The following is a 57,671-nucleotide window of genomic DNA, read 5'->3' as shown; positions in this document are numbered from 1 at the left end:
CCTGGACTGATCCGGGTGGGAACCTTGCGATCTCGCTCCTGTTCCGGCCCGTTGATCCTGCGACGTTCATAGCAGCTCTTCCATTTCTTGCCGCGGTTACCTTGTACGAGACCGCCATGCATTTCTGTCCCGCAACTGTGGGGCCTACCCCTTTCATGGTGAAATGGCCAAACGACCTTTTGCTGGATGGTCGGAAGATGGCTGGTGTCCTGATTGAGACGGGAGGCCCGCAGAGCAGGCCGTGGGTTGTAGTGGGAATCGGAGCCAATCTGACGCAGGCCCCCGAGATCCCTGGTCGCAGTCTTGCGGCGCTTTCTGAAAAAACTGCCGTACCGTCTGCGAAAGCATTTGGTGAAATTCTGGTCGCGCAGATCGAGCGCTGGACCGCCATTCTGGCAAAGCAGGGGTTTGCACCGATCCGGGCGGCGTGGCTGGCCCGCGCGCACCCTGTCGGGTCGCGGCTTGCGGTTCAGGGTTGTGAAACCTATATTACAGGTTCGTTTTCAGGGCTCGACGCGCAGGGACGCCTGCTGCTGACCCTTCCCAACGGTGAAACCATTCCGGTTGTAACCGGCGATATCCTGCTGGACTGAAGGACCGGACCGCAACGTGCTTCTCGTCATTGATGCTGGAAACACCAACATCGTGTTCGCTGTACACGACGGGAAGTCGTGGCTCGGGCAATGGCGAATCTCGACGAATGAAGCACGGACAGCGGATGAATATGCGGCGTGGCTTCTGACGCTTTTTGACCGGGTAGGTCTGGATGCCTCAAAGGTCAGCCGCGCCATCATCGGGACCGTTGTTCCCGTTGCCCTGTATGAACTCCGTCGGTTCTGTCGTGAATGGCTGGATGTCGTGCCTCTTGTCGCCAATGCAAGGCTGGACTGGGGGATCGACGTTCTTGTGGAAAATCCGAACGAATTGGGTGCCGACCGGCGCCTGAACGGTCTGGCAGGACGTGAAATTTATGGCACGCCTCTGATCGTTGTTGATTTTGGCACTGCGACGACGTTCGATGTGGTCAATACGGCAGGCCAGTTCTGTGGGGGCGCTATTGCTCCGGGTGTGAACCTGTCGATTGATGCGCTGCATCGTGCTGCGGCGCGACTGCCACGTATGAGCATCGGACGTCCTTCAACGGCGATTGGCCGCAACACGAGCGTTGCGATGCGCTCTGGTCTGTTCTGGGGCTATGTCGGCCTGGTTGAAGGATTGATCCATCGTATTTCCGATGAAATGGACGCAAAACCGACTGTGATCGCAACGGGCGGTCTGGCTCCACTGTTCTCTGAGGGAACGCCGCTTTTTGATGTGCTGGCGCCTGATCTGACACTGGATGGCCTGCGCCTTCTGGCGGACCGCAATACGGGTCCGCCCCTTTCCTATTCCCCTGAGCGCCCACAGGGCGCCGGGCAATGACTCTCGCTTTGATTTTATATCGTATCTGTAAGGAACAATCATGACGGAAAAACCGGACGGTCTGTCTTTCCTGCCCTTGGGCGGGACGGGCGAGATCGGCATGAATTTCAATCTCTACTGCCTCACGAAGAACGGTCGCGACACCTGGCTTGCCATTGACTGCGGTATCGGGTTTTCGGGCAACGACACACCTGAAGCCGAAGTGCTGATGCCGGACCCGACTTTTATTGCGGATCGCGCGCGGGACCTGTGTGGTCTGGTGATTACGCATGCGCATGAAGACCATCTGGGTGCGGTGGCGCATCTGTGGCCGTATCTGCGTTGCCCGGTTTACGCAACGCCGTTCGCGGCTGCCGTTCTGCGGCGTAAGTTGCAGGAAGCGCATCTGAACAACCAGGTGAAGATCCACGTCATCCGTCCGGCTTCGCGCTTTGAGGTGGGGCCGTTCGATCTTCAGTTCGTTTCCGTGACTCATTCCGTCGCCGAGGCGCAGGCGGTGGCACTGCGAACGCCGCATGGCCTGATCGTGCATACGGGTGACTGGAAGCTGGACGAGAACCCGCTGGTTGGCCCGGTGACGGATCTCGAAACGTTCGGCAAGCTGGGTGACGAAGGCGTTCTGGCTATGGTCGGCGACAGCACCAATGTGCTCAAGCCGGGTAAGTCTGAATCCGAAGCAGACGTCCGCAAGGGCCTGACGGATCTGATCATGGGGCTGGAAGGCCGCATTGCCGTGACGTGCTTTGCCAGTAACGTGGCGCGCGTCGAGAGCATCGCCAAGGCGGCCCAGGCTTCGGGACGTGTAGTCATGATCGTCGGCCGTTCGCTGCGCAACCTTGAGACGGCGGCGCGTGAGTGCGGTTATTTTCAGGACCTGCCACCATTCCTGACCGAGCAGGATGCGCGGGACGTGGATGATGATAGCCTGCTGATGATCATCACGGGCAGTCAGGGTGAGCCGCGCTCGGCCCTGTCTCGGATTGCGTCCGACACGCATCCGAACATCGCTCTCGGCGAAGGCGACACGGTGATTTACAGCTCGCGGATGATCCCGGGCAACGAACAGGCCGTCATGGCCGTGCAGGACAATCTGTCGCGTCGTGGCGTGACAGTCCTGACGGACAAGGATGCGAAGGTCCACACGTCCGGTCATGCGACCAGCGAAGATATCCGCACGCTCTATCGGATCGTTCGTCCGAAATACAGCATCCCGACCCATGGCGAATGGCGTCACCTGACGGCCCATGCCGCACTGGCGCATGAAATGGGTTCCGAGCCGATCCTGCTGGAAGATGGCGATATCCTGAACCTTTCACCGGGCGAGGTGAAGGTTGTTGATACGGCGCCGACGGGCCGTCTGGCCCTGGACGGTGGTCGCCTGCTGCCCATGACGGGCGGTGTTCTGGCAGCGCGTCGCAAGATGCTGTTCAACGGCATCGTGCTGGCCAGCTTTGCCGTCGACGATGAAGGTTATGTCATTGGCGAGCCGAAGATCAGTGCACCGGGTCTTCTGGAATCCGACGATCCCGAAAGCATCCGGATCCAGGAGGAATTTGCCGACTCCATCGACCAGATCCCCGACGAACTGCGTCAGGACGACGCAGCCTTCCGGGATGCGGCCAAAACGGCCCTGCGTCGTGCTCTGGGGCGCAAGCTTCAGAAGCGTCCGCTTGTCGATGTTCATCTGCTGCGCGTCTGAGAGAAGTAACACATGCGTTTGACGAAAGCCTTTCAGCCGACGCTGAAGGAAGTTCCGGCCGAGGCGCAGATCGCGTCTCATCGCCTGATGCTGCGGGCTGGCCTTGTGCGCCAGACCTCTTCAGGCATCTATGCCTGGCTGCCGGCAGGCTTGCGGGTTCTGCGCAATATCGAGCAGATCGTCCGCGAAGAGCAGGATGCTATCGGTGCACAGGAAGTCCTGATGCCGACGCTGCAGTCCGCTGATCTGTGGCGCCGCTCGGGGCGTTATGACGCTTATGGTCCGGAAATGCTCCGGGTTCAGGACCGTCATGGCCGTGATCTTCTGTACGGGCCGACGAACGAGGAAATGATCACGGACATCTTCGGAGCGTCCGTGAAGTCCTACAAGGATCTGCCCAAGGCGCTTTATCACATCCAGTGGAAGTTCCGTGACGAGGTGCGGCCCCGTTTCGGTGTGATGCGTGGGCGCGAATTCCTGATGAAGGACGCCTATTCCTTCGATGCGTCTTATGAAGGTGCCGTCGCCAGCTATCGCCGGATGATGCTGTCCTATCTGCGCATCTTCCAGCGTCTGGGGGTTCGGGCCGTGCCGATGGTGGCCGATACGGGGCCGATCGGCGGCGACCTGAGCCATGAGTTCCTCGTTCTGGCACCCACGGGCGAGAGCGGCGTGTTTTTTGATGCAGCGCTTGAAGAACAGGACTGGCTGGGCCGTCCGGTTGATTGTGACGACGCTGAAAGCCTCGCCACGTTCTTCTCGACCGTCACCGATCATTATGCGGCAACGGATGAAAAGCACGACGAGGCCGAATGGGCCAAGGTCCCGGACGAGCGCAAGCGCGAAGGCCGCGGGATCGAAGTCGGCCATATCTTCTATTTCGGGACGAAATATACCGCGTCCATGGGGATCGAAGTGAGTGGTCAGGACGGCGCCCCGTTCCACCCGCACATGGGTTCCTACGGTGTGGGCGTGTCGCGTCTGGTCGGCGCGATCATTGAGGCGTCGCATGATGACGCAGGCATTATCTGGCCTGCATCGGTCGCGCCCTATCGGGCCGCGATCCTGAATCTGCGTCAGGGCGATGAGGCCTGCGATGCGATCTGTGACGGCATCTACGGCACCGATCCCGAGAACCTGCTGTATGATGACCGCTCCGAACGTGCGGGCGTGAAGTTCAACGATGCGGATCTGATGGGACATCCCTGGCAGATCATCGTTGGCCCGCGTGGGGCCAAAGAAGGCAAGGTCGAACTCAAGCAGCGCGCCACGGGCGAGCGGTTTGAACTGTCGGTCGAGGATGCTCTGGCCAAAATCGGAGCCGCCTGATGTTCGGCCGCTTCGAGCGCATGGTGGCGGGACGGTATCTCCGTGCCCGCCGTGGCGAGCGTTTCGCCTCGATCATCGCCATTTTCTCCCTGATCGGGATAGCGCTCGGAGTGGCGACGCTCATCATCGTCATGTCGGTGATGAACGGGTTCAAGGCCGATCTGATGGGGCGCATCCTCGGGCTACACGGGGATCTGACAGTGTATGGTTACGGGCGTCCTATCGAGGTTTACGAAAACGACGTGGCCGCCATCCGGCAGGTTCCGGGTGTAAAATCCGTCATCCCCATGGCGCAGGGTACTGTTCTGGTAGAAGCGGGACGCTTCTCGTCCGGAGCGGAAATGCAGGGAGTCTCCCAGCAGTCGCTCCGGGACTGGACGGCGCTGAGCAGCGGGATCATTGCGGGAAGCCTGAACAATTTCACGGGTGACGATGCGGTTGCGATCGGCACGACGATGGCTGATCGGGCCGGGCTGTCGATCGGTTCTCCGATCACGCTTCTGTCGCCAGACGGGCAGGCCACGCCGTTCGGAACAATGCCACGGGTCAAAACCTATCATGTGGCCGTCATTTTCGACGCGAACTGGAACGATTACAATTCCAGCATCGTCCTGATGCCGCTGCCTGCCGCACAGAAATTCCTGATGCTGGGATCTTCGGCTGTTTCTCTCATTCAGGTTTCGACGGATGATCCGTCCAATGTCCAGCCGACGCGCAAGGCGATTGCCGAGCGTCTGGAAGATCCGCGCCTGCGGGTACTGGACTGGACCCAGAGCGCCAACGGTTTTCTGGATGCGGTGACGGTCGAGCAGAACGTCATGTTCCTGATCCTGACGCTCATCATTCTGGTGGCAGCATTCAACGTGATTTCGTCTCTCATCATGATGGTCAAGGACAAGACGCGGGATATCGCGGTGCTGCGGACGCTTGGAGCGAGCCGGGGTGCCATCATGCGGATTTTCCTCATGTGCGGTGCGTCTGTCGGGATTGTGGGAACCGTGGCGGGTTCTGCGCTGGGGATTGCTTTTGCGCTGAACATCGAACGGATCCGGCAGTGGCTTCAGTCGCTGACCGGAACTAACCTGTTCAACCCGGAAGTTTATTTTCTGGAGCGTCTGCCTGCGAAACTGGTGTGGTCTCAGGTGTGGGAAGTGATCGGAATGTCTCTGGCTCTCTCGCTTCTGGCGACGCTCTATCCGTCCTGGCGCGCGGCCAGAACCGATCCGATCGAGGCCCTGCGTCATGAATGAGCATTCCGTCGGGGCAAGTGCCCTGCGTCTTGAAGGTCTGAAGCGCCGTTTCCGGTCGGGTGAAGAGACGCTTGAAATCCTGAGCGGTGCCGAGTTCGACTTGCGGGCTGGTGAGATTGTGGCTCTGGTGGCACCGAGTGGTACCGGAAAGTCCACGCTTCTGCACCTTGCAGGTCTGCTGGAAGCGCCGTCAGAAGGTATGGTTTTCGTGGCGGATCGTCCGGCAAGCGGATTGAGCGATACATTGCGAACGGCGATCCGTCGGGACCAGATCGGGTTCGTGTATCAGTTCCATCACCTTCTGGGTGAGTTCACGGCCTGCGAAAACGTCATGCTCCCGCAGCTTATTGCGGGCGTTTCCCCCCGAAAAGCACGTGAACGTGCCAAAGACCTTCTCGGACGGTTTGGCCTCTCCCATCGCCTTGAGTCGCTGCCCGGTCGTCTGTCCGGCGGAGAGCAGCAGCGGACCGCGATTGCGCGTGCTCTGGCCAATCGGCCCAAGCTTCTTCTGGCGGACGAACCGACAGGTAATCTGGATATCGGAACCGCCGATCATGTGTTTGGGGAGCTCCTGCGCGTTGTGCGGGAAGAGGGCGCAGCGGCGCTGATTGCCACGCATAACGACGAACTGGCCTCACGTATGGACCGGACAGTGACATTGCGGGACGGAAAACTGGTTTCGCTGTAGGGCGCTGAATCGGAGCGGCAGGTCTCAAAAACCCCTGCATCTGATGCCCGTCCCTGATAGACTTGTGGCATGTCTCATACCGATTTTGTTCATCTCAGAAACCACTCTGCCTATTCCCTGAGTCAGGGCGCAATCCGGATTCCGGAACTTGTGAGTCTGGCCGCCAAAAACGCAATGCCAGCCGTGGCCCTTACGGATAGCGGCAATCTTTTCGGAGCGCTGGAATTCTCGCTCTACTGTCGGAGCAATGGGGTGCAGCCGATCGTGGGCTGTCAGATTTCGCTTCCAGCGCGCTCGACCAAACCCGGAGCCGTTTCAGAACCCTTGGTCATTCTGGCACGGAATGAGGAAGGGCTCGCAAATCTTCAGATCCTGTCTTCCGAAGGGTTTCTGAACGGCGATCCTGCAGATCCTTCCATTGCGGTCGAATTTCTCTGCCAGCATGCGGCGGGGCTGTTTCTGCTGACGGGCGGCAATCGCGGTCCGATCAACAGACTGATTCTTGAAGAACAGAAGTCTGAGGCAAAGGCGCTTCTGGCACGGCTGGAAGAGGCTTTCCGGGGAAATATCGCGGTCGAACTGAACCGGCTTGGAGAGGCTGGAGAACAGGAAGTCGAGAGCGTTCTGATCCCGATGGCGGATGAGATGAACATTCCTCTGGTGGCGACCAATGAATGCTTTTTTCCCAAGCCTGAAATGCATGAGGCCCATGACGCTCTTCTCTGCATCGCACAGGGGCGGACCATTGCTGAAGATGATCGCTGGCATGTGTCTCCGCAGGCCTGGTTCAAGACCCCGGCGGAGATGCGGGCTGTCTTTCATGATCTGCCGGAAGCCTGCGACAATACGCTGATCATTGCCCGGAAATGCGCTGTGGCTGCCTGTACGCGCAAGCCGCTTCTGCCAATCTGCCCGAAGGTTCGGGAAGGCTCGACGGAAGAAGAGACTCTGCGGGCCATGGCCTGGGAAGGGCTCGAAAAGCGTCTTGAAGCAGTGAGTGCGGATGAAGAAAAGCGCAGGCTTTATTCCGAACGTCTTCAGATTGAACTCGATATTATCGCAGGGATGGGGTTCCCCGGTTACTTCCTGATCGTTGCCGACTTCATTCAGTGGGCGAAAGCGCACGATATTCCGGTTGGTCCGGGGCGTGGATCAGGCGCAGGGTCGCTTGTGGCCTATGCTCTGACGATTACGGATATCGATCCCATTCCGTTCGGGCTGCTGTTCGAAAGGTTTCTGAACCCCGAACGTGTCTCGATGCCGGATTTCGATATCGATTTCTGTCAGGACCGTCGCGACGAGGTGATCCGTTATGTGCGCGAGGAATACGGAGGAAGTCGTGTGGCGCAGATCATCACGTTCGGTAAGCTTCAGGCCAAGGCGGCGGTTCGGGACGTGGGCCGTGTTCTGGGATTGCCTTATGGCATGGTCAACCGTGTTGCCGAACTGATCCCGAACAATCCCGCCAAGCCCGTGTCGCTCTCGGACGCGATTGATGGAGAGCCACGGCTTCAGGAAATGCGCGACAGTGATGAGTCGCTCAAGCGTCTCATGGAAATCGCGTTGCAACTCGAAGGGCTGTACCGTCATGCCTCCACCCATGCTGCGGGTGTGGTGATCGGTGATCGGGAACTGGTGGAACTTGTCCCACTGTACCGCGACCCGAAGAGCGACATGCTCGTTACGCAGTACAACATGAAATATGTCGAGCAGGCCGGTCTGGTAAAGTTCGACTTTCTTGGTTTGACGACACTTACGATCCTCAAACGTGGCCTGGATTTCCTTAAAGAACAGGGCATTACAGTCGATCTCTCACGCATTCCACTGGATGATGCCAAAACCTTCGAAATGCTGGCCAAAGGCGATACGGCCGGCGTGTTCCAGTTCGAAGGCGCAGGCATGCGGGACATGCTCAAGCAGATGGCGGCCAGCAGGCTCGAAGATCTGATTGCGGGTGTGTCGCTGTATCGTCCGGGGCCAATGGCCAATATTCCGGATTACTGCCGTCGCAAACATGGAGAGCACTGGGAGCCCCCGCACGAGGAAATCCGCGATATTCTTGAAGAGACCTATGGCATCATGGTCTATCAGGAACAGGTCATGCAGATCGCGCAGAAGATGGCTGGCTACAGTTTAGGTGGCGCTGATCTGCTGCGGCGTGCGATGGGCAAGAAGATTGCCTCTGAAATGGAAAAGCAGCGCGCGATCTTTACCGAAGGTGCAACGGCGCGAGGAATTCCGCAGGATAAAGCCGTCGAAGTCTTTGATCTTATGGCTCGTTTTGCCGATTATGGCTTTAACAAGTCGCATGCGGCTGCTTATGCACTGGTATCCTATCAGACGGCCTGGATGAAAGCGAACCATCCTGTAGCGTTTCTTGCGGGTTGTATGTCTCTGGCTCGGGAAAAGACGGATAAACTGGCGGCGCTGTGTCAGGAAGCGCGCCGGATGAAAATTCCCGTGTTACCCGTTGATATTAATAAATCTATGTCGGATTTCTCCATCGAGATGCTGGAGGACGGACAGCAGGGTATTCGCTATGCGCTTTCCGCGATCAAGCGTGTGGGAGCCGCGGCGATGGAAAGCGTTGTTGCTTCGCGCGGGGATCGTCCGTTTCAGGATCTGACGGATTTTTCGGAGCGCTGTGATCCCCGGAGCCTGAACAAGATCCAGATCGAAAGTCTTGCAAAAGCAGGGGCTTTCGACAGTCTTCTTAAAGACAGACATACTGTTTTTGCCAGTGCGGACATTCTTCTGAGGCGCGCGCAGGCGCGTGCGCAGGAAGAAAAAATGGGCCAGACCGGACTTTTTGGTGGAGCGGGACAGGAGCGCGAGATCCTGCGACTGAACGAAGGTCGCCCGTGGCCGGATTTCGAGCGTCTTTCGCTTGAGGCTTCGGCTATCGGTTTTCACATGAGTGCCCATCCGCTGGATGCCTATCGCAGCGTGTTGCGCAGGCTTGGGGTTACCCCATCTAACGCTCTGGAAAATGCTGCAAAAACAGGCACTACCCGTGTCAAAATCGCAGGGTGTGTTGTAGATCGTAAGGAGCGTCCAACCCGGACGGGCAAGAAGATGGCCTGGGTCAATCTGTCTGATAGCGGCGGAGGATGTGAGGTCACGCTCTTCTCGGAAACGCTGATTTCCTGCCGCGATCTGCTGGTGGCCGGACAGGCCATTCTGGTGAATGCCGAACTCAAGATTGACGGGGATGCGCTGCGGATTACGGCTCAGAGCGTCATTGATCTCGAGGCTGCGGCCGCTGCAGAGCGTTCTGAAATCCGGGTCTGGCTGAAGCAGGAAAGCGCTCTGTCCGAGCTCACGGTTCTTCTCGAAGATGTTCAGGGCGGCTTTGGCCGGGTGAAACTCCTGCCGTCCGTTGAGGAGACGCAGGACGTGGAAATCTCCATTCCTGGGCTGTATCGCGTGACCCCCCGGCTGGCGGAACGACTACGGACAATCCGGGGCGTCGAAAAGGCGCAACAGGTCTGATCCCGTGTGCGGATACTGTGTGAAATCCTGCGGACAGACCTTGCGTCCGCAAGGATTTTCCGTCATATCGCGACCGTTCTTCATCGGGATCTCTCGATGGGAACAATCCGCACGCATGGCTCTCGGGTTTTCTGGTGTCCTGATTTTAAGGACGTTGCCATGCGGAGGTTCAACCAGACGCAAGGAATTCTGAATCATGGCAATGCCTGATTTCACCATGCGCCAGCTGCTCGAAGCCGGCGTTCATTTCGGTCACCACACCCGTCGCTGGAACCCGGCCATGGCGCCGTACCTGTTCGGTGTGCGCAACCAGGTTCATATCATTGACCTGCAGCAGACGGTCCCGATGCTGGACCGCGCCCTGAAGGTTGTTCGTGACACCGTTGCAAACGGCGGTCGCGTCCTGTTCGTTGGCACCAAGCGCGCTGCGGCTGACCATGTTGCTGAAGCTGCACAGCGTTGCGGCCAGTACTATGTCAATCATCGCTGGCTCGGCGGTATGTTGACCAACTGGAAGACCATCACGGGTTCCATCAAGCGTCTGCGCCAGATCGACGAAATGCTCTCTGGTGGCACGGCTGGTCTGACGAAGAAGGAAGTTCTCGACATCACGCGTGACCGCGAGAAGCTCGAGCGTTCCCTCGGCGGCATCAAGGAAATGGGCGGCCTGCCTGACCTGCTGTTCGTGATCGACACGAACAAGGAAAAGCTGGCGATTGAAGAAGCCACGAAGCTTGGCATTCCGGTCATCGGCGTTCTGGACAGCAACTCCAACCCTGCCGGCGTGACCTATCCAATCCCGGGTAACGATGACGCCATCCGCGCCATCACCCTGTATTGCGATCTGGTTTCCGGCGCGGTTCTCGACGGCATTTCCGCCGAGATGGCTGCTTCGGGTCAGGATATCGGTGCTGCCGAGGAACTGCCGGCTGAGACGGCTGTTCTGGAAACCGCCGCTGCTGAAGGCGCAGAAGCTCCCGCTTCCGCAGGCTGAACAGACTGCCGGGGTCCGGTCATGGAAAACGGCAACTGAAACATGGCATGCGGCCGGGCGAGTTCGTCCGGCCGCATGATCTTTTTTGAGGGATGAGATAAATGGCAGAAATCACAGCAGCCCTGGTTCGCGAACTGCGCGAAGCCACTGGCGCAGGCATGATGGATTGCAAGAAGGCCCTGACGGAAGCTGCCGGCGACATGGACGCCGCCATCGACTGGCTGCGCACGAAGGGTCTGTCCCAGGCTGCAAAGAAGTCCGGTCGCACGACGGCTGAAGGTCTGGTTGGCGTTGTGTCCGCCAAGAACCGCGCCGCCATGGTTGAAGTCAACGCCGAGACGGACTTTGTTGGCCGTAACGAAGCCTTCCAGGCATTCGTCGAGCAGGTTGCTCATGTTGCGCTCGAAGTCGGTGACGATCTGGACACCATCAAGGCTGCAAAGGTTCCGTCCGGCCGTACGGTTGCTGACGAACTGACACACCTGATCGCCACGATCGGCGAGAACATGGCCATCCGTCGGGCCAAGGTCCTGTCGGTCGAGTCCGGCGTTGTTGCCAGCTATGTCCACAGCGCACTGCGCCCGGGCATTGGCAAGATCGGCGTTCTCGCCGCTCTGGAAGCTCCGTCCGAGTCCGATGCGCTGCTGACGCTGGGTCGCCAGATTGGCATGCATGTTGCGGCAACCCGTCCGGCTGCCCTGAACGTTGCCAGCGTCGATCCGGAGTCCCTGGAGCGCGAGCGCGCTGTTCTGATCGAGCAGGCCCGTGAGTCCGGCAAGCCGGAAGCCATCATCGAGAAGATGGTCGAAGGCCGTATCCGCAAGTTCTATGAAGAAGTCGTTCTTCTGGAGCAGGTGTGGGTGCTGGACGGCGAGAGCCGCGTGTCCAAGGTCGTCGAAAAGGCTGGCGCAAAGCTGGCCGGTTTCGAGCGCTTCCAGCTCGGTGAAGGCATCGAGAAGGAAGAGAACGACTTCGCTGCCGAAGTCGCTGCTGCCGCTGGCACCAAGTAAGGTTTTCCGTTTCTGCCCTGAGCCGGGTCTGTCTGGTTCAGGTTGGAGGTGAAAGTCTGTAGAAAGGCCCCTGTGCGCTTTGGCGTACGGGGGCTTTTTTCGTTTTTGGCCGTTTTGGAAGGATCAGGGATGGAATGGGAAGCGGCGGCGCTGGTTCTGTCGGTCCGGCCTTATGGCGAGGGCAGTGCACTGGTCCATCTGTTCAGCGAGGAGCAGGGCGTCTCGCATGGAATGGTGAGGGGCGGTGCTTCGCGTCGGCAGGCATCCCTGTGGCAGACGGGCAATCTGGTTATGGCGCGTTGGCGGGCGCGGCTGGCGGATCAACTCGGCACATTAACAGCCGAGCCTGTGCAATGTGTGGCAGGGCGTATTCTGGATGCACCGCTACAGCTTGAGATGGTGAGCAGTGCGTGCGCACTGGTGGACGGAGCCTTGCCACAGGGCGAGGCGCATCCGGAACTGTTCATGCGGCTGGTGCGGCTTCTGACGCTGATCAGTGTAGCCCCGGAACCGGCCCCAATGGGCGCCTATCTGCGCTGGGAAAGCCAGCTTCTGACCGGGCTCGGTTATGGACTGGATCTTTCGGACTGTGCGGTGACAGGTTCGGCGGACGATCTGGTGTATGTGTCGCCACGCTCTGGTCACGCCGTAAGTCGGAATGCCGCAGGAGAGTGGCGGGACCGTTTGTTGCTGTTGCCGGCGTTGATGATGGATGAGGCCGATGACGGGACGCCTGAAGACTGGAAAAACGGTCTTGCGCTGACAGGGCATTTCCTGTCGCGCTGGGTCTTCGGTGTGCGGCATCAGCCCCTGCCGGCAGCGCGGGAGAGGCTGGTCGATTATGTGCAGCGGCTTCAGATTGGTCCGGATAATGCCGCGGACCCGGCTCAGTAGGAAACGTGGCTGGGGCCGGGACGCAGGCCGCTGACGACATCCACGTCGGCCGTACTCGCCCAGACGGACCAGTCCCAGCCAGGATGTTGATTAATCTCGGCTGTCATGCGCTGTTCCTGCGCAAGGTCGACCGGATGGCTGGCTCTGTAGGCAGCATAGGCGCTTTTGTCGCCCATATAGACGCAGCCACACGCGATGGGGTCGGCGTAGAGCAGGACCGGCTGTCCGTTCTGCATGCGATAGGCCAGCGTGTCGGGGGGCAGGAGGTTCATCATCGCCCAGCGTGCCGTCGTGTCGGCCGGGTGCGCCGTAAACCCTGCCAGTGCGAGAGACATCTCGGCTTTCTGGATCGGACGGTATGGTGAGCAGGCGGCCATACCGATGAGGAGAGCGCTGGACAGAAGAGCATGCCAGTGTCTAAGTCCTGCACGAAAGAGGGGAGAAGCATGGGAACGGATCTGGCGGGTCATATCGAGGATACCAAGCTCGCTGAGGCTCTGAGCGAGCGATATATTGCGTATGCGATGTCGACAATCATGTCGCGTTCCCTTCCGGACGTGCGTGATGGCCTGAAGCCGGTCCACCGCCGCCTCCTTTATGCGATGCAGCAGTTACGCCTTGATCCCACATCAGGGTTTAAAAAGTGTGCACGTGTCGTCGGTGACGTGATTGGTAAATTCCATCCGCATGGCGATGCGTCCGTATACGAGGCGCTGGTGCGTCTGGCGCAGGATTTTGCGGTCCGATACCCGCTGGTCGAGGGTCAGGGCAATTTCGGCTCCATCGACGGTGATGGCGCGGCAGCCATGCGATACACGGAAAGCCGCCTGACGGAAGTCGCACAGGCGCTGCTGGACGGCATTCAGGACGATGCGGTCGATTTCCGCGCGACATACGACAACGAAGATCATGAACCGATCGTGCTGCCGGGGACGTTCCCGAATCTGCTGGCCAATGGTGCCGCAGGCATTGCCGTTGGTATGGCCACGAGCATTCCGCCTCATAATGCCGCTGAAATCTGCCGGGCCGCGAAGCTTCTGATTGAAAAGCCAGATGTGACGATCGCCGAGCTGGTGGATCTGATGCCGGGGCCGGATTTCCCCACGGGTGGCATTCTGGTGGAAGAGCGCGACTCCATTATCCGCTCTTATGAAACAGGACGCGGGAGTTTCCGGACCCGCGCGCGCTGGGAAGTCGAACAGGGACGTTTCGGCACCTGGATGATTATTGTCACCGAGATCCCGTATCAGGTGCAGAAATCGCGCCTGATCGAACAGATCGCGGACCTGATGGAGCAGCGTAAACTGCCGCTTCTGGGCGATGTGCGGGACGAGAGCACGACCGATATCCGCCTCGTATTGGAGCCCAAGACCAAAGGTGTCGAGCCCGAAGTCCTGATGGAGACGTTGTTCCGCAACACGGCGCTTGAGAACCGTTTCAGTCTGAACATGAATGTTCTGGGCGGTGATCGCGTTCCGGGTGTGTTGTCTCTGAAAGAGGTTCTGCGGGCGTGGCTGGACCATGTGCACGAAGTGCTGGTGCGGCGGTCGAACCATCGTCTGGCGGCGGTGCTGCGACGGCTGGAAATCCTTGAAGGTTTCCTTGCGGTTTATCTGAACCTTGACGAGGTCATCCGCATTATCCGCGAGGAAGACGAGCCCAAGGTCAGCTTGATGGCAACGTTCAGCCTGACGGATGTTCAGGCCGAGGCCGTGCTGAACATGCGCCTGCGTTCACTGCGGCGGCTTGAGGAAATGGAAATCCGGCGGGAGCGGGACAAGCTCGCCGACGAGCAGAAGGCGCTTGAAACGCTGCTGGGTTCGGAGCGTCGGCGCTGGACCCGGATCTGCAAGGATCTGGATGGCACCATCAAGAAGTTCGGCTCCGGCCCGCTTGGGGACCGGCGTACGCTGATTGCGGCAGCCCCGGAACCGGTGGATATTTCGGCGGCTCTGGAGATCGACCGTGAGCCCCTGACGGTTCTGCTGTCCCGCGAGGGGTGGATCCGGGCCATGAAGGGCCACGGTCTCGACCCGCAGGGACATCGCTTCAAGGAAGGCGACGAGGCCTGGCTTTCTGTGGAATGTCAGAGCACGGACAGGCTGTGCCTGATTTCCAGCAGCGGTAAGGCTTTTACGATCAAGGCGGCCGATCTGCCGCGCGGGCGTGGCTTCGGGCAGCCGTTCCGGACCGTGGTTGACGTGCCGCAGGAAGACCGGATTGTGACCCTGTTCCCCGTTTCGGACGAGGGGCGCCGCCTGATCGCATCCGTATCAGGGCGTGGGATGATCGTGTCCGAAGCAGGCCTCGTGGCGGAAAAGCGGACGGGCAAGCAGGTCTTCAACGTCAAGGACGGTGATGAGGTTTTTGCCTGTATCCCGGTCAGTGGCACGCATGTCCTGACGCTGGGGCAGAACAAGCGGGCGCTGATCTTCCCGCTGGAACAGGTTCCGGAAATGACCCGTGGAGGCGGTGTCGCGTTCCAGAAACTGGGTGACAGCACGCTGCGTGACATGCGGACCCTGACACTGTCCGAGGGTCTGTTGTGGCAGGAAGGCCAGCGGGTCCGGCCGACCGCAGATCTGACACCGCTTGAAGGCCGCCGTGGCGCCGTGGGCCGCGCTGCGCCCCAATGGATGCTGCGGAACAAAGGCTGAAAATGAACCGGGGCCTGCTCAGGCCGGGAGTGTCCCGGCCAGCAGGCCCCCCAACAGGCTCCAGTGACCGTCACGAAAAACTTCGGCTGGCCCGAAGGCGGCTTTGTAGGCCATCTTTGGGCTGCCGGGGACGTAATAGCCCAGATACAGGTGTTCCAGCCCCATCCGGGCGGTCTGTTCGATCAGCCACAGGATCGAAAACGTCCCCCACGACGCCGTCAGATCGTTGACGTCATAGAACGTGTACACTGCAGACAGTCCGTCCGAGAGACGGTCAATCAGGCTGACACAGACAAGCGTGCCATCCGGACGACGGAACTCGGCCAGAAACGTTTCGACCGGCGTGTTGGCGATCAGCTCGGCATAATCGCGCCAGCACATATGGGCCATGTCGCCATCAGGATGGCGGACGGCCTGATACATCTCGAACAGGCGGAACTGCTCGTCCGTGGGAACCGGAGGCACCATGTTGGCAATAAGATCAGCGTGGCGGCTGCGGATTTTTTTCTGGGTCCGGGTCGGGGCGAACGTTGCGGCCGGAATGCGCATGGGCGTACAGGCGCGGCAACCCACACACACCGGCGCGTAGGCGATGGCATGGCTGCGGCGGAAGCCGGCCTGTGACAGACGGTTATGCAGAGCAACGGCGTCGGGGCCAGCCAGCTCGGTCAGAACCTTGCGTTCTGTGCGGTCGGGCAGGTAGGGGCATGGGGCCGGAGCCGTCGTGTAGAAGAGCTGTGGGCGGTGCTGCATAAGACGCTCTCCTTTTCAGATGACGGGCTGAAAGATGATCCTATCGCAAGGACGGGGGCTGGCGCATCCATCATCTTTGCGAAAGGATGACGAAAGACTATCCGCACGGCGGTCGCTCGTGCTTCGTTCGGGCGTCCATAACAGGGAAATTTATGCTGCACTGGACTGTTTTCCATATTCTTGTGCAGATCCTGCGCTGGGCTCTTCCTCTTTTGGTGACGGTTCATGCACTCGTGCACAAGCGGAACACGGCGTCCTGCACAGGATGGATCGGCATCTGCTGGATCGCGCCGTTTCTGGGTACGGTTCTCTATCTGATGTTCGGCATCAATCGCGTCCGACGCCGGGCGCAGAAAATGGTCAACCGTCACCTGTGGGAGGGGCGCGACCCGCTGGCGCAGTACCGGCAGAGCGTGGATGGCACTCTGGCGCCACTTTCAAAAATGCTGGGACGTCTGACGGAACGGCCCCTGATGCGGGGCAACTCCATCACCTGCCTGCATGACGGAGATAACGCCTATCCCGTGATGCTGGAGGCGATCGGGCAGGCGAAGACGTCGATCATCTTGTGTTCCTATATTTTCCGCGATGACAAGGTCGGCCAGCGTTTTGCGGAGGCGCTGGTAGCGGCCAGACGGCGCGGCGTCGAGGTCAGGGTTCTGGTGGATGGGATCGGGAGCGGGTATTTCCGATGCGGTATCGAGCGCCGCCTTCGGCGTGAGGGGGTTGCCTGCGCGCGCTTCATGCATTCGGTCTGGCCCTGGCGCATGCCGTTCATCAACCTGCGCAACCACCGCAAAATCCTCGTGGTGGACGGTACGGTCGGCTTCATGGGCGGACTGAACATCGGCGAAGAAAACATGCTCCGCCTGCGGACGAAACTGCCGGTGGCGGATACGCATTTCCGTCTTCAGGGGCCGATCGTGCATCAGCTTGCAGTTGCCTTCGCGTGGGACTGGTCATTTACGACGGGCGAAGAACTTCAGGGCGAGCGTTATCTGCCTGAACCGTTACCGCAGGGAGACGTCCCCATGCGAATTGTCACCTCCGGGCCAGATACGGATCTGGAAAAGATCGAATACGGGATGTTGCAGGCTTTCTCACTGGCGCGGAGCCATATCTGGGTGATGACGCCCTATTTCCTGCCGGACGACCGCTTCTCGACGGAGCTTGTTCTTGCCGCTCTTCGGGGCGTGGTGATTGATATTGTCGTGCCGAAAAGCAGCAATCACGCCCTGATAGATTATGCACGGGACGCCAATCTGCGGCAGTTTTTGGATGCAGGGTGCCGGGTCTGGATGGCGGATCCGCCGTTCAATCATTCCAAGCTGATGGTCGTGGATGATGAATGGAGCTTCGTCGGGAGCGCGAATATCGACATGCGTTCCCTGCGGCTGAACTTCGAGATCAATCTGGAAATCTATGACCGGGACGTGGCGAAAGACCTGGCCACATTCATGGAAACGCATCGTCGTAACCGGCTGACCCATCATGATCTGGATAGCAAGCCCTTCCTCATCCGGATGCGTAATAATGCCGTCAGGCTTTTGCTGCCGTACCTCTAAGAGATGTCAGGTAAGAGATGTCAGGCGCCCAGCCTCAGGGTGACGCAGATGGGGCGGTGATCCGAGCCGAAGCGCGGCAGGGCGCGTGCCTCCATGCGCGCCAGACCGCGCACGAGGCATCGGTCCAGCCGCAGCGGAAGATGGTTCAGCATCCGATGTGTCTTTTCCTGCGGACCGACATCGAGAAATCCGGGAAGCAGAACAGGGCCGACCAGATTGAAATCGCCCATGATGACAGCACGATGGCGCATATTGGTGCTGATGCTGCGAAGCTGCCGCCGGTTGAGCAGCTGGCCGTGCGACAGATGGACGTTGGCGAGCGAAAAACTGCCGAAATCAATAAGCTGTGCCGTGCGTTTGACCAGCAGGCCGCGCGGCAGGCGGCAGAATGACGGCGGACGCGTGAAGGGCAGGCGGCTCCAGCAGGCTGTGCCATGCGGACGGCCGGGAAGCGGGATGCGGTCATAATAGCCGCCGAGAATTTCGGGGAGTTCGTCCACGGCCTCCTGCGCCTCCTGCATCACGACGATGTCCGGATTTTCCGCGCGGATGACGGTCAGAACGTCCTCAAGCGAGGCGCCTTCCCAGCGATAGAGGTTCCAGCTCAGGATTTTGAAAGAGGCTCCGGATTGAGGAAATGCCGTCATTTCGGAGGCTCCGACAGGTAGAGAGGGTTACGCCCGCGGTGATGGGGACCGGCGGCGAATTCGCTGGTCAGGGTGTAGCCGACCGCCAGCAGGACAGGACCGAGGAAAATGCCGACGCCGCCAAAGGTCACGATCCCCCCCAGAACGCCGAGGACGGTCAGCAGATAGGGAAGCTGGGCGCCACGCGCAATGAAGGCCGGACGGATGATATGGTCCGCGCCGGAGATGATGAGAACGCCATAAATCGCGAGAAACAGTCCGTGCCCGACATGATGCGTCATGCCCAGCCAGATGGCGGCCGGCACCCAGACCAGCGGTGCGCCGATCGGGAAGACCGCAACGAAAGCGGTGATGCCCGCCAGCAGAACGGGAGACGGGACTCCTGCCAGCATCAGGCCGATTCCCGTCAGCACGCCCTGGATCAGGGCCGTGCCGAGGATACCATAGACCGTCCCGCGCACGGTGCGACCAATGATGTTGATGAGTCTTGGCGTGGTCTGCGGACCCGCGATGCGGTCGATCAGGGCCGCAATGGTATTGCCGAGCGTATCGCCGTTCAGCCACAGGAAGAAGGCGACGAACAACGCCATGACGAGTTCGGCGAGGCCGCTTGCGAGCCGCAGAAGGACCGTCAGGGTGAGATGCGCAATCTGTCCGGCATAGGGGCGCAGGACTTCAGTCGCAAAAGCACCGACATCATGACTGAAATGGTGCCAGGCATTGACGAGATGCGGGCCTGCCATGGGAATGTGGTTCATCCACTCCGGAGGCGGGTTGGCGCTGGTAACATGCAGGATCAGGGTGTCGATTTCCGAGATCGTGCCGGGAATGTCGTTGATGCCCGCGCTTGTCAGCACCGTCATCGGGACCAGAATGAACAGGGCGCTCAGGGCCATCATGGCAAGGGCTGCGAGAACGGGGCGGACATGGCGGCGCATGCGGCGATAGATCGGCCATGTCGTGAAGGCGAGAATTGCCGCCCACAGGATGGCCGAAAGGAACGGCCACAGGATGATACCGCATCCATAGGCGATTCCCGCCAGGACCAAGCCTAGGATAATCCGTTCGGTCGTCATGCGCGGATATGCCCCGGCCCGAAGGCGAACGGACGACACGGACGGCATGACGGTGTGGGCTGCGTGCTCATGGAATGACACATTGGCACGCTCTGGCGCCGGACGCATCCCTCGACCTATGGTGTGGTCATGACGATCTCGCCACTTGTTGATGCCGCGACCCTGATCCCGGAGGTCGGCCGGTTCATTCCCCTTGATGCCAGCGTGCTTTTGCCGGGGCAGAAGGGCGATCCCGATTCCGCATTTGTCGCGCAGCACCTTCCCGGTGCACGCCGATTCGATATCGACGTTTTCGCCGATCCGGAGAGTCCGCTCCCTCATACGGTGCCGGGGGCGGCACGGTTTGCCCGGCTGATGGGTGAACTGGGTGTGAGTGAGGATATGCCGGTTGTGTTTTATGACGGGCGTGGAAGTGTGGGCGCCTGTCGCGGATGGTGGCTTGCACGGCTGTTCAGGCATCGGAATGCGCGGATTCTGGATGGCGGTCTTGAGGCCTGGGTGAAGGCGGGCGGTGCGGTTGAAAGCGGTGCACCACCTGCAATCGAACCTGCGGTTTTCTGCCCCCGTCCGCATTATGGGCTTCTGGCGGGCTCGGGCGATGTCCGTCAGGCGCTGAAAAGGACCGATGCGCTGGTTCTGGATGCAAGAAGTGCGGGCCGTTTTGCCGCAACTGTGCCTGAGCCCCGTCCGGGTGTGCGTGGCGGTCACATGCCAGGCGCGCAGAGCATGGACTGGACGCGCCTCGTGGACGGAAATGGCTGCTTTCTGCCCGCCGTCGAGCTGAAACGGATTCTTGCAGCCGCAGAAAGGCGTTTCGTTATTGCGAGCTGCGGTTCGGGTCTGACAGCCGCAACGATCGTGGCGGCTCTGGCCATCGCGGGATATGGCGACGCAGCTTTGTATGATGGATCCTGGGCGGAGTGGGGAAGCGATCCCGACGCGCCGGTTGTGACGGGAGAGGCATAAGAATGAGTGATCTGGAACAGCGGGTGAGTGCGGGATGGAGCCGGATGGGCTCCATGCTGGTGCGGGAAGGGCGTTCGCATGAGCCTCCCGAAACAGGAACGTTCGTAAACGCACCGGTCAGCCGGGGTTCGACGGTCCTGTTCCCGACGCTGGAGGCCATGAACAGGACGGACGGCCGCAGCCACGCGCACAAGGCGGTGTACGGGGCGATGGGATCGCCGATCCAGCACCAGCTTGAGGAAATGCTCAGCCTGATCGAAGGCGGAACGCATACGCAGGTCGTCAATTCGGGTCTGGCGGCGTGTACGATGCCGCTTCTGGCGTTTCTGGGTTGCGGCGATCACCTACTTCTGCCCGATTCGGTGTATGGCCCCACGCGCCGATTTGCTGGCACGATGCTTCAGCGGCTGGGCGTGGTGACGACCTATTATCCGCCCATGGCCTCACGCGCCGAGATCGCGGCACTTATGCGCCCAGAGACGAAGGTCCTGTTCGCTGAAAGCCCGGGCAGTCATACGTTTGAAGTGCAGGACGTGCCGATGCTGGCCGAAGTGGCGCATGAGGCTGGGGCACTTCTGATGCTTGATAACACCTGGGGCATTGGGGTGTTTCAGCCCTTCGTCCATGGCGTGGACGTGTCGATTCAGGCTCTGACGAAATATCCTGCCGGGCATTCGGACGTCATCATGGGATCGGTCACGGTCAATGACGAAGCACACTGGAAAACGCTGCGTGACGCGGCGATCCAGCTCGGACAGTGTGCGGGTCCGGATGACTGCTGGCTGACGCTGCGGGGCCTGCGGACGATGGGCGTGCGGCTGGCGCATCAAGCACGTTCGGCACTGGAAATCGCGCAGTGGTTCAAAACGCGCCCTGAAGTCGCGCGGGTTCTGCATCCGGCACTGCAGGACTGCCCGGGGCATGAATTCTGGAAACGGGATTTTACGGGGGCCTGTGGACTGTTCGGCGTAGAGCTTCAGCCGGACATTTCCATTGAGGCGACCGAACGGATGATCGACGGGCTGAGCCTGTTCGGGATCGGGGCGTCCTGGGGCGGTTATGAAAGTCTTGTCCTGCCAACGACCGGGCATATCCGGCGCGTCACGGGTGAGGGCGGCCCGACATCCGCGACGTTCCGCCTCCATATCGGACTTGAAGACGTTGAGGACCTGAAGACCGATCTGGCACGTGGACTGGATGGCCTTCAGTTCTGAACCTTAGCGGCGGCGGAAAGTCAGGGCTTCAGCGACGTGATGGCGCTGGATGCTCTGGGTACCTTCCAGATCGGCGATTGTGCGGGAGACGCGGATCAGGCGCGTGATCCCGCGATTGGACAGGCGTAGTTTTTCAGCCGCCTGTTCAGCGATGGACCGGGCGTCGTCGTCCATGTCGAGATCGTCAGGGGAGACCTGCGAATTGGGAACGCCCTGACGGACAATCTGGCGCCTGCGGGCAATTTCTACGCGGGCCCGAACCGTCGCGCTGGTTTCACCTTTCGGGGCGCGGCTGATCTCGATGGGGGAGAGCGGATCGATTTGCACGTACAGGTCGATACGGTCGAGCATCGGGCCGGAAATCTTGGCCGTATAGTCTTCCCCACAGCGCGGCGCCTTACGGCAGCTTCGCTCCAGATCGCCCAGATAGCCGCAGCGACACGGGTTCATCGCGGCAATGAATTGAAAGCGCGCGGGATAGGTCGTGTGATGGGCCGCGCGGGCGATGGAAATGCTGCCGGTTTCGATCGGCTGGCGCAGAGACTCCAGACAGGATCGTGAGAATTCTGGAAGTTCGTCGAGGAACAGGACGCCATTATTGGCAAGGCTGACCTCGCCGGGCCGGGCTTTCGCGCCACCACCCACAATGGCGGGAAGGCTCGCGCTGTGATGCGGTGCGCGATAGGGTGGCCGGACGACCAGCCTGCCGTTCTGCAGAATGCCGGAGACACTGTGAATGCGGCTTGTTTCCAGGGCTTCTTCGCGTGTCAGATTGGGAAGAATACCGGGCAGACGGCTGGCGAGCATGGATTTTCCGGCACCAGGCGGTCCGCTCATGAGCATAGAATGCGCTCCTGCGGCAGCGATTTCCAGAGCGCGCCGTCCAAGCAGCATGCCTTTGACGTCCGCCAGATCGGGGCCGTATTCGATCACCTGTCCCGTTGGTGGCGGTGCCGGGGGCAGGATCTGCTGTCCCTGAAAATGGGAGACGAGAGTGGCGAGCGTCGGCGCCCCGAGAACGTCCGTACTACCATTACCCCAGCGTGCTTCCAGAGCCTGCGCGGCCGGACAGATCAGGCCGAGTTCGTCCGCGACGGCGCCAATCGCGGCTGAAAGGACGCCCGCAACGGGATTGATCCGACCATCCAGCGAGAGTTCGCCGACAGCGGCATAGGCCGAGACTGCCTCGAAAGACAGGATCCCCATGGCGCAGAGCAGGCCAAGCGCGATGGGAAGGTCAAAATGTGCGCCTTCCTTGAGAAGATCAGCGGGCACGAGATTAACGAGAATACGTTTGGGTGGGAGCGCCAGTCCCATGGCCGTCAGCGCGGCGCGGACACGTTCGCGCGCCTCACCGACGGATTTGTCCGCTAGCCCTACAACGAGAAACGCCGGAAGGCCGCTGGACACCTGAACCTCGACCGTGACCGGAACGGCTTCGATCCCCGAAAAGGCGAAGCTCTGGATACGTGCGAGGGCAGGTGCATGCGGGCTGGGACTCGTCATGAGGAAAATCCTAGCCCGAAATTATTTCCTGTTGGTTAACGGAAAAGATGTCAGGAACGCTGGTAAAGCAGACGGGCACGGAGTGTGCCGTCGAGCGCCTTGAGGCCGTCCAGAAGCTTCGTGTCCATCTCAGGGCCCTCCGACTCGGCCTCGACGACGACGTAACCCACTTCGCCATCCGTCTGGAGGTACTGGGCGGTTACGTTGCAGTTCTGTGCCGCAAACAGATCGTTGATCTGGCGCATGATGCCGGGACGGTTGGCATGGACATGCATGAAGCGTGTGCCACGCGGACGCTCGGGAAGCTGGACGCTGGGGAAGTTGACCGACCCGATCGTGGACCCCACGTCGGAATAATCGACCAGCTTGCGCGCGACTTCGACGCCGATGCGCTCCTGCGCTTCCATGGTGGAGCCGCCGATATGCGGCGTGAGAATAACATTCTCCAGACCCTGAAGCGGGGATTTGAACGCTTCGCCAGCCTTCTTGGGCTCCACGGGGAACACATCCACGCCCGCGCCCATGAGATGGCCGTCCTTGAGGGCGGCGGCGAGGGCGTCGAGGTCCACGACGTTGCCGCGCGCGTTGTTGAGCAGGATGGAATTGGGCTTCATGGCCCGGATTTCCGTCTCTCCGATGAGCAGATCGGTTTCCGGCGTCTGCGGGACGTGAAGGCTGACGATGTCGGACTCGGCCAGCAGGTCATGCAGGGTCGGAACGGCGATGGCATTGCCGTGCGGAAGGCGGGGCATCACGTCGAAATACAGGACGCGCATGCCGAAGGCTTCGGCGAGGACGGAAAGCTGCGAGCCGATGGAGCCATAGCCGACGATACCGAGCGTCTTGCCGCGGACTTCCCAGGCGTTGGTGGCGGATTTGTCCCAGCCGCCGTTGTGGCAGGCTTCCGAGCGCGACGGGATGCGACGGAGCAGCATGACGACCTCGCCCATGACCAGCTCGGCCACGGAACGGGTATTGCTGAAGGGCGCGTTGAACACGGGAATACCCAGCATGCGGGCAGCATTCAGATCGACCTGATTGGTGCCGATGCAGAAGCAGCCGATGGCCATGAGGCGGTCTGCGGCTTCAAGGATTTCGCGCGTGAGCTGGGTCCGGCTGCGGATACCGACCATGTGCACGCCCTGAAGGGCTTCCTTCAGCGCGTCGCCTTCAAGGGCGCCCTTGACCCGCGTTACCTCTGCATAGCCTTCTGCGGCGAAATGGGAAGCGGCGCTTTCGTGAATGCCTTCCAGAAGAAGAATGCGGATCTTGTTCTTGGGGAGAGAGAACTGCGTTTCCATAAATCCGTCCCGGTCATGAACCGGAAGGCTCCGGTTTCAATTCAAACTGGTTCACCAGATCTGGCCGTGACCAGACAGGCCCCGGCTGATGTCTGCCGCCACGTCCGCCGGGGCCCCCTCCCTAGCCGATCAGCGGGTTTCAGGAAAGATGGTGGACAAGTTCGGGAAGCAGGGTTGCGTCTCCGCAGGCCAGGACCGTGCCATCGCTTTCGAGGGTCAGGCTCTGTCCCTGCCAGTCTGTAATGCGGCCTCCTGCACCTTCCACAACCGGAACGAGCGCCCCCCAGTCCCATGGATTCATGGTGCATTCCGCAATGACGTCGATCTGCCCAAGGGCGAGGAGGCCGTAAGCGTAGCAGTCTCCGCCCCAGGACGTGCGGCGGGTGTGCTTCTGCAGATTGGCAAACCGCGGCGCATGACTGGCGGTCATGATTTCCGGTGCGGTGCACGAGAGTTCGGCCTCGGCGGCTTTCGGGCAGGGACGGGTGCCAATGGTTCCGGGAAGACGCTCGGACAGGAACTGCGTGGGTCGTCCCGAAACACCAATCCAGCGCTCCCCGGTCACAGGCTGGTCGATCAGCCCGAGCACGGGACGCCCCTTGTGAAAGAGCGAAATGAGCGTGCCGAAGGTGGGGCGGCCGGTCAGGAAGGCGCGGGTACCATCAATGGGATCGAGAACCCACAGCCAGTCTCCGTTCGCGCCGCTCATGCCATTTTCCTCACCGAGAATGGCGTGTTCCGGCAGGCGTTGTGTGAGAATGTCTCGCATGGCCTGTTCTGCCTGCCGGTCGGCAATGGTGACGGGACTGTCATCGGATTTTGCGTCCGCGCGCAGGGAGGTTCGGAAATAGGGCAGGACAGTCTTGCGGGCGATGTCCGCACAGGCCGTTGCTGCGTCGATGGCAATCTGCACCACGGTTTCATTCATGATTTGTGTCTATTCCCGTCCTGTGAGCGCTGCATGAGATTGACGCCCGTGGTGGCGGGCGGCATCAGGGGAACCATGCATCCGATCATCGTTATTCCCTCCAGACTTGCTTCGACCCGTCTGCCACGCAAGCCCCTCGCTGATATTGGGGGCGTTCCCATGATCGTCCGGGTCGTCCGTCAGGCTCTGGCAGCACAGATCGGTCCGGTGGTCGTGGCCGCGGGAGACGAAGAGATTCTGGAGGCCATCAGAGGGATACCTGACGTAAAGGGCGTACTGACCGATTCGGATCTGGCGAGCGGCTCGGACCGTGTCCACGCAGCTCTGTCGGAAGTGGATCCTGATGGGGCTCATGATGTGGTCATCAATCTTCAGGGCGATCTGCCTCTGATTGCGCCTTCCAGTCTGGTCGCTGTTCTCAAGCCGCTGGAAGATCCGGCCTTCGACATCGGAACACTGGCCGCTCCTGTCACAAGCGATGCCGAACGCGACGCCCCACAGGTCGTCAAGATTGCGTGTGATTTTAAGGAGGCGGATGTAGCGCGGGCGCTGTATTTCTCGCGCCTGCCCATTCCATGGGGTATTGGACCCCACTGGCATCATGTGGGCGTATACGCCTGGCGCCGGGCTGCGCTGGAGCGTTTCGTGACGCTCGCGCCTTCCGCTCTGGAGCGCCGGGAGAGCCTTGAGCAGCTTCGTGCCCTACAGGCCGGGATGGCAATTGGGTGTGCAAGGATTGACCATGCCCCCCAGGGCGTGGATACGCCTGCTGATCTTGAGCATGTGAGAGGATTGGTCTGATGCCCGTCATTGCATTTCAGGGCCGTCCGGGTGCCTATTCCGATCTGGCCTGCCGTCAGGCGCGTCCGGGCTGGACGACGCTGCCGTGCCCAACCTTTGCTGACGCGATTGATGCCGTGCATGATGGCCGGGCCGATGAAGCGCTGCTGGCCTGTGAGAATACGCTCGCCGGGCGGGTTCCGGACATTCATTCCCTGCTGCCTGACGCAGGGCTTCATATCGTCGGAGAATATTTCCAGCGCGTGGAGCACTGTCTTTTGGGGGTGCCGGGAGCAGAGATCGGGGATATTCGGCGAATTCACACGCACCCGGTGGCTCTGGGGCAGGTGCGCAAGCTCATCAGCGAGCTTGGCGTGGAACCGGTGGTGCAGTTCGATACGGCAGGCGCGGCTGAGATGGTCTCGCAGTGGGGACGGAAAGCAGATGCGGCCATTGCCTCCTCTCTCGCGGCTGAACTGAACGGGTTGACGGTGCTGCGAAGCAATGTGGAAGATGCTTCTCACAACACGACGCGCTTTTATCGTGTCTCCCGCAAGCCTTGCATTCCTTCGCCCGAACGCACAGATGTTCTGACGACTTTGTTGATGAGGGTCGGAAACTGTCCGGGTGCGCTCTATGCGGCATTGGGTGGATTTTCCCGGCATGGTATCAACATGACGCGGATCGAAAGTTACATGCTGGACGGCTCGTTCACGGCGACGCAGTTTCTGATGGATGTCGAAGGACATCCCGAACAGGCGGCTCTGGCCAGCGCGCTCGCGGAACTGGAGCAGGTCAGCGATGATCTCAGAATTCTGGGTGTTTACCCAAGCAGCCTCTCACGCCACGCCGCGTGACGGCAGGACAGGAACCCATGACAGAAGACGGAACAATGGCTGACACGAGCATGTATCAGGGGTCTCTGACGGCTCTGGTGACCCCGATGCATACGGACGGACGGATTGATTTCGACGCTTCGACAAAGCTGATCGAGCGTCAGATCGACGCCGGCACTACGGCACTGATCCCTGCCGGAACGACAGGTGAAAGCCCCACGCTGTCGCATGAAGAACACGGCCATGTTGTCGCACACTGTGTCGAGACGGCAAATGGCCGGGTGCGTGTCATGGCGGGGGCTGGCTCGAACAGTACCTCTGAAGCTGTTCTTATGGCGAAGCATGCCCATTCTGTCGGGGCAGACAGTCTGCTGGTCGTCGTGCCGTATTACAACAAGCCATCTCAGGAAGGGCTGTATCGCCACTTCATGACGATTGCAGATGCGACGCCGCTCCCGATCTTCCTGTACTGCATCCCGGGCCGCTCCGTTGTCGACATTTCGGTGGCGACCATGGCGCGTCTGGGGGAACACCCCAATATCGTCGGTACGAAGGATGCAACGGCCAATATGGCACGGCCGATCGCGGTGCGTCGGGCGGTGGACAAACCTTTCAATCAGCTTGCCGGTGATGACAATACCGTTCTGTCGTTTCTGGCGGCGGGCGGCGACGGATGTATTGGCGTGACGTCCAATGTCGTGCCGCATCTGTGTGCTGATATGCATCTGGCCTGGCAGGAAGGGCGGATTGAGGATGCGATCGCCATTCAGGACCATCTGACCCCGCTGCATGATGCGATGTTCATGGAAAGTAACCCGGGGCCGGTCAAGTACGCGATGTCGCGGCTCGGTCTGTGTGGCGCGACGCTGCGTCTTCCTCTGGCAGAGCCCCAGGAAGCGACTCGGCGGGCTGTTGATGATGCCCTGCGTGCCCTTGAGCTTCTGGACTGAGTGCAGGCATGGCGGGAAAGAAAACCAAGAGCGGCATGATTTCTCATGGCATTGCCGCCCAGAACCGCAAAGGGCGGTTTGACTATACGATTCTGGAAACGACGGAAGCCGGGATTGTCCTGAAGGGGCCAGAAGTCAAAAGCCTGCGTCTTGGACGGGCGACAATCACGGAAGCTTATGCGGCTGAGCGTGATGGCGAAATCTGGCTCTTCAATTCCTATATTCCCGAATATCAGGGCGGTGTCCTCTCGCGTTTCGAGCCTCGGGCGCCACGAAAGCTCCTGATGCATCGTAAGCAGATCGTGCATTTTCTGGATTCGGTCAGTCGTGCAGGCGCCAGTCTGGTGCCGCTTGATATCCACTTTAACGATCGTGGAATGGCAAAAGTGACGCTTGGTCTGGGTCAGGGGCGTCGCAAGGAAGACAAACGGCACGCTATTGCGGAGCGGGACTGGAAACGGGACAAAGCCAGGCTGGTCCGCAGTAGTGGTAAAGATTATGGGTGAGAACCTGAAAGGCCGGATCAGATCCGGCCTTTTTTATGGCTTGAGACAATGTCCGCAATTCCGGGCATAAAAAAACCGCTGCAGCATAAGCTGGCAGCGGTTTTTTATTACTCAGACCGAAGTCCGGGTCGTTCAGTCAGCGCTGATTTCAGCAGCTTCCGGACCCTTCTGGCCCTGAACAACCTTGACGTTGATCGTCTGGCCTTCGTCAAGTGTCGGCAGGCCGGAGCGCTCGAGAGCGGAAGCGTGGACGAAGATGTCCTTGCCGCCGGATTCCGGCGTAATGAAGCCGAAGCCCTTCGTGGCGTTGTACCACTTGACCGTGCCACGCATTTCTTCAGCGCGGGAAAGGTCCGGAGCCGGACGGCCCGGACGAGCCGAACCACCGAAACGGGGCTGGTCGCCGAAAGCAGCGCGCGGACGTGGTGCTTCTGCCGTGCTCTCGTCAACGGAGAGAACTTCAGCGACCTGACGGCCCTTCGGACCCTGGCCGATGCGGACCACGACGGTCGCACCCGGGTTCACGGCGCTGACGCCAGCATTGGTGAGCGCGTTGGCGTGCAGGAAGATGTCGCCCGAACCGTCGGACAGTTCAACAAAACCGAAACCCTTTTCGGTGTTGAACCACTTCACGCGGGAGCTGATTTCCGGGCCTGAAGCTGCGACGAAGCTGTTGCTGCGACGAGGTGCGCCGTAGCCGCCACCACCGCCACCATTTCCACCACCAAAGCCTCCACGGTCGCCATAGGACGGCTGGGACGAGTATGTGTCGTCAAACCCGCCGCGGCGAGGTGAGTTGAAGCTGCTGCGGTCGGTTCTGTTGTTTCTCAACGGTCTAATCCCGAGACTGGGGTGTCATGATAGGGCGGACCCTGCCGTGACGTAATTTCAAAAATTTGGAAAAAAACGATGCTGCTTTTCCCCTGAAATAAGCTGTAGCACGGTTTTTTCCTTCTCTGCCACAGGGAATATCAGGCTGAAACATAACTCGCGCTGATTTTAAGATTATGAAGTGCGCCGCCGACACTTTGATTTCGGTCGGGGAAATGACATACACACGTTTTCCAGTATTTGATGGTTCCCGATCCCGCGCGTAACAGAGGTGTCCATGCGAAGCAGACTGACTTTTTCTATTGGAGCCACTGCCGTGTTGGCGCTGTCTTCATCCGCCATGGCGACACCGTTGCAGGATCCTTACGGAACCTGGACTGTTCAGGGTGAGAATGATGCCATCTCCACACTGAAAGGGACGTCGGATCAGTACTATACGTCTGGTCTGCGGATCAACTGGACGTCTGGAACCGACAATCTGCCGCGTCCGATTGCGAAGCTGAACCGCATCCTGATGGGGGAAGGCGTCCAGCGCATCAGCATCGGTCTGCAGCAGATCATTGATACCCCACGCGACACGCAGGCTGACAATCCGCCGCAGGGCGACCGGCCTTACGCGGGCCTGCTGCTGGGAACGGTCAACCTCATCAACGACACCGATCGTTCCCGGACCGTGATGGGGATCCAGTTTGGCATGCTTGGTCCGGCAGGACTCGGGCGCCAGGTGCAGAACGGGTTCCACAAGGCCATCAGCGATACGCCGAGCACGGGCTGGGGCCACCAGCTTGCGAATCAGCCGATCTTCCAGGTTCAGGCCGGGCGGATCTGGCGTCTGCCGGTTCTGAATATCTATGGCATTCATGCTGACGTGCTGCCCGCCATCTCGGGAGCCGCGGGTGATTACCGGACCTATGCCGACGTGGCCACGACATTCCGCATCGGTCAGGGTCTCGACAGCGATTTCGGCAATGCGACAATCGGACCAGGGCTGGATGGAACGGATGCATTCCGTGCGACTCGTCCTTTTGCCTGGTATTTCTATGGTGGCGTCGAGGGGCAGGCCGTGGGCTATGACGTGACGCTTCAGGGCAGCACGGTCCGACCGAATGCGCCGCATGTGAGCAAGGTCTGGGATGTGGGTGAGGTTCATGCCGGTGTCGCGGTGATGTGGCATGGTGTACGCCTGTCCTACAGCCAGAACTGGCAAACAGCACAGTTCCAGACGCAAAAGGCCGGCCTGTTCAACTACGGATCGCTCAAGCTTTCCGTAAAGTTCTGATCTGAGCCGACGGACGATCTGAAAAAGCCGCCTTCTATAGTGAAGGCGGCTTTTTTTATGTCAGGGCGAGATGGGGTGTGTGGCTGTCACGGACCGGTGCGCCCAGAAGGTAGCCCTGGACTTCCTCGCAGCCATTGGCGTCCAGCAGGGCCATCTGGTGTTCGGTTTCAACACCCTTTGCGCAGCAGGTAATGTTCAGGGACCGTGCCAGCGACAGAATGGCGTACATTACTTCGTCAGCGCGTATGTCTTCGCCCAGATACTGAACAAAGGCGCGATCAAGCTTGATCTGGTCCAGTGGATAAATCCGGAGGCGCTCCAGCGAAGAATAACCTGCTCCAAAATCGTCGATGGCGAGACGGACGCCCAGAGCACGAACGCGGGAGAGTTCGCGAAATGCAATGTCGGACGGGCCAAAGGGCCGACATTCGGACAGCTCGATCTGCAGACGGCCGGGAGGGAGGCCGGTCTCGGTCAGGATCGTATCGACAAGAGGGGCAAGGCGCTCATTGACCAGCCAGACCGGAGAAACATTCACGCAGACCCGCAGCGGAGCAGGCCAGCGCAGGGCAGCCAGACAGGCGCTCCGCAGGCTCCAGCTGTCGAGGGCCTCGATCATGCCGGCCTCTTCGGCGTAACGGATGAAGAGGTTGGGCGCGACTTCGCCATGTCCGGGGCGCATCCAGCGCAGCAGGGCTTCATGCCCGACAATTTTCTGGGATTCCGTATCAACGATGGGCATCCACTTGAGGAAGAGCGCGTCGTCCTCGACGGCTTTGAGGAGATCCTGCTCAAGATTGGATGTGATGGTGTAGGTGTTGGTGAGTTCTGCAGTCGCGCGCCGCTCATGGCCGCCACCGTTGCGGTTTGCTTCGGTCAGGGCAGCCCGCGCAGCGAGAATCAGCTGGTTTGCATCTTCGGCATCCTGCGGATAGACGCTCCAGCCTGCTGAAATCGAGAAAGGGACCGCTCCCATGTCCAGAGGAACAGGGGTGCTGGAAATCTGGAGGATGGCGTTGACCAGGGTACGGGTCGTGACAGCCGTTGTGCCAGGCGGGGTGAGAACCATGAAATGTCCGCCTCCGATCGAGCTGAGGAAAGCTCCCTCGGGCAGAACGGATTTCAGGCGCCGGATCATTTCCGCAAGGATTAGGTCAGCTGTGTCCCATCCATACCGTTCATTAATTAACGAGAGGTGATCGAGATTGAGATGAATGAGGCTGAAAACCGCCCGGCGCGTGAGCTTTCCGGTTCTTTCAATGAACTGCTGCAGAACGAGCAGGCTTTCCTCGCGGTCGGGAAGCGAAGATTTTCCGGTCTCTTCCATCGCTTCGCCCGCAATTTGCCTTGCCACGTCCTGAAGGGAGTCTTCGGCCGTCGGCAGGAAGCTGCTGCCGTTCAGGCGGAGAGCTACGAGAAACTGTCCGGAGCGACCGTCATCTGATCTGCTGGCGATCGGACGGCCGATGAGCGACCAGTCTTTGAAGAAAGGACATGAAAAAAAGGCTTTGCCATTCCGTTTCTGCTCGGCTGCGAGGATCATCTCCCCCGCGTCCCGCTTGTACAAGGCGACCGGAAGCGATCCCGCGGACTGGAGGATGGAGGGTATTCCGTTTGCCGGGATTTCCAGCAATGCGACAGCCGACCCGCCAGTTGCAGCCAGAAGCAGACGAAAGAGCAGCGATCGGCTGTCCGGAGAGGGGGCGGAGTATTCGTGAGGAGTCTTCTCCTGAACGTCTCTGGCCGGACTGCCTGTCATTCGAAGACTCCATAAAACTCGGTTAAGCGCATTACTGATAAATTCACAGTATTATATCGGTGCGAATTTTTCTGTCTAACCGGAAATCAGAAGCCTTTCGGGATCATTCCGGTCGAATATTTCGAGCAGAAGCCTGAGTGCATGGCCACGGACGCCTTTAAGTTGAGGGTTGCGGGCGATTTCGCGCTCGCTGTCCTGCTGCATGGCGGCCAGCAGCAGGGCAAGGCGAGCGCCCTGCGCCAGACGGAAACCGGGAAGACCGGACTGACGGTCTCCCGCAATGTCTCCCCCTCCACGGATCCGGTAGTCTTCGTCAGCAATCAGAAAACCGTCATTCGTGTCGCGCAGCAGGCTCAGACGTCGCACAGCGGTGGGTGTGGCAGTCCTGTCATGCAGCAGAAGACAAAAGGACTGTTTCGAGCCGCGTCCGACGCGGCCGCGAAGCTGGTGAAGCTGGGCCAGTCCGAACCGTTCGGCCTGTTCGATCACCATGACGGATGCAGCGGGGATATCCACGCCGACCTCGATGACGGTCGTGGCGACAAGAAGCCGCGTTTTGCCAAGGCGGAACGTATCCAGCGCCTCCTGACGAACGGTAATGTCCTGTTTGCCGTGCGCGAGACCCACAAGCCCCTCAAAGCGCTGCTCCAGTGAGGCCCAGCGCTCTTCCGCGGCAGCCGCGGCCTGCGTTTCGCTGTTTTCGATGAGCGGGCAGACCCAGAAGACCTGAACTCCGTCGCGTATCGCCCGGCTGATGCCTGCAAGAACGCTGTCGAGCGAGTCCATGCTGTGCAGGGTCGTGCGGATCGGCTGGCGGCCGGGGGGCTTCGAGTCCAGACGGCTGACACTCATCTCGCCCCATTCCATGAGCTGAAGCGTGCGGGGAATGGGCGTTGCGGTCATGACAAGGATGTCGGTTGCTTCGCCCTTGGCACTCAGGTTCATGCGCTGCCGGACACCGAATCGGTGCTGTTCGTCGATGACGGCGAGGCCGAGATCGTGAAAAGTCACCCCATCCTGAAACAGTGCATGCGTCCCGACGATGATTTTTGCCGTGCCATCTGCAATGGCTGCGAGCACCTTTCGCCGGGCCGCGCCTTTGATCGTGCCGCTCAGATAGGCGCACTCCGTCGGGCAGAGACGGGAGAGCGTTTCAAAATGCTGGCGGGCAAGGATCTCGGTGGGAGCCATCAGCGCGGCCTGCGCGCCGGACTCGACGGTCTGAAGCATGGCGTTCATGGCCACGAACGTCTTGCCTGCGCCGACATCCCCCTGAAGCAGCCGCATCATGGGCGTCGACGCAGAGAGGTCGGCAGCAATTTCCGCAATGGCCATGGTCTGGGCGTGAGTTGGTTTATGTCCGAAGCGCTGGAGCATTTCGGCCTGAAGCGCACCGGTGCCGGGAAAGCTGCGCCCGTGCCGCTCGCGGGCCTTGAGACGCGCGAGCCCGAAGCAAAGCTGATCGGCCAGCAGTTCATCCGCTGCAAGGCGGGACAGGGCGCGGTTGCGGACGGGCTCCCACGCGATGTCCGGTGGAATGATCTCAGGCGATTGCATCAGGCGCAGGGCCTGGGTGAAGGACGGCCATTTCCGCTGGGTGACGAGGGTCGGGTCCAGCCATTCCGGCAGGTCGGGCAAAAGGCCCAGTGCAGCGCGCATGGCCTTGCGGACCGTATAGGGGAAAAGCCCGGCGGTGAGTGGCCAGACGGGTTCGAGCGAGGGGAAGCTGTCGCGTTTGGCCCAGCTCACGACATGATCGGGCTGCGGCATCGTCAGCTCGCCCTGAAAGCTGCCGGTTTTGCCAGAGACCAGAAGTTCGGCGCCCACGGTCGGGCTGGGCATGTTGCGTGTCTGGAAAAAGACCAGATCGAGCGTTCCGGTATCGTCTTCGGTGCGGATGATGGAAGGCTGTCCAGGGCGTCCGGCCTTGCGCAGGGCCAGCACCCGGACATGGGCCGTCAGGATTTCGCCGGGGGCGAGATTGTGTCCGTCCGCAACTGTGCGCAGAATGCGCCGGTCAACCACCCGTTCGGGCAGGGTGAACAGCAGGTCCAGCACCTTTCGGCCACCTGCGATCTTTTCCAGCAGGCTGGCATGCCGCGGCCCAATTCCGGGCAGGCTTGTCAGCGGCGCAAAAAGCGGTGCGAGCGCATGCTCCGTTTCGGAGTTGGGATCGGAAGGGGACGGGAACTGTTCGGACGGCATCGTGACAACGGGCGCTTCCCGTGCTCCTCGGGCTGACAGGCGATGGAACGGAAGGTATAGGGCATGAGCAGGATGGAACAAAACGAAACCATGACCCGTGAAATGTCCACAACGTCCTTCGACAGGTCTTTCGGGCCGACCGTCTGGGGCGTGCCTGATGGCAGTGTGGCCTTTCTTCTCCGTCAGCGCCTTGCCGAGCATGACGGACCACTGCTGCATGTTGCGCGCGATGACGCTGCCGTGGCCGCGCTGGCCGACATGCTGGCCTGGCTGGTGCCGGAAGTGGAAGTCCTGCGCCTCCCGGCCTGGGACTGTCTGCCCTATGACCGCGTTTCGCCCAATCCGGTTCTGATTGCCGAACGGGCCGGGACACTGTGTCGTCTGCTAGAGCCCACCAAGGCACGTCGCATTGTCCTGACGACTGTGCACAGCCTGATCCAGCGCGTGCCTCCACGCTCGGCGTTCCGAGGGCAGTCCATCAGCGTGAAAACGGGCGAGAGCCTCGATCAGGCGATGCTCATCGAACTGCTGGTGGCCAATGGCTACACCCGGACCGATACGGTCATGGAAGCGGGTGAGTTCGCGACACGGGGTGGCATTTTCGATCTGTTCCCGGCCGGGGAAAGCGATCCGATCCGGCTGGATCTGTTCGGGGATGAAGTCGAGAACATCCGTGCGTTCGACGTCGGAACGCAGCGCTCAACCGAAACGCTGAAACGCTTCGAACTTCGCCCGGTGTCCGAATTCTCGCTGGGCCCCGACAGCATCAGTCGCTTCCGCACCGGCTGGCGCGATTCGTTCGGCCCGGCGGCGACATCCGATACGATTTACGAGAACGTCTCGGACGGTCGGCGGTATCCGGGGCTGGAGCATTACCTGCCGCTGTTCCATGACGGTGACGGGCACCAGATGGAAACGCTGCTGGATTATCTGCCGAGCGGGGCGGTCAGCTTCGATCAACACGCGCCGGAGATCCTCAAGGCCCGGCTGGATATGATCGCCGATCATTATCAGGCCCGGCGCGTTCCGACGCGCGAAGGGGAAATCCCGTACCGTCCACTGCCGCCGCACCGGCTCTATCTGGATACACACGGCTGGGAGTCGATGCTGGCGGATGTGCCGTCCGTCATCCTCAATGCGTTCGCCATGCCGGATACGGCACAGGGCGTGGATGCAGGCTATCGGCCCGGCCCTCTGTTTGCACGGGCGAAGGATGGAAGCCGGGCAGGGATGTTCGAGGCTTTCGGGCAGCAGGTGAAAACCTGGGCCGAAGCCGGGCGGCGGACCTATGTTACGGCCTGGAGCCGGGGCTCACGGGAGCGGATTTCGCATCTGCTGGCGGAGCACGGCGTTACGGTCACGTCCTATGACGACTGGCCGGATGCGGCGGGAATGCCAAAAGGCACGACCGGCCTGCTAACGCTGGGGCTGGAGCGCGGGTTCGTCTCGGACCGTCTGTGCTTCGTCTCCGAGCAGGATCTTCTGGGTGAGCGGATTTCGCGTCCGCCACGTCGCCGCAAGCGTGGAGAGCAGTTCATCTCGCAGGTCGGCGAGATTGCGGAAGGCGATCTGGTCGTTCATTCCGATTACGGGATCGGGCGGTATGTCGGGCTTGAAACGGTCGTCGAAGGCCGGGTCGCGCATGATTATCTGTCGATCCTGTATGATGGGGAGCAGCGCCTGCTTCTGCCCGTCGAAAATATCGAACTTCTCAGCCGTTTTGGTTCCGAGCAGGCCGGGGTTCAGCTCGACAAGCTGAGCGGAACCGCCTGGCAGGCCCGCAAGGCCAAGATGAAATCCCGCATCCGCGTCATGGCGGGCGAGCTTATCAAGACCGCAGCAGCCCGGGCCATGAAGGATGCGCCAATGCTCGCACCCGCCGAAGGGCTGTGGGACGAGTTCTGCGCGCGCTTTCCCTTCGTGGAAACGGAAGACCAGTCCCGCGCGATTGCCGACGTTCTGGAAGACATGAGCGCCGGGCGGCCGATGGATCGGCTGGTCTGCGGCGATGTGGGTTTCGGCAAGACGGAAGTCGCCCTGCGGGCGGCGTTCGTGGCCGCCCTTTCGGGAATGCAGGTGGCGGTCGTGGTGCCGACGACGCTGCTTGCCCGCCAGCATTTCCGGAGCTTTACGGCACGTTTCGAGGGCTTTCCTGTCAATGTGGTGCAGCTTTCGCGTCTTGTAACGCCCAAGGAAGCCACGAAGGTGCGCGAGGGCATGGCGAACGGCACGGTGGATATCGTTGTCGGCACCCATGCGCTGTTGGCCAAGACCGTGGCGTTCGAGCGTCTGGGCCTGCTGATCATCGACGAAGAACAGCATTTCGGCGTCTCTCATAAAGAGCGTCTGAAGGCACTCCGCGAAGACGTGCATGTCCTGACGCTCTCCGCCACGCCGCTGCCAAGAACGCTTCAGCTTTCGCTGTCCGGCGTGCGGGAAATGAGTCTGATCGCGACGCCGCCGACGGACCGTCTGGCGGTCCGCACATTCATCACGCCGTTTGACAGCGTCATGATCCGCGAGGCGATCCAGCGCGAACGCTTCCGCGGCGGTCAGGTCTTCTGTGTCGTGCCGCGTCTGGCGGATATGGACCGGATGGCCGAGCGTCTGGCGGAAATCGTGCCGGATGCCAAGACCGTGCAGGCGCATGGTCGTCTGACGCCGACCGAACTCGAGCGCGTCATGACGGAGTTCGCGGACGGGAAATACGACATCCTGCTTTCCACCAACATCGTGGAAAGCGGGCTGGATATGCCCAGTGTGAATACGATCATCATCCACCGTGCGGACATGTTCGGTCTGGGGCAGCTCTACCAGCTTCGCGGACGCGTGGGCCGTGGCAAGCAGCGTGGTTACGCCTACCTTACCTGGCCGCAGACCCGTCCGCTGTCTGCTTCGTCTGAAAAACGGCTTGAGGTCATGCAGACGCTGGACTCGCTTGGGGCGGGCTTCACGCTGGCCTCTCACGATCTGGATCTGCGCGGCGCGGGCAACCTGCTGGGGGATGAGCAGTCCGGGCATATCAAGGAAGTCGGGATCGAACTCTACCAGCAGATGCTGGAAGACGCCGTAATCGACATGCGTCGCGAGCGCGGCAAGCGTCTGGAGGAAGAGGACAGCTGGACCCCGACCATCATTCTGGGCCTGCCGGTGCTGATCCCCGAAACCTATGTGCCGGACCTGCCGGTGCGTCTGGGGCTGTATCGCCGGATTGCGTCGCTGACGAACGAGGCCGAGGTCGAGGCGATGCGCGCGGAACTGGTGGACCGTTTCGGATCGCTTCCGCCGGAAGTGGGAAATCTGCTCGATGTGGTCCTGATCAAGCGCCTGTGTCGCGAGGCCGGAGTAGAGCGTCTGGAAACCGGGCCGAAGGGCATGGTGATCCAGTTCCGCCGCAACCGGTTCGGCAACCCCGCCGCGCTGATCGACTGGGTAACGCGCAAGAAGGAATCGGGCGTAAAGATCCGCCCCGATCACAAGCTTGCGGTCATCCGTGAAATGACGAATGCGACGCGTATTGGCTACGCCAAGAAGGTCACGACTGTCCTATGCAAAATGATCCGCAAGCTTGAGGTCCAGACATCAGGGGACTGAGAACGGCAGCGGGATGCGGTTGACGGTCACGACGCCGCCGCTCAGTCCGACATCCCACAGGGTCGCATCACCGCTCTGACGGCCCATCAGGCGGGCAATCGTGAGCGCGGCCACGACTTTCTTGGGGGCCGTGTCACGGATCTGGCCGATCAGGGTATCAACGTTGGTCACGCCGATATGCAGGTCCGCAGCCGAGGTGGATGCCGTTGCGCCGGGCTCGATGGTGCCCTTGCCGTCGATGGCGCTGCTGCCCGTGACGGCATGCAGGGCGTTGATCGTGATCTGCTGGCGGGCGGTGTCGAGGCCCTGAACCGTTAGGTCTGCCGAAAGCTGCGTAGGCATGAGCGGCTGCTTGGTGTCGTGGATGCCGCTGCCCTCAACCTTCAGACGCAGGTCCGGCGTTGTCTGGACCGCCTGGATCGACGCCTTACGGATCGTCATGTCGTGACCGGGGCGGGCGAGGGTCACATTCGTCCAGGTGGCCTGCGGAGTGCCGCCGCGGATGTCGCTGCTGTTGATCGTCAGGCTCTGGTCCTTGCAGGCGGGACTGATGCCGCCGCGAAAGGCGCTGAGCGCGGCGTAGGCCGCAACGGCATTGAACCGCTCCAGAGTTGCAGTCTCGACGTGGCCGGAAGGGTCGGAGAGGGTCACGCCATGGATGTCGAGCGTGATGTCCGTTCCGGTCAGTGTCGCATGAAGGGTCTTCGCCGTCAGGCCATGTGCAGTGGTCTGGGTGCCTCCCAGTTCATAGGTCACGCACGAAGCGGGAAGGCCGCCGGGTGTGGACGCACTGGCCATGACAGGTGTCAGGAGTGCGGCCGTCGCGGCGAGCAGGGTAAGGCGCAGGGACATGAGAGGGTTCCGGACTGTGGAGAGGAGAAAGAAGCGTTAAGACCGTATTAGGGAATGAAGCGGTAAAATGATGGCACCTCCTCCTCTTTCGGAGAAATGCGCGTGTCGTCCTCCATTTCCGCCATGCCCGCCATTCCGCAGTATGTCTCCATTATCAAGAATGAAGAGTCTTCAGCGAACAAGTGGGAAAAAACAAGCGTCTCGACCCAGCAGGCGGTTGCAGCGTTCCAGAGTGATGCGTCTTCGATCAAGACCCCGCAGCAGCTTCTGAAAAATTACAAGGCCCTCAAGGTCGTTCTGGGCGCCTATGGAATGTCCTCGGCCATTGGCGAGACAGCCGTTCTGACGAAGCTGATGACGCAGGACCCGACATCGGCGAAATCCCTGGCCCAGACCAGCGGCAACTCGTCCTGGAAAGCGTTTGCAAAAGCATTTTCCGACTGGTCGACCTCTCCGCTGGCGTCTGCCGATACCATCCAGAGTATCACCCAGAGCTACCTGACCAACAGTTATGAAGACAGTCTGCAGACGGAAACGCCGGGTCTGGGGGATGCGCTCTATTTTACCCGGACTGCCAAGACGGACATGACGCTTGAAAACGTGATGGCTGATCCGAAACTCCTGAAAGTGGCGGAAGTCGTGTCCGGCTTTGATACGACCCAGTTCGGTGCGCTGGATTACGATCAGCAGGTTCGTCTGCTCGGCTCCAAACTCGATCTGTCCAAGCTCAGTACGACCAAGGGAATCCAGCAGTTCGCCCAGCAGTATCTGGCGCTGTTGCAGATCCACCCAACAAAGACCACGACCCCCGCAAGTATGCTGACCCTTTACGGAGGAAACGGCTCCACAACCAGCATCCTTTCCCTTTTCACGAGTGACAGTTCGGACAGCAGTTCTTCCCTGTATTCGGCGCTGTTCTGAACCTGTCTCTCTGACGTGACATCCTGTGTGAGGCCCTGTATCGCAGACACCTGACGGATTTCAGGTGAAGGGATATTTTTCATGGCCGGACTGGACCCCACGGACTGGCGCGGTATCCGTGAGATCGGGCATCGGATGCTGGATGAAGTTTTTGACCGCATGGAGCATATGGGCGAGGGCCCTGTCTGGCGACCGATGCCGTCTGCTGCCCGGCAGGGCCTGAAGGAAGGTCTACCGGAAAAAGGACATACCCTCGACGCTCTGTATGCCCGCTATCAGGAACTTGTCGTGCCTTATGGTGCGGGCAATACACATCCCGGGTTCATGGGGTGGGTACATGGTGCTGGCACGCCGGTCGGCATGCTCGCCGAGATGCTGGCCGGGGGGCTGAACGCCAACTGTGGTGGGCGGGACCACGCGCCGATCGAAGTCGAGCGTGAAGTGATCCGCTGGGCCCTGCAGATGGTCGGAATGCCTCAGGACGGATCGGGTTGTCTGGTGACGGGGTCGTCCATGGCCAATTTTATCAGCGTCATTACGGCGAGCCGCGCGCAGGACCTTGCGATCCGCAAAAACGGGATCGGCGGTCGCGGGCTTGTCGGCTATGCTGCAACGACCGCGCACGGATGCCTGCCGCGGGCGTTTGATCTGGCGGGGCTTGGGAGCGAGGCGCTTCGTCGGGTGCCGGTTCTGGCCGATCATCGCATGGACGTCGGGGCCTTATCCGACATGATCGCAGCGGACCGGAAAGCGGGCTTTGTGCCGTTCATGGTTGCGGGTACGGCGGGCACGGTTGATTGCGGGGCGATTGATGATCTCGTTGCGATCGAGGCTGTCGCTCATGCAGCGGGGATCTGGTTCCATGTGGATGCAGCCTTTGGAGCGCTGGCCTGTCTCTCGCCCCGTTTCAAAGAGCAGCTTTCCGGAATCGAAAAAGCGGATAGTCTGGCGTTCGACTTTCATAAATGGGCGCAGGTTCCTTACGACGCCGGCTGCGTGTTGGTGCGCGACAGCCATAAGCATGCTGCGGCTTTTGCGCAGTCCCTCGATTATCTCGTGCGTGAAGAGCGCGGGCTTGCCGCAGGAGCCCCATGGTTCTGCGATTTTGGCCCGGATCTGTCGCGTGGGTTTCGGGCACTCAAGGTCTGGATGACGCTGGGCCATTACGGGTCCGAGCGTATGGGAGACATGGTCGAGACATGCTGCGATGTCGCGGCTGATCTGTCGCAGCGCGTAGAACGGACCGAAGGATTGGCTCTACTGGCACCTGTGACGCTGAATATCGTCTGTTTCGGACTCGACGGTCTGGAAGATGTTGAAGTCTCGGAACTGGTGCAGGATCTGCATGAAAGCGGGATCGCTGCGCCGTCCACGACAAGGATCAATGGTCGGCTGGCGGTGCGGGCGGCGATCGTCAATCACCGGACCACGACCGCCCATACCGACCGGATGCTGGACGCCGTTATCGCGCTGCGCGACGACCGGTTGAAGGCGCAAACAGCGCGCTGAGCTGTGCCATCATGGTTCCGCCGAGGTCCTCGGCGGAGCTGATGGTGACGCTGTTGCGGTAATAGCGCGTCACGTCATGTCCGATGCCGATGGCCAGAAGCTCCGTGCCACGGTCCGCTTCGATCCGAGCAATCACCTGTCTGAGATGGTCTTCCAGATAGTTGTGCGGATTGGCCGAGAACGTACTGTCATCAACCGGCGCGCCATCTGAAATCACCATCAGGATATGGCGGTGCTCCGAACGGCGGCGCAGGCGCTTCCAGGCCCAGAGCAGGGCTTCGCCGTCGATGTTTTCCTTCAGAAGCCCGTCCCGCAGCATCAGGCCCAGATTACGCCGGGCCCGCCGCAGAGGCGTGTCCGCGTCCTTGTAAATGATGTGGCGCAGATCGTTCAGTCGTCCCGGCTGGGCTGTACGACCGCTCTTGAGCCAGCGTTCACGGCTCTGTCCGCCTTTCCACTGCCGTGTGGTGAAGCCGAGAACCTCGACCTTCACGCCACAGCGTTCGAGCGTCCGGGCCAGAATATCGCCGCAGATGGCTGCCGTTCCGATAGGGCGGCCACGCATGGAGCCTGAATTGTCGATCAGGAGGGTGACAACCGTATCGCGGAACTCGGTCTCGCATTCATGCTTGCACGATAGCGGGAGGGTCGGGTTCGTCACGACGCGCGAAAGGCGCCCGGCGTCGAGAATGCCCTCTTCCTGCTCGAACTCCCAGCGGCGCTGCTGCTGCGCCATGAGGCGGCGTTGCAGTCGGTGTGCGAGGCGCGACACAAGTCCATGAAGCTGGGACATCTGCTGATCGAGCTTCTGGCGCAGGCGGTCCAGCTCATCCGGATCGCACAGATCGGACGCATTCACTTCCTCGTCGAAATCCGTGGTGTACGCCTTGTAGGTGTTTGGCGCTTCGGACGGACCTGTGTCTGCCTGCTGCTCCGAAGGGCCAGCAGCTTCTTCCGTGCCATCTTCCGACATTTCAGCGGCGTCCGTAGCCTCGCTTTCTCCAGAAAGGCCGGTTTCGCCACTTTCGGGCTGGTAGCCGTCTTCTTCTTCCGTCGCGGCGGGAGCCTGCTGATCCTGCCCTTCGGTTTCCGGAGCATCGCCCTCGGTTGTCTCTTCCTCATCGGAGGGCAGATCGGACGGTGCGGTCTGCTCCTCGTCTTCATCAGGGACGGTCGTGAGTTGGCACGCTCCGAGGAAGCGGGTTGTGGCGCGGGCGAAGGCTGTCTGATCGCTCTGGGTGCGTGCCATGTCGGCAAGAGCGGCCTTTGCCGCAGGCGTCAGGGTCGCGCGCCATTCATCGAGCGCGGGCCCGGCCTGAACCGGCATCGAATGGCCACTCATGGCTTCACGCGCGAGAAGATCCAGCGCCACGGGGGCTGGCATGTCTTCGCGGGTCTTCATGCGGTTGCAGCCGATTTCGGCGCAATGCTGGGCGAGTTTCTGCTCCAGATTGGCGCGGACACCCGCCATGTGGCGGGAGCCGTAAACTTCACAACGCGCCTGTTCCAGCGCATCGAAAGCCTGCCGGGCTACAGGTTCAACTGGTGCGTTTGCGTTTCTGTCCGCATGATACCGCATCCGCAGTGCAGCGGCGTCCGCAGCCCCCCGGATCTTGCGGATTTCCCAGTCGTGCATATGGCGCGACAGATAGGGAAGCTCCACGTTTCCGGCTTCTGGTGCTGCCTTGCGGTTTCCGCTGACGGCACCCTGAAAATCCACGCCCTGTTCCGGGGCGCCACCCATGGCGCGCAGGGTAGCGATGGTGGCCTGACGGAAGCGTTCCTGCCGTTCTTCGTCGGTGAGGGAAGTCTGGGGAGCGGACAAGGGATCAGGCCAGCGGCGAGGTGTTGAAGCAGCGCTGATAGTATTCCGCCACAATTCCGCGCTCGGCTTCGTCACATTTGTTGAGGAAGGTCAGGCGGAAAGAAAACGCCACGTCATTGAAAATACGATTGTTTTCCGCCCATGCGATGACAGCCCGCGGGGACATGACCGTGGAAATGTCACCGGCCATGAAGCCGGAGCGCGTGAGGTTTGCCAGTGCAACCATGCGTTCCACGAGTGTCGTGGCGTCCGTATCCTCTGCCGGGATCTTCAGTTTGGATGTGACGATGCCAACTTCCTGTTCCAGCGGCAGATAGTTCAGTGTGGCGACGATGTTCCAGCGGTCCATCTGGCCCTGATTGATTTGCTGGGTGCCGTGATACAGACCGGTCGTATCGCCCAGTCCGACTGTGTTGGCGGTGGCGAACAGACGGAAGGCAGGGTTCGGACGGATGACGCGGTTCTGGTCCAGAAGGGTCAGCTGGCCTTCGGCTTCCAGCACGCGCTGGATGACGAACATTACGTCCGGGCGACCCGCGTCATACTCGTCAAAGATCAGGGCGCAGGGATGCTGGAGACACCAGGGCAGCAGACCCTCGCGGAATTCCGTGACCTGCTTGCCGTCCTTGAGCACGATGGCGTCCTTGCCGATCAGGTCGATCCGCGAGACGTGACTGTCCAGATTGATGCGGACGCAGGGCCAGTTCAGGCGTGCTGCGATCTGCTCGATGTGGGACGATTTGCCCGTACCGTGAAAGCCCTGAACCATGACGCGGCGGTTAAAGGCGAACCCGGCCAGAATTGCGCGAGTCGTGTCTTCGTCGAACTTGTAGGACGGGTCGATGTCGGGGACGTGTTCCGTACGGACGGAATACGCCGGAACCTGCATGTCCGTGCGGATGCCAAACATTTCCGCCGAGGAGACCATGAGGTCCGGCGCGCCGAGAACGCTGGTCGGGACCGAGGCATTTTCAGCGGTGGTCACGGCTTCCGGGGTGTCAATCGTCGCGAAATCACTCATGGGACTGTCAGGCTTTCGTTGGATCTTTGAATACAGGACGTTCTGGAGAAGATGGAGCCTCGGCGCCCTCTGTTCCAGTCTAAAAATTCAGGAAACGAAATCGTCCTGACGCGTGAAATGGACTTTGAGCGCGGCGTAGGCCGAACCGATGGCTTTGAACCGCTCTTCGGATTTCTCATCGCCGATATTGGCATCGGGATGATGCTGACGGGCGAGAGCACGGTAACGGCTTTTCACGTCATCGAAAGAAACGGGCCATGTCAGGTCCAGTGTGGCGAGCGGCTGTCGCAGAGGCTCGGGAATACCGGCGGCCTGGGCGGACGCGCGCTGTCTTGCCGCGTCTTTTGCACGTTCCGCACGGCTGTGACGGGTCGCACCGAGGATGTCGAGCGGATCAATGACGTCGTCCTCGTTGAACTCCGCCTTGTTGGCCGTGCCGGTGCCCAGCTTCCACGAAGGCCGCTGCCATGAAACATCGGCCCGCAGATGCGCTTCGATCTGGCCCGGGGTCATGCCGCGATAGAAGTCCCAGCGGGAGTTGTATTCACGCACATGCTCAAGACAGAACCAGAAATACGAGCGCAGGGCATCACGCCCGCGCGGCGCCCGATAGCCGGCAGGTTCGTTGCAGCCCGGATGGTCACAGACCTGTTCCGGCGCGTCAGGATCGGGATCAAAGGCCCGGTGTCTGGTGGATTTGCGCTGCATGGTGTCTGATATGGGCAATCACCGCCGCCCGATGCAAGCGGCCATTCCTCAAGCCGGACGATTTTCATCATGTCTGAAACAGCTTCACACCCTTCCGCACAGCCCTCCAGCCGACGCGAACGGATTGCGATCCTCCTGCAGCAGGGACTGGCACCCACAAATCTCGAAATCCATGATGACAGCGCCCGCCATGCCCATCATGCCGGAGCCAAGGCTCTGGGGGGGGGAGGCGAAACGCATTTCAATATCGCCATTACGAGCGCGCGTTTTGATGGACTGAACCGGGTAGCGCGGCACCGGCTGGTCAATGACCTGCTGGCGGAGGAGTTCCGCTCCGGGCTGCATGCGCTGTCACTTGTCCTGCATGGAGAACAGACCCCATGAAACGCGCTCTTCTCGTTCTGATGCTGCTTTCGGGCTGCGCAACCAGCGGATATGATCGTCTTCCCAAAGCCGACCAGAATGATGTGCATCGCATCGAAGCCTATCTGAACGGCATCCAGGGATTGCAGGCCGCTTTTGTTCAGCATGGACCGGACGCAGGCGAAAGCGGCGGCCGCTTTTCGTATATTCCGGGCCATCTGAGGCTGGATTACGTCGTACCCCACCCAATGGAACTCGTGGCCGGGGAAGGGCATCTCGTTCTGGACGATCAGGGAACGGGTGCTGTCACGCATCTGTCGCTACGGCATAATCCACTTGGGTTGCTGTTGAAGCACCCGATCCGCTTTGATGGTGACATCCAGGTCACGGATGTGCGGCATGGGAACGGATCGCTCCAGATTTCCGTGGCACAGGCCGATAATCCTTCGCAGGGCCTGCTGACGCTCCAGTTTTCGGACGTGAACGGTCAGCTCAGCCTGATCGGGTTGCAGGGCGTGGATGCCCGGCAGCATCATTTCGGCGTTCTGCTTTCGGATGTGAAGCAGGGGGTGGTGATCGTCCCCTCCGTTTTCACGCCTCCTGCGGGATAGAACCGAAGCGCTCTGGCCATGCGGCGGTCAGCGCGTCATCCAGATCCTTCATTGTCAGACTGCTGTCGAATCGCTGAAGGCTGGTGACGCCGAATTCGCGGATGCCGCACGGTACGATTCCGTCGAAGTCGTTCAGGTCAGGGCTGACATTGATCGAAACGCCATGCCAACTCACCCAGCGGCTGACACGGATACCCAGAGCGCCGATCTTGGCTTCAAGTCCGCTCAGCGGATCAATCGTCCAGACACCGATCCGGCCCTCACGGGTAAAGGCCGTTACGCCAAGCCGGGCGAGGGCGTCGATCATCCAGCCCTCCAGACCCGCCACGAACGCCCGCAGATCGCGGGGAGGGACGGTACCGTTCGGCTTCGTCAGATCCATCATCACATAACCAAGCCTCTGGCCCGGTCCATGATAGGTCCATTGCCCTCCGCGTCCCGCATCATAGGTCGGATAGCCGTGGGGATTGTAGAGATCGGCGTCCTTGGCTGACGTTCCGGCCGTAAAAACGGGTGGATGTTCCACAATCCAGACCAGCGGGTCGGATGTTCCCTGATGAATCGCGCGTGCGCGCTCCTCCATGAACGCCAGCGCATCTGGGTAGGGTGTCAGTCCCGGAGAGGACGTCCACAAAATTTCTTCACAAATCTCGTCTCGGGTCATTGCCCTCGTATCAGTCATCGGCTATAGCCCCTCCCACACCGGACGGTCATGCACCAAGCAGGATCGTTTGTCACGGGGCGGCCGTGGCGGAATGGTAGACGCGCAAGCTTGAGGTGCTTGTGGGGGCAACCCCGTGGAAGTTCGAGTCTTCTCGGCCGCACCACTGACATTCAGATGTCGGTGTATCCCAAAAAAATAGCGATCCCTGAACTGATTATTTTCTCCCTCAAAGGGGAGAAAGATTTTATTAAGGTTCCAATAGTCTGTGCCATCTTGTTGCCAGACTATTAAGACAGGGGTATTCCTCGTTCATCCTTGAAGAACGTCTGGGCTTCCGTTCGGCAGTCGGGCGTCCATCTCGTCTGATGTGTGAGGTTTCGTGATCAAGCCACTGAAAAAAGCTGTCCTTCCCGTTGCCGGACTCGGTACGCGGTTTCTGCCCGCGACGAAGGCCATGCCGAAGGAAATGCTTCCTGTCGTCGACAAGCCTCTGATCCAGTACGCGATCGACGAAGCTCGTGAAGCCGGCATCGAAGAATTCTGTCTTGTTACCGGACGTGGCAAGGACAGCCTGATCGATTATTTCGATATTGCTTACGAGCTCGAGGCGACGCTCAAGGAGCGTGGCAAGAAGAGCGCGCTTGAAGCGCTTGCTCCGAGCAGCGTGCAGGCCGGGTCTCTCGTAGCTGTGCGTCAGCAGGAGCCGCTAGGCCTGGGGCATGCAATCTGGTGCGCCCGCTCCTTCATCGGCGATGATCCGTTTGCGATCCTGCTGCCAGACGATATCGTCAAAGGACGCAGTTGCATTGGCCAGCTGGTCGAAGCCTACAACAAGACCGGTGGTAATGTGGTCGCCGTGACGGAAGTGCCGCGCGAGCACACGAACCGTTACGGCATCCTTGATGTTGGCAGCGACGACGGAAAGCTGGTGGAAGTGAAGGGGCTGGTTGAAAAGCCTGCTCCGGAAGATGCTCCATCGAACCTGTCCATTATCGGACGTTACGTGCTGACGCCGGACGTCATGAAGTACCTGGCGAAGCTAGAGCGTGGCGCAGGCAACGAAGTCCAGCTCACGGATGCGATGGCCAAAACGATCGGTGAAGTGCCGTTCCACGGTCTGCGCTACGAAGGCACCCGTTATGACTGTGGCGACAAGGCCGGCTTCCTTGAGGCACAGATCGCGTTCTCGATCGACCGCGAGGATCTTGGATCGTCGGTGAAGGCGTTCCTCAAAAAGTACAAGCAGTACACGGAAGCGCCCTGATTCCTCTCAGGCACGATTTGATCCGGTTGTCCTGCAAGGTATGCTCTTTGCAGGACAGCGGACAAAAGACCACATCCGGTCAGGGCAGGCCCTGCGGCAAGGAGGCTGGCAAGCATGTCAGTAAGCGGGCCGTTTCAGTCCTTTCTTGAGCCGGGGCAGATTGTCCTGCATCCTGATTACCCGGACTGGGGCTGGGGGCAGGTGCAGTCTGCGGTGGGCGAGCGGGTGACGGTCAATTTCCAGCATCAGGGCAAAGTCTTGATTGATGCATCACGCGTTACGCTCAGACTGCTGCCGAAATCACGATGATGCTGACAGGTGGCCTTGTCGCCCGTAGCGTTCGCACGCTTTTCAATACTCTCCTTCCTCCCGTCTGTGCGGCCTGTGGCACGGAAGTCATGACCGAGGGGGCTTTTTGCGGCACGTGCTTCAAAACTGCTCACCGGATTGTTTCCCCCCACTGTGATCGCTGTGGCGTCCCGCTGGAAAACGAGGGTTTGGGGGGCACGCAGAACTGCTGCGCCGCCTGTCAGGCTCATCCTCCTGTCTGGCGTTCCGCCCGGGCCGCGTTTGTTTATGACGCTTGGTCCCGACGCCTGATCCTGCCTCTGAAATATTCCGACCATACTGAAAATGCTGCGGTTCTGGCACAGCATATGGCTGCTGCGGCCGAAGATTTACTCGGGAAAGCAACGCTTGTCGTTCCCGTTCCGCTGTATCGTACCCGGTTGTGGAAACGGCGTTACAATCAGGCCGGTCTGATGGCGCAGGGTCTAGGCCGGCTCGCGGGGCTGCCCTGTGCTGTGGATGCCCTTCAGCGCGTCCGTCCCACAAAAGCGCTGGCCCGCCTGTTCGCCGCAGAGCGCGAGCGGGAGATGGCGCAGGCAATCCGGATCAGAAAAGGGCGGGACGCCCGGATACGGGGACAGGCTGTTCTGCTGGTGGATGACGTGCTGACAACAGGCTCCACGGCAACTGCCTGTACGCTGGCTTTGATGAAGGCCGGTGCGGCGAGCGTGGATATTTTGGTTGCAGCCCGGACCGGTAGAGTGGATGAACAGAACCCGCACTTTGTCCAGGAATGAGAATCCTATGTCGAAAATCGAGATTTTTACCCAGCCTGGATGCCCTTACTGTGTGCATGCCGTCAGTCTTCTTCGCTCCAAGGGCGTGACGTTTCAGGAAATCAACGCCCCGCACGGATCCGTCGAACGTGAGGAGTCCATCCGTCGTTCGGGGCGTCGCACGGTGCCCCAGACGTTTGTTGACGGAGAGTCTCTCGGAGGTTGCGATGACCTGATGGCGCTTGATCGCGCCGGGCGGCTTGATGCCCTGCTGGGCACCGTCTGAATGCGCGGTGCGGGCCTTTTCGCGGCTTTCCTGATGGCTGTGCTGTCACTTTCAGGTGTCCGGGCCCAGTCCCCCGGTCCGACGGATGCTCTGCCGCAGAATATTCCCGAGCAGGGCTTGTGGCTGTCGGAAGGGCATGACGGGCTTTTTTCGATCCAGCCCTGCGGTCATGCGCTCTGCGGGCAGCTGATTGGCATGGCCTATGACGGGGAAATGCCGAAGGACGTCTGGGGACGCTCGCAATGCGGTATCCGCATGCTGACAGACTTTGTCCCAATCGAGGATCGCAAGTGGCAGGGCCATATTCTTGATCCAAGAACCGGACGGGTCTATCAGGCGCGGATATGGGTTTCTCAACCCAATGTTCTGAAGCTGCGCGGATTCGTTCTGGGAATGCCCCTTCTGGGTGAAACCCAGATATGGAGCCGCTACACTGGTCCGCCCGTCGGGCCACAATGCAAGCTGCCGAAAGACGCGCGCTAGGCCTGTTGCCGGGAAACCTGCATCATGGCCCGGGCGTTATCCCCGCCATACTGAAAGGAATGCAGACCCATCATGTCCCACCCTGTCTCCCGCCGCAGCTTTGCGGCCGGACTGGTTGCCGGTGTTGCGGCTGCCGGTACTGGTGTTGCTGGTGCCGCCGATCCTGAAAAGACCGTTCCAACACCGCCTCCGCCACCCAAGCCGGTTTCGAAAACGATCTGCTTTGTCGGCGGATATACGAAACACGGACCTCCAGGGGGCGGAACCGGAAACGGGCAGGGCATCTCTGTTTTCGACATGGACCGCGATACGGGCGTTCTGACGCCGATCACGACGTTCACGGATATTGCCAGTCCGTCCTTTCTGACGATCTCGAAAGACCAGCGCTTCCTCTATGCGCTTAGCGAAATCGACGATTTCAACAAGGATGGTGACGGGTCCGTTACGGCGTTTGCGATCGACCCCAAGACGGGTTCACTGCGCAAGCTGAATGTCGTCAGCTCGATGGGGGCTGTTCCGGCCTATGTAAGCATCCATCATTCAGGCCGGTATGTGCTGGTGGCCAACTATGTGGGCGGCAACGTCGCGGTTCTGCCCATCCGTTCGGACGGGTCTCTTGGGGAGGCATCGGATGTCGTGCACAACACGGGGCCGCGCCAGCCGGAGCGCGCCGCGGATAATCCGCAGGGTAATTTTGCCGTCTCCGATCATTCGGGCTCGCATCCCCACATGATCCATTCCGATCCGAGTGGCAAATTCGTGCTGGCCGATGATGCGGGCCTGGACAGGGTGTATGTCTGGACGCTGAACATCGACACTGGCAAGCTGATCCCGGCCAAGACGCCGTATTACGACATGGAACCGGGGTCGGCGCCGCGCCACTTCCAGTTCAACCATTCCGGCCGGATCCTGTACAATCTGTGTGAACAGGATTCGAAAGTCGTTGTTTCCAATTTCGATCCGGTCACCGGCGCGATCAGCAATATCCAGACGGTCAGCACGGTCACGTCGCATTTCCGCGGCTCGACGCTTGCGGCCGAAATCCTGATCTCGGCCAGCGGCAAGTTCGTTTACGTCTCCAACCGGCTGGGCGACTCCCTGGCCGTGTTCGCCATCGGTACCGATGGAACGCTCACGCTTCAGGACGAAGTCTGGATGCATGCGGATTACGGTCGGGCCCTGATGTTCGATCCGTCCGGAACGTTCCTGTTCTGCGCCAACCAGCGCTCTGATGCGGTGACGTCCTTCAAGGTGGACAAGAAAACGGGTGAAATTGCCTTTACGAACAATTTCACGCCGGTGGGAAGCCCGACAACCTTCGCGTTCATGAACACGCAGGTCTGACGGATCGGTTTTCTAGCAAAGGCGGTTGCGACGGGGTACTCCGCTGCAACCGCCTTTTTTGTTCAGTCCTTACGGAAGATCGCGATGTAGTTGATGCCGGTGTCACGGCTTTCGCGCCATTTGAACGGCACATAGCTCATACCCGCGATATCAAGCAGGCGCAGGCCAGCCTGTCGGGCCATGGCGGCCAGTTCGTCCGGCTTGATGAATTTCTTCCAGTCATGCGTGCCGACGGGCAGCATTCGCAGCAGATATTCCGCGCCGAGCTTGGCGACGGCAAAAGAGCGCGGCGTGCGGTTCAGTGTGGACACCGCAACCATGCCGCCCGGCTTCGTCAGGGTCGCCAGCATGGTCAGGAAGTCCTGGGGATCGTTGACGTGCTCGATGACTTCAAGCGCATTGACGACGTCAAAGCGCGCACTTTCCGCAACAAGGTCTTCCGCACTGCCATTGCGATAGGACAGGGGGGCGGCTTCGGGCGGCAAGGGATGTTCGGCCAGATGCGCCTGTGCCGCATGGATGCCGGGGGCGCTGGCATCGATTCCAAGTGTCTTGAATCCGAGTTTGGCATAAGCCTCGCTGGCCAGCCCCGCGCCACAGCCGATATCAAGCAGGCTCAGAGGCCCGGCGGATGCCTTGCGCAGGGGAGCCACATGCCGGCTGACCCATTCGGTCCGCAGGGGGTTCATGGCATGAAGCGGGGCCATCGGGCCGCGCGGATTCCACCAGTCTTCTGCCAGTGCGCTGAAATGGGCAATTTCGGATTCCGAAACGGATGAACGTCTGAAATCCTGTCCCCGGGATGTTTCTGTGGGCATCAGAACTGTCCTTCTGTGTGCCTGTCTGCCGTGCGTCATCTGGACGTGGCGGAGCGAGACGAGTATGTGGACCGGCAGAGTCTGTTCAGGCGCCGGGTGTTTTGCGTTACCCGATGCCAGACCCGAGCGCGCAACGCCAGACACGTACTGGAGCCTTATCCGCGATGTCCATGCCCGATACTCCCGTCCACGACCAGCTTTCCGGTCGTGCCGATCCTCATGCCGCCATGACTGGCGAAATTGGGAAACGGAAGACGGTTGTCATGAAATTTGGCGGCACATCCGTCGGAAATATCGAGCGTATCCGGAACGTTGCAAAACGCGTGAAGGCGGAACATGATCGCGGTCGCCGCGTGGCGGTCGTTGTGTCGGCGATGGCTGGCGTGACAAACCGGATGGTCGGATACTGTGCGGAACTCGATCCGCTGGCCGATCCGAAGGAATATGATGCCGTGGTTGCGGCAGGCGAACAGGTGACAAGCGGACTTGTCTCCATCGCGCTTCAGGCGCTCGGTGTGAAGGCGCGGTCCTTTCAGGGCTGGCAGATCCCGCTTGTGACGGATGACGCCCACGGCAAGGCTGCCATTGAGAGCGTGGACGGGGCGGCGCTGCTGGCCTGTCTGGATGACGGCGTCGTGCCGGTTGTCGCAGGCTTTCAGGGCGTAGGGCCGGATGGACGGATCGCAACGCTAGGGCGCGGTGGGTCGGATACATCCGCCGTGGCCGTCGCAGCTGCCATCCATGCCGATCAGTGTGATATCTATACCGATGTTGACGGGATCTACACGACCGATCCGCGCATCGTGAAACGCGCCAAGAAGCTGGATCGCATCACCTATGAAGAGATGCTTGAACTGGCTTCCGTAGGCGCCAAGGTACTTCAGACCCGCAGTGTCGGCCTCGCCATGCGCGAGAATGTCCGGGTGCGGGTGCTGTCATCATTCGCCGAGACGGATGACGACAGTGGTTCGATTGTTGTTGATGAGGACGAGATCATGGAGAAGGAACTGGTTGCGGGGATTGCCAACTCGCATGACGAAGCGAAAATCTCCGTGCGGAACATTCCGGACCGTCCGGGCATTGCTGCTGCGATTTTTGATCCGCTGGCGGCCGCGAACATCAATGTCGACATGATCGTCCAGAGCGTCGGCGTGGACAATCTGACGAACATGACCTTCACGGTCAGCAAGGCCGACGAGGCTGCTGCCCGCTCTGTGCTGGAGAAAGCTCGCGAATACGTCCAGTATGGCGAGCTGATCACGTCCCATAACGTGGTGAAGATCAGTGTCGTGGGCATCGGCATGCGCTCCAATGCCGGTCTGGCCGCGCGGATGTTCCGCACGCTTGCCGATCGGGGCATCAACGTGCAGGTCATCTCCACGAGCGAAATCAAGATCTCCGTATTGATCGATTCCGAATATACGGAACTGGCCATGCGCGCACTGCACACGGCTTACGGCCTTGATGCCAAAGAGGAAGCTGACGCGTGAGCGAAACCCTGAGCCAAACCCGGAGCGAGACCCTGGACGCCCGCGCGACGCTGGACCGGCTGTGGAAGCCAGGCTGTGACTTCCTGGGCAGTGAGGTCGCGATCCTCGGCGGCGCTATGTCCTGGGTTAGTGAGCGGCATCTCGTGTCCGCCATTTCCAATGCTGGCGGGTTTGGTGTCATTGCCTGTGGCGCGATGTCGCCCGAGCGTCTGGAAGAGGAAATTGTTGCCACGCAGGCAATGACGCAGCGCCCGTTCGGCGTGAACCTTATCACCATGCACCCCGAGCTGGACCGTCTCGTAGATGTCTGTCTGGCGCACAACGTCTCCCACATCGTGCTGGCAGGCGGGGTGCCGAACAGCGCCACGATCCGCAAGGTCCGTGATGGCGGAGCGCGGGCGATCGGTTTTGCTCCAGCTCTGGCGCTGGGCAAGCGGCTGGTGCGGATGGGGATCGAGGCTCTCGTGATCGAAGGTTCGGAAGCGGGTGGTCATGTCGGGCCGGTGTCGCTGACGGTTCTGGCTCAGGAAATCCTGCCCCATATCCGCGATGTGCCTGTGTTCGTTGCCGGTGGCCTGGGGCGGGGTGATGCGGTTCTGTCCTATCTGGAGCAGGGAGCTGCTGGTGCGCAGCTCGGAACGCTGTTTGCGGCATCCGAAGAGAGCATCGCGCATGAAAACTTCAAAAAGGCTTTCCTCCGCGCCAATGCCCGCGATGCCGTGACGACCGTGCAACTCGACGAGCTGTTCCCGGTCATTCCGGTGCGCGGCCTGTCGAATGAAGGTGGCCGCCGTTATGCTCGCCTTCAGGGTGAGGCGCTCCAGAAGTTCCAGAGCGGCGAACTGACCAAGGAAGAAGCCCAACTCTCGATCGAGCATTACTGGGCTGGTGCGTTGCGTCGTGCCGTTATCGAGGGTGACGTGGAAACGGGTTCCGTCATGGCCGGCCAGTCGGTTGGCATGGTCAAGGAAATCCGTCCGGTCGCCGACATTCTCGCAACGCTGGTGCAGCAGGCCGTTGATGCCATAAAGCAGCGTGAAACCCGTATTCACGCTTCCAGCTAACGGATTGTCCGGTCATGTCCTCTCCGTCCTCCAGCCGCCCGTTGTCGCCGCCTTCCGACCAACCCAGTGTCGGAAAGGTGCTGCGCGAGCGTCGTGAGGAACTGGGCTGGCAGCTTGAGGACGTGGCGGAATGGCTGCGAATCCGCCCGAAACTTCTGGCGGCTCTTGAGGCGGACGATCTGTCGGGCCTGCCAGGTGTGGCGTATGCGGTAGGCTTTCTTCGGACCTATGCGCATGCCATGCAGCTTGATGCGAATGCGCTGGTCGAGCGTTTCCGGCGCGATACGCGTGGGGCCGTGACGCGCAAAACGGAACTGGTTTTCCCGCAACCCGAAGGGGACCGGGGCCTGCCAGTTGGTGTTCTGGTTGGCGCCGGACTTGTGGTTGTGGTTGCGGCATATGTCGGCTGGTATCGCTTTACGGCACATGATACCCCGGCCCAGCGACAGGTTCCGGCCGTTGCAGAACTGATGCCGGGCGCGGCAACCCCTGCCACGACCTCTCCGCAGGTCGCCTCCGTCATGCCGGGACGTGCACCAACGCCGGAGCCTCACGCTCCGGCTGTCGCGTCGTCAGCCCCTGTGGGGGCATCCGCAGTTTCCGGTCTGGCGCAGACGGCTCCGGCTCCGCAAAGTCAGCCTGCGCCTGTTCCTGAACAGGCTGCACCACTGGCTCCCTCTTCTGACGAAGATGATACGACTGTCCCGCCGCCGGCTGGTACAGTTGCGCCTGAGACCGTGGCGCCTGAAAAGATCCCAACAGCCGGACAGCCCGCCACGGACCTGCCTCCGGCTGTTCCCGAAGGGGCCGTTGTCGTGCGGGCGCTGTCCCAGGTCTGGACGCAGGTCCGGGACAAGGACGGACATGTCCTGATCTCGCGCGTGATGCAGCCGGGCGAAAGCTGGCAGGGTGATCCGGCAGGCGCGCCTTTCCACATGTCGTTCGGCAATGCGGGCGGTGTGGTCCTGACCACGGCGGGGGCGACCAGTGCGCCTCTGGGCCGGGAAGGGCAGGTCCGCCGCAATGTGGAAGTGACAGCAGACGCCATCCGCTCCGGCTCTTTCGGATCGGGTGTAGCCCTACCGGTTCAGCCCAGTTCCCCGGCACCAGCTCCGGCCACAGGGGGCACCACGGCCACACCGGCGGTGGCGCCCCCTGTGGCTGCCAAACCGGCCTCTGCACCTGTTCCGCACAAAGCCCCGCCGCCGGAGCACGACGTTTCGGCCGATGACCTGAATGCCCGGCAGCTTGAACATCAGCCGCTGGAACAATCGTCGCCACCGCATTAAACCCTTATATCCGTCAGGGGGGCTCACTGCCCCTGAATACAGCCCCCTGCGTTAGAGCTTCCGGTTTCCACCGGGCACGAAGAGGTAAATCATGAGCAGCTACCGTCCGTATCAGCACATCGAACGTCGCAAGTCGCGCCAGATCCATGTCGGCAAGGTCGCGGTCGGTGGTGATGCCCCGATTTCCGTGCAGACCATGACCAACACCCTGACGTCTGACGCACAGGCCACAATCGACCAGATCCGTCTGTCCGAACTGGCCGGCGTGGACATCGTCCGCGTGTCCTGTCCGGACGAGGCCAGCACCGAGGCTCTGGCGGAGATCGTGCGCGAAGTGAACGTCCCCATCGTTGCGGACATCCACTTCCACTACAAGCGCGCCATCGAGGCAGCCAAGGCCGGTGCTGCGTGCCTGCGAATCAATCCGGGCAATATCGGCAGCGCCGAGCGCGTGCGTGAAGTCGTCAACGCCGCCAAGGATTATGGCTGTTCCATCCGGATCGGCGTGAACGCCGGTTCGCTGGAAAAGCACCTGCTTGAAAAATACGGTGAGCCCAACCCCGAGGCTCTGGTCGAGAGCGCTCTGGAACACGCGAAGATCCTGCAGGATCACGATTTCCACGAGTTCAAGATCAGCGTGAAGGCTTCCGACGTGTTCATGGCAGTTGCAGCCTATCAGCAGCTTGCGGATTGCTGTGATCACCCGCTGCATATCGGCATCACCGAGGCAGGCTCCAAGCGTGCGGGCACCGTGAAGTCGTCCATCGGTCTGGGCAATCTGCTCTGGGCCGGCGTGGGCGACACGATGCGCGTCTCGCTTTCCGCCGCGCCGGAAGAGGAAGTGCTGGTCGGCTGGGATATCCTGAAGTCCCTCGGCCTGCGTCATCGCGGTGTGAAGATCATTTCCTGCCCGTCCTGTGCCCGTCAGGGCTTCAATGTCGTCGAGACAGTCCAGACGCTGGAAGATCGCCTTCAGCACATCAAGACGCCGCTGACGCTGTCCATCATCGGCTGCGTGGTGAATGGCCCGGGTGAGGCACTGATGACCGATCTCGGCGTGACCGGTGGCGGCAATGGCCGTCACATGGTCTATGCGGCCGGTCGTCAGGATCACACGATGCCGGGTGGCGACATGATCGAGCATATCGTGGACCTCGTGGAAAAGAAGGTCGCAGACATCGAGGCGGGCAAGGTCGAGGCCTCAACGGCCAAGCAGATGGACCCGGCAGCGCACTGATGTCCGGACTTCAGCCCCCCCGCGGAACCCACGATCTCATTGGCGACACCATGCGCCGTCACCACCATGTCGTGGAGACGGCGCGCCGGGTTCTGCGGACCTATGGTTTCGAGGAATGGAGCACGCCTATCTTCGAGGACACGCGCGTCTTTTCGCGTACGCTCGGCGAGACATCCGATGTCGTGTCCAAGGAGATGTACACGTTCGAGGATCGCGGTGGTGAGAGCATCACCCTGCGTCCCGAGGGCACGGCGGCGATCTGCCGCGCGCTCGTCACGAATGGCCTGACGCAGTCCCTGCCGCAGAAGGTGTTCTATCACGGGCCGATGTTCCGCTACGAACGCCCGCAGAAGGGGCGTTACCGCCAGTTTCACCAGATCGGTGCCGAACTGATCGGTGCGGAAAGTCCGCTGCGCGATGCCGAGACGATCGCCATGGCCCAGGACATCCTGCGCGAACTGGGTCTGGGCGATCACGTCACGCTGGAACTCAACACGCTCGGAGATCTAGCGAGCCGTCAGGCCTGGCGTGAGGCTCTGGTGGCGTATTTCCGAGATCATGCCGATGCGCTGTCGGAAGAAAGCCGGGTCCGGCTCGAAGCCAATCCGCTGCGGATTTTGGACAGCAAGTCCGAGCAGGACCGCAAACTGCTCGACGACGCCCCGGCATTCGCGGACTATCTGAACGATGAATCCCGCCAGTTCTGGGACACGCTGCGCTCCAGCCT

At 60.7% G+C, this 57,671-nt stretch carries 51 protein-coding genes and 1 tRNA gene (2 of these 52 running past the window's edge); 36 read left to right on the top strand and 16 right to left on the bottom strand.

Annotation, left to right across the window (positions count from 1 at the left end; genetic code table 11):
- From HK22_RS04400 to recO, 10 genes are all read left to right on the top strand, one after another.
- Window positions 1–593, top strand: the 3' portion of a protein-coding gene (locus HK22_RS04400; protein WP_062109587.1) for a biotin--[acetyl-CoA-carboxylase] ligase. It extends 139 nt beyond the left edge of the window; only the last 593 of its 732 coding nucleotides appear in the window; its start codon lies off the left edge, out of view; the stop codon is at window positions 591–593.
- Between the two features lie 16 nt (window positions 594–609).
- Complete coding sequence (locus HK22_RS04395; RefSeq protein ID WP_062109585.1) at window positions 610–1,422, top strand: type III pantothenate kinase; 813 nt, start codon at window positions 610–612, stop codon at window positions 1,420–1,422.
- A 40-nt stretch (window positions 1,423–1,462) separates the two neighbouring features.
- The gene (locus HK22_RS04390; RefSeq protein ID WP_062029683.1) at window positions 1,463–3,121 is read left to right on the top strand and encodes a ribonuclease J; all 1,659 of its coding nucleotides are present in this window, start codon (window positions 1,463–1,465) and stop codon (window positions 3,119–3,121) included.
- A 12-nt stretch (window positions 3,122–3,133) separates the two neighbouring features.
- Window positions 3,134–4,450 carry a proline--tRNA ligase gene (proS, locus tag HK22_RS04385; RefSeq protein WP_062109583.1) on the top strand — a complete coding sequence of 439 codons (1,317 nt, stop codon included), beginning with the start codon at window positions 3,134–3,136 and terminating at the stop codon, window positions 4,448–4,450.
- Window positions 4,450–5,700, top strand: coding sequence for a lipoprotein-releasing ABC transporter permease subunit (locus HK22_RS04380; protein ID WP_062029687.1), 1,251 nt, complete (start codon window positions 4,450–4,452; stop codon window positions 5,698–5,700). The genes proS and HK22_RS04380 overlap by 1 nt, the downstream gene beginning before the upstream one ends.
- Entirely contained in the window at window positions 5,693–6,388 is a 696-nt protein-coding gene (locus HK22_RS04375) for an ABC transporter ATP-binding protein (RefSeq protein ID WP_086648456.1), read from the top strand. Before HK22_RS04380 ends, HK22_RS04375 begins: the two co-directional genes overlap by 8 nt.
- Window positions 6,389–6,457: 69 nt before the next feature.
- Window positions 6,458–9,880 carry a DNA polymerase III subunit alpha gene (dnaE, locus tag HK22_RS04370; RefSeq protein ID WP_086648455.1) on the top strand — a complete coding sequence of 1,141 codons (3,423 nt, stop codon included), beginning with the start codon at window positions 6,458–6,460 and terminating at the stop codon, window positions 9,878–9,880.
- Window positions 9,881–10,076: 196 nt separating this feature from the next.
- Window positions 10,077–10,874, top strand: coding sequence for a 30S ribosomal protein S2 (rpsB, locus tag HK22_RS04365; RefSeq protein WP_086648454.1), 798 nt, complete (start codon window positions 10,077–10,079; stop codon window positions 10,872–10,874).
- Between the two features lie 101 nt (window positions 10,875–10,975).
- Window positions 10,976–11,884, top strand: coding sequence for a translation elongation factor Ts (gene tsf, locus HK22_RS04360; RefSeq protein ID WP_062029699.1), 909 nt, complete (start codon window positions 10,976–10,978; stop codon window positions 11,882–11,884).
- Between the two features lie 129 nt (window positions 11,885–12,013).
- Window positions 12,014–12,778, top strand: a complete 765-nt coding sequence (gene recO / locus HK22_RS04355; protein WP_086648453.1) for a DNA repair protein RecO — start codon at window positions 12,014–12,016, stop codon at window positions 12,776–12,778.
- Here recO and HK22_RS04350 read toward each other — a convergent pair.
- A complete protein-coding gene (locus tag HK22_RS04350) occupies window positions 12,772–13,248 on the bottom strand; it encodes a hypothetical protein (RefSeq protein WP_062029718.1) in 477 nt (158 codons plus the stop codon). The genes recO and HK22_RS04350 overlap by 7 nt on opposite strands.
- Here HK22_RS04350 and parC point away from each other — a divergent pair.
- Window positions 13,225–15,435 carry a DNA topoisomerase IV subunit A gene (gene parC, locus HK22_RS04345; protein WP_077802979.1) on the top strand — a complete coding sequence of 737 codons (2,211 nt, stop codon included), beginning with the start codon at window positions 13,225–13,227 and terminating at the stop codon, window positions 15,433–15,435. The two genes, HK22_RS04350 and parC, sit on opposite strands and share 24 nt — an antisense overlap.
- A gap of 18 nt (window positions 15,436–15,453) precedes the next feature.
- On the opposite strand, the gene HK22_RS04340 is transcribed toward parC, so the two are convergent.
- Complete coding sequence (locus HK22_RS04340; protein ID WP_086648452.1) at window positions 15,454–16,188, bottom strand: arginyltransferase; 735 nt, start codon at window positions 16,186–16,188, stop codon at window positions 15,454–15,456.
- Between the two features lie 152 nt (window positions 16,189–16,340).
- On the opposite strand from HK22_RS04340, the gene cls reads away from it, so the two are divergent.
- A complete protein-coding gene (gene cls, locus HK22_RS04335; RefSeq protein ID WP_086648451.1) occupies window positions 16,341–17,753 on the top strand; it encodes a cardiolipin synthase in 1,413 nt (470 codons plus the stop codon).
- Window positions 17,754–17,773: 20 nt separating this feature from the next.
- On the opposite strand, the gene HK22_RS04330 is transcribed toward cls, so the two are convergent.
- Complete coding sequence (locus HK22_RS04330; protein WP_062029707.1) at window positions 17,774–18,400, bottom strand: endonuclease/exonuclease/phosphatase family protein; 627 nt, start codon at window positions 18,398–18,400, stop codon at window positions 17,774–17,776.
- On the bottom strand, window positions 18,397–19,476 hold the full coding sequence (locus tag HK22_RS04325) for an AI-2E family transporter (protein WP_086648496.1): 1,080 nt from the start codon (window positions 19,474–19,476) through the stop codon (window positions 18,397–18,399). Before HK22_RS04325 ends, HK22_RS04330 begins: the two co-directional genes overlap by 4 nt.
- Before the next feature lie 129 nt (window positions 19,477–19,605).
- On the opposite strand from HK22_RS04325, the gene HK22_RS04320 reads away from it, so the two are divergent.
- Together HK22_RS04320 and metC are read left to right on the top strand one after the other, a co-directional pair.
- Window positions 19,606–20,442 (top strand): sulfurtransferase, encoded by an 837-nt coding sequence (locus tag HK22_RS04320; RefSeq protein ID WP_086648450.1) that lies wholly within the window; start codon window positions 19,606–19,608, stop codon window positions 20,440–20,442.
- 2 nt (window positions 20,443–20,444) lie between these two features.
- The gene (gene metC, locus HK22_RS04315; protein WP_086648449.1) at window positions 20,445–21,656 is read left to right on the top strand and encodes a cystathionine beta-lyase; all 1,212 of its coding nucleotides are present in this window, start codon (window positions 20,445–20,447) and stop codon (window positions 21,654–21,656) included.
- 3 nt (window positions 21,657–21,659) lie between these two features.
- Here metC and HK22_RS04310 read toward each other — a convergent pair whose 3' ends face one another.
- The 3 genes from HK22_RS04310 to HK22_RS04300 form a co-directional block, all read right to left on the bottom strand.
- Window positions 21,660–23,162 carry a YifB family Mg chelatase-like AAA ATPase gene (locus HK22_RS04310; protein ID WP_086648448.1) on the bottom strand — a complete coding sequence of 501 codons (1,503 nt, stop codon included), beginning with the start codon at window positions 23,160–23,162 and terminating at the stop codon, window positions 21,660–21,662.
- A 50-nt stretch (window positions 23,163–23,212) separates the two neighbouring features.
- Window positions 23,213–24,463: a phosphoglycerate dehydrogenase gene (gene serA / locus HK22_RS04305; RefSeq protein WP_062109561.1), complete on the bottom strand. Its 1,251-nt coding sequence runs from the start codon at window positions 24,461–24,463 to the stop codon at window positions 23,213–23,215.
- Between the two features lie 139 nt (window positions 24,464–24,602).
- On the bottom strand, window positions 24,603–25,391 hold the full coding sequence (locus HK22_RS04300) for an inositol monophosphatase family protein (RefSeq protein WP_086648447.1): 789 nt from the start codon (window positions 25,389–25,391) through the stop codon (window positions 24,603–24,605).
- Window positions 25,392–25,466: 75 nt separating this feature from the next.
- On the opposite strand from HK22_RS04300, the gene HK22_RS04295 reads away from it, so the two are divergent.
- From HK22_RS04295 to smpB, 4 genes are read left to right on the top strand one after another with little or no spacing between them, the layout of a single operon-like run.
- On the top strand, window positions 25,467–26,192 hold the full coding sequence (locus tag HK22_RS04295; protein ID WP_198945479.1) for a 3-deoxy-manno-octulosonate cytidylyltransferase: 726 nt from the start codon (window positions 25,467–25,469) through the stop codon (window positions 26,190–26,192).
- The gene (locus tag HK22_RS04290) at window positions 26,192–27,028 is read left to right on the top strand and encodes a prephenate dehydratase (RefSeq protein WP_077802971.1); all 837 of its coding nucleotides are present in this window, start codon (window positions 26,192–26,194) and stop codon (window positions 27,026–27,028) included. Before HK22_RS04295 ends, HK22_RS04290 begins: the two co-directional genes overlap by 1 nt.
- 17 nt (window positions 27,029–27,045) lie before the next feature.
- A complete protein-coding gene (gene dapA, locus HK22_RS04285; protein WP_086648446.1) occupies window positions 27,046–27,957 on the top strand; it encodes a 4-hydroxy-tetrahydrodipicolinate synthase in 912 nt (303 codons plus the stop codon).
- Window positions 27,958–27,965: 8 nt separating this feature from the next.
- Complete coding sequence (smpB, locus tag HK22_RS04280; RefSeq protein ID WP_062031523.1) at window positions 27,966–28,463, top strand: SsrA-binding protein SmpB; 498 nt, start codon at window positions 27,966–27,968, stop codon at window positions 28,461–28,463.
- A gap of 132 nt (window positions 28,464–28,595) precedes the next feature.
- Here the strand turns inward: smpB and HK22_RS15495 are convergent, their stop codons facing one another.
- Window positions 28,596–29,294 carry a cold-shock protein gene (locus HK22_RS15495; protein WP_062031519.1) on the bottom strand — a complete coding sequence of 233 codons (699 nt, stop codon included), beginning with the start codon at window positions 29,292–29,294 and terminating at the stop codon, window positions 28,596–28,598.
- 277 nt (window positions 29,295–29,571) lie between these two features.
- On the opposite strand from HK22_RS15495, the gene HK22_RS04270 reads away from it, so the two are divergent.
- A complete protein-coding gene (locus HK22_RS04270; RefSeq protein WP_086648445.1) occupies window positions 29,572–30,573 on the top strand; it encodes a lipid A deacylase LpxR family protein in 1,002 nt (333 codons plus the stop codon).
- Between the two features lie 55 nt (window positions 30,574–30,628).
- Here the strand turns inward: HK22_RS04270 and HK22_RS04265 are convergent, their stop codons facing one another.
- Together HK22_RS04265 and recG are read right to left on the bottom strand one after the other, a co-directional pair.
- On the bottom strand, window positions 30,629–32,332 hold the full coding sequence (locus HK22_RS04265) for a bifunctional diguanylate cyclase/phosphodiesterase (protein ID WP_086648444.1): 1,704 nt from the start codon (window positions 32,330–32,332) through the stop codon (window positions 30,629–30,631).
- 75 nt (window positions 32,333–32,407) lie between these two features.
- Window positions 32,408–34,537, bottom strand: a complete 2,130-nt coding sequence (gene recG / locus HK22_RS04260) for an ATP-dependent DNA helicase RecG (RefSeq protein ID WP_086648443.1) — start codon at window positions 34,535–34,537, stop codon at window positions 32,408–32,410.
- Window positions 34,538–34,609: 72 nt separating this feature from the next.
- Here recG and mfd point away from each other — a divergent pair, with 72 nt between their 5' ends.
- Window positions 34,610–38,131 carry a transcription-repair coupling factor gene (gene mfd, locus HK22_RS04255; protein ID WP_086648442.1) on the top strand — a complete coding sequence of 1,174 codons (3,522 nt, stop codon included), beginning with the start codon at window positions 34,610–34,612 and terminating at the stop codon, window positions 38,129–38,131.
- Here mfd and HK22_RS04250 read toward each other — a convergent pair.
- A complete protein-coding gene (locus tag HK22_RS04250; protein ID WP_086648441.1) occupies window positions 38,120–38,983 on the bottom strand; it encodes a DUF2125 domain-containing protein in 864 nt (287 codons plus the stop codon). The genes mfd and HK22_RS04250 overlap by 12 nt on opposite strands.
- A 102-nt stretch (window positions 38,984–39,085) precedes the next feature.
- Here HK22_RS04250 and HK22_RS04245 point away from each other — a divergent pair, with 102 nt between their 5' ends.
- A complete protein-coding gene (locus HK22_RS04245; protein ID WP_062031581.1) occupies window positions 39,086–39,904 on the top strand; it encodes a DUF1217 domain-containing protein in 819 nt (272 codons plus the stop codon).
- Window positions 39,905–39,985: 81 nt separating this feature from the next.
- Entirely contained in the window at window positions 39,986–41,413 is a 1,428-nt protein-coding gene (locus HK22_RS04240) for a pyridoxal-dependent decarboxylase (RefSeq protein WP_086648440.1), read from the top strand.
- Here the strand turns inward: HK22_RS04240 and HK22_RS04235 are convergent.
- The 3 genes from HK22_RS04235 to HK22_RS04225 form a co-directional block, all read right to left on the bottom strand.
- Window positions 41,367–43,238 carry a cobaltochelatase CobT-related protein gene (locus tag HK22_RS04235; RefSeq protein ID WP_086648439.1) on the bottom strand — a complete coding sequence of 624 codons (1,872 nt, stop codon included), beginning with the start codon at window positions 43,236–43,238 and terminating at the stop codon, window positions 41,367–41,369. The genes HK22_RS04240 and HK22_RS04235 overlap by 47 nt on opposite strands.
- A gap of 4 nt (window positions 43,239–43,242) precedes the next feature.
- A complete protein-coding gene (cobS, locus tag HK22_RS04230) occupies window positions 43,243–44,259 on the bottom strand; it encodes a cobaltochelatase subunit CobS (RefSeq protein ID WP_086648438.1) in 1,017 nt (338 codons plus the stop codon).
- A gap of 87 nt (window positions 44,260–44,346) precedes the next feature.
- A complete protein-coding gene (locus HK22_RS04225) occupies window positions 44,347–44,967 on the bottom strand; it encodes a DnaJ domain-containing protein (protein WP_062031489.1) in 621 nt (206 codons plus the stop codon).
- A gap of 69 nt (window positions 44,968–45,036) precedes the next feature.
- Here HK22_RS04225 and HK22_RS04220 point away from each other — a divergent pair, with 69 nt between their 5' ends.
- Together HK22_RS04220 and HK22_RS04215 are read left to right on the top strand one after the other, a co-directional pair.
- On the top strand, window positions 45,037–45,351 hold the full coding sequence (locus HK22_RS04220; RefSeq protein ID WP_062109542.1) for a BolA family transcriptional regulator: 315 nt from the start codon (window positions 45,037–45,039) through the stop codon (window positions 45,349–45,351).
- Window positions 45,348–45,941 carry an outer membrane lipoprotein carrier protein LolA gene (locus HK22_RS04215; protein ID WP_062031483.1) on the top strand — a complete coding sequence of 198 codons (594 nt, stop codon included), beginning with the start codon at window positions 45,348–45,350 and terminating at the stop codon, window positions 45,939–45,941. The genes HK22_RS04220 and HK22_RS04215 overlap by 4 nt, the downstream gene beginning before the upstream one ends.
- On the opposite strand, the gene lipB is transcribed toward HK22_RS04215, so the two are convergent.
- Window positions 45,922–46,623, bottom strand: coding sequence for a lipoyl(octanoyl) transferase LipB (lipB, locus tag HK22_RS04210; protein ID WP_062031478.1), 702 nt, complete (start codon window positions 46,621–46,623; stop codon window positions 45,922–45,924). The two genes, HK22_RS04215 and lipB, sit on opposite strands and share 20 nt — an antisense overlap.
- A gap of 59 nt (window positions 46,624–46,682) precedes the next feature.
- On the opposite strand from lipB, the gene HK22_RS04205 reads away from it, so the two are divergent.
- From HK22_RS04205 to HK22_RS04175, 7 genes are all read left to right on the top strand, one after another.
- Window positions 46,683–46,768: transfer RNA gene (locus HK22_RS04205), tRNA-Leu, on the top strand.
- A gap of 216 nt (window positions 46,769–46,984) precedes the next feature.
- Complete coding sequence (galU, locus tag HK22_RS04200; RefSeq protein ID WP_062031475.1) at window positions 46,985–47,869, top strand: UTP--glucose-1-phosphate uridylyltransferase GalU; 885 nt, start codon at window positions 46,985–46,987, stop codon at window positions 47,867–47,869.
- Window positions 47,870–47,983: 114 nt separating this feature from the next.
- Window positions 47,984–48,178, top strand: coding sequence for a DUF3553 domain-containing protein (locus HK22_RS04195; protein ID WP_062109538.1), 195 nt, complete (start codon window positions 47,984–47,986; stop codon window positions 48,176–48,178).
- Entirely contained in the window at window positions 48,175–48,954 is a 780-nt protein-coding gene (locus tag HK22_RS04190; RefSeq protein WP_233142383.1) for a ComF family protein, read from the top strand. The genes HK22_RS04195 and HK22_RS04190 overlap by 4 nt, the downstream gene beginning before the upstream one ends.
- A gap of 7 nt (window positions 48,955–48,961) precedes the next feature.
- Window positions 48,962–49,219: a glutaredoxin 3 gene (gene grxC, locus HK22_RS04185; RefSeq protein ID WP_062031468.1), complete on the top strand. Its 258-nt coding sequence runs from the start codon at window positions 48,962–48,964 to the stop codon at window positions 49,217–49,219.
- A complete protein-coding gene (locus HK22_RS04180) occupies window positions 49,220–49,702 on the top strand; it encodes a DUF2147 domain-containing protein (protein WP_086648437.1) in 483 nt (160 codons plus the stop codon).
- Window positions 49,703–49,774: 72 nt separating this feature from the next.
- Window positions 49,775–51,046, top strand: a complete 1,272-nt coding sequence (locus HK22_RS04175) for a lactonase family protein (protein WP_062031462.1) — start codon at window positions 49,775–49,777, stop codon at window positions 51,044–51,046.
- 62 nt (window positions 51,047–51,108) lie between these two features.
- On the opposite strand, the gene ubiG is transcribed toward HK22_RS04175, so the two are convergent.
- Window positions 51,109–51,864 carry a bifunctional 2-polyprenyl-6-hydroxyphenol methylase/3-demethylubiquinol 3-O-methyltransferase UbiG gene (gene ubiG, locus HK22_RS04170; protein WP_086648436.1) on the bottom strand — a complete coding sequence of 252 codons (756 nt, stop codon included), beginning with the start codon at window positions 51,862–51,864 and terminating at the stop codon, window positions 51,109–51,111.
- A gap of 164 nt (window positions 51,865–52,028) precedes the next feature.
- Between ubiG and HK22_RS04165 the strand changes: the two genes are divergently transcribed.
- The 5 genes from HK22_RS04165 to hisS form a co-directional block, all read left to right on the top strand.
- A complete protein-coding gene (locus tag HK22_RS04165) occupies window positions 52,029–53,354 on the top strand; it encodes an aspartate kinase (RefSeq protein ID WP_086648435.1) in 1,326 nt (441 codons plus the stop codon).
- Window positions 53,351–54,418, top strand: a complete 1,068-nt coding sequence (locus HK22_RS04160) for a nitronate monooxygenase family protein (RefSeq protein WP_231878129.1) — start codon at window positions 53,351–53,353, stop codon at window positions 54,416–54,418. The genes HK22_RS04165 and HK22_RS04160 overlap by 4 nt, the downstream gene beginning before the upstream one ends.
- 14 nt (window positions 54,419–54,432) lie before the next feature.
- Window positions 54,433–55,707, top strand: coding sequence for a helix-turn-helix domain-containing protein (locus HK22_RS04155; protein ID WP_086648434.1), 1,275 nt, complete (start codon window positions 54,433–54,435; stop codon window positions 55,705–55,707).
- Window positions 55,708–55,798: 91 nt separating this feature from the next.
- On the top strand, window positions 55,799–56,944 hold the full coding sequence (ispG, locus tag HK22_RS04150) for a flavodoxin-dependent (E)-4-hydroxy-3-methylbut-2-enyl-diphosphate synthase (RefSeq protein ID WP_062031453.1): 1,146 nt from the start codon (window positions 55,799–55,801) through the stop codon (window positions 56,942–56,944).
- A protein-coding gene (gene hisS, locus HK22_RS04145) for a histidine--tRNA ligase (protein ID WP_086648433.1) crosses the window boundary here: on the top strand, window positions 56,944–57,671 show its 5' portion. It continues 520 nt past the right edge of the window; 728 of the gene's 1,248 nt are visible here — the first part of the coding sequence; the start codon lies at window positions 56,944–56,946; its stop codon lies off the right edge, out of view. Before ispG ends, hisS begins: the two co-directional genes overlap by 1 nt.

Origin of the sequence: Gluconobacter sp. DsW_056 (genome assembly GCF_002153595.1) — a bacterium.
GTDB classification, from domain to species: Bacteria; Pseudomonadota; Alphaproteobacteria; order Acetobacterales; family Acetobacteraceae; genus Gluconobacter; species Gluconobacter albidus.
This window is presented reverse-complemented; position numbering and strand designations above follow the sequence as displayed.

Coding starts and splice junctions, on each gene's coding strand:
- HK22_RS04390 (WP_062029683.1), top strand. CDS start 1,463: ATGACGGAAAAACCGGACGGTCTGTCTTTCCTGCCCTTGGGCGGGACG.
- proS (WP_062109583.1), top strand. CDS start 3,134: ATGCGTTTGACGAAAGCCTTTCAGCCGACGCTGAAGGAAGTTCCGGCC.
- HK22_RS04380 (WP_062029687.1), top strand. CDS start 4,450: ATGTTCGGCCGCTTCGAGCGCATGGTGGCGGGACGGTATCTCCGTGCC.
- HK22_RS04375 (WP_086648456.1), top strand. CDS start 5,693: ATGAATGAGCATTCCGTCGGGGCAAGTGCCCTGCGTCTTGAAGGTCTG.
- dnaE (WP_086648455.1), top strand. CDS start 6,458: ATGTCTCATACCGATTTTGTTCATCTCAGAAACCACTCTGCCTATTCC.
- rpsB (WP_086648454.1), top strand. CDS start 10,077: ATGGCAATGCCTGATTTCACCATGCGCCAGCTGCTCGAAGCCGGCGTT.
- tsf (WP_062029699.1), top strand. CDS start 10,976: ATGGCAGAAATCACAGCAGCCCTGGTTCGCGAACTGCGCGAAGCCACT.
- recO (WP_086648453.1), top strand. CDS start 12,014: ATGGAATGGGAAGCGGCGGCGCTGGTTCTGTCGGTCCGGCCTTATGGC.
- parC (WP_077802979.1), top strand. CDS start 13,225: ATGGGAACGGATCTGGCGGGTCATATCGAGGATACCAAGCTCGCTGAG.
- HK22_RS04350 (WP_062029718.1), bottom strand. CDS start 13,248: ATGACCCGCCAGATCCGTTCCCATGCTTCTCCCCTCTTTCGTGCAGGA.
- HK22_RS04340 (WP_086648452.1), bottom strand. CDS start 16,188: ATGCAGCACCGCCCACAGCTCTTCTACACGACGGCTCCGGCCCCATGC.
- cls (WP_086648451.1), top strand. CDS start 16,341: ATGCTGCACTGGACTGTTTTCCATATTCTTGTGCAGATCCTGCGCTGG.
- HK22_RS04330 (WP_062029707.1), bottom strand. CDS start 18,400: ATGACGGCATTTCCTCAATCCGGAGCCTCTTTCAAAATCCTGAGCTGG.
- HK22_RS04325 (WP_086648496.1), bottom strand. CDS start 19,476: ATGACGACCGAACGGATTATCCTAGGCTTGGTCCTGGCGGGAATCGCC.
- HK22_RS04320 (WP_086648450.1), top strand. CDS start 19,606: ATGACGATCTCGCCACTTGTTGATGCCGCGACCCTGATCCCGGAGGTC.
- metC (WP_086648449.1), top strand. CDS start 20,445: ATGAGTGATCTGGAACAGCGGGTGAGTGCGGGATGGAGCCGGATGGGC.
- HK22_RS04310 (WP_086648448.1), bottom strand. CDS start 23,162: ATGACGAGTCCCAGCCCGCATGCACCTGCCCTCGCACGTATCCAGAGC.
- serA (WP_062109561.1), bottom strand. CDS start 24,463: ATGGAAACGCAGTTCTCTCTCCCCAAGAACAAGATCCGCATTCTTCTT.
- HK22_RS04300 (WP_086648447.1), bottom strand. CDS start 25,391: ATGAATGAAACCGTGGTGCAGATTGCCATCGACGCAGCAACGGCCTGT.
- HK22_RS04295 (WP_198945479.1), top strand. CDS start 25,467: ATGCATCCGATCATCGTTATTCCCTCCAGACTTGCTTCGACCCGTCTG.
- HK22_RS04290 (WP_077802971.1), top strand. CDS start 26,192: ATGCCCGTCATTGCATTTCAGGGCCGTCCGGGTGCCTATTCCGATCTG.
- dapA (WP_086648446.1), top strand. CDS start 27,046: ATGACAGAAGACGGAACAATGGCTGACACGAGCATGTATCAGGGGTCT.
- smpB (WP_062031523.1), top strand. CDS start 27,966: ATGGCGGGAAAGAAAACCAAGAGCGGCATGATTTCTCATGGCATTGCC.
- HK22_RS04270 (WP_086648445.1), top strand. CDS start 29,572: ATGCGAAGCAGACTGACTTTTTCTATTGGAGCCACTGCCGTGTTGGCG.
- HK22_RS04265 (WP_086648444.1), bottom strand. CDS start 32,332: ATGACAGGCAGTCCGGCCAGAGACGTTCAGGAGAAGACTCCTCACGAA.
- recG (WP_086648443.1), bottom strand. CDS start 34,537: ATGCCGTCCGAACAGTTCCCGTCCCCTTCCGATCCCAACTCCGAAACG.
- mfd (WP_086648442.1), top strand. CDS start 34,610: ATGGAACAAAACGAAACCATGACCCGTGAAATGTCCACAACGTCCTTC.
- HK22_RS04250 (WP_086648441.1), bottom strand. CDS start 38,983: ATGTCCCTGCGCCTTACCCTGCTCGCCGCGACGGCCGCACTCCTGACA.
- HK22_RS04240 (WP_086648440.1), top strand. CDS start 39,986: ATGGCCGGACTGGACCCCACGGACTGGCGCGGTATCCGTGAGATCGGG.
- cobS (WP_086648438.1), bottom strand. CDS start 44,259: ATGAGTGATTTCGCGACGATTGACACCCCGGAAGCCGTGACCACCGCT.
- HK22_RS04225 (WP_062031489.1), bottom strand. CDS start 44,967: ATGCAGCGCAAATCCACCAGACACCGGGCCTTTGATCCCGATCCTGAC.
- HK22_RS04220 (WP_062109542.1), top strand. CDS start 45,037: ATGTCTGAAACAGCTTCACACCCTTCCGCACAGCCCTCCAGCCGACGC.
- HK22_RS04215 (WP_062031483.1), top strand. CDS start 45,348: ATGAAACGCGCTCTTCTCGTTCTGATGCTGCTTTCGGGCTGCGCAACC.
- lipB (WP_062031478.1), bottom strand. CDS start 46,623: ATGACTGATACGAGGGCAATGACCCGAGACGAGATTTGTGAAGAAATT.
- HK22_RS04195 (WP_062109538.1), top strand. CDS start 47,984: ATGTCAGTAAGCGGGCCGTTTCAGTCCTTTCTTGAGCCGGGGCAGATT.
- HK22_RS04190 (WP_233142383.1), top strand. CDS start 48,175: ATGATGCTGACAGGTGGCCTTGTCGCCCGTAGCGTTCGCACGCTTTTC.
- grxC (WP_062031468.1), top strand. CDS start 48,962: ATGTCGAAAATCGAGATTTTTACCCAGCCTGGATGCCCTTACTGTGTG.
- HK22_RS04180 (WP_086648437.1), top strand. CDS start 49,220: ATGCGCGGTGCGGGCCTTTTCGCGGCTTTCCTGATGGCTGTGCTGTCA.
- HK22_RS04175 (WP_062031462.1), top strand. CDS start 49,775: ATGTCCCACCCTGTCTCCCGCCGCAGCTTTGCGGCCGGACTGGTTGCC.
- ubiG (WP_086648436.1), bottom strand. CDS start 51,864: ATGCCCACAGAAACATCCCGGGGACAGGATTTCAGACGTTCATCCGTT.
- HK22_RS04165 (WP_086648435.1), top strand. CDS start 52,029: ATGTCCATGCCCGATACTCCCGTCCACGACCAGCTTTCCGGTCGTGCC.
- HK22_RS04155 (WP_086648434.1), top strand. CDS start 54,433: ATGTCCTCTCCGTCCTCCAGCCGCCCGTTGTCGCCGCCTTCCGACCAA.
- ispG (WP_062031453.1), top strand. CDS start 55,799: ATGAGCAGCTACCGTCCGTATCAGCACATCGAACGTCGCAAGTCGCGC.